At 72.5% G+C, this 57,671-nt stretch carries 39 protein-coding genes, 1 other RNA gene and 2 pseudogenes (1 of these 42 cut by a window edge); 20 read left to right on the top strand and 22 right to left on the bottom strand.

Annotation, left to right across the window (positions count from 1 at the left end; all coding sequences use genetic code 11):
• The 10 genes and pseudogenes from ABTX62_RS24225 to ABTX62_RS24180 all read right to left on the bottom strand — a co-directional run.
• On the bottom strand, positions 1-431 hold the 5' portion of the coding sequence (locus tag ABTX62_RS24225) for a CGNR zinc finger domain-containing protein (protein WP_352118157.1). The gene continues 163 nt to the left of window position 1, outside the view; only the first 431 of its 594 coding nucleotides appear in the window; it begins with the start codon at positions 429-431; its stop codon lies off the left edge, out of view.
• A gap of 793 nt (positions 432-1,224) precedes the next feature.
• Positions 1,225-2,376 carry a uroporphyrinogen-III synthase gene (locus tag ABTX62_RS24220; RefSeq protein WP_352118156.1) on the bottom strand — a complete coding sequence of 384 codons (1,152 nt, stop codon included), beginning with the start codon at positions 2,374-2,376 and terminating at the stop codon, positions 1,225-1,227.
• A 116-nt stretch (positions 2,377-2,492) separates the two neighbouring features.
• Entirely contained in the window at positions 2,493-3,878 is a 1,386-nt protein-coding gene (locus ABTX62_RS24215) for a nitrate/nitrite transporter (RefSeq protein ID WP_352118155.1), read from the bottom strand.
• A gap of 158 nt (positions 3,879-4,036) precedes the next feature.
• The gene (locus ABTX62_RS24210) at positions 4,037-5,062 is read right to left on the bottom strand and encodes a hypothetical protein (RefSeq protein WP_352118154.1); all 1,026 of its coding nucleotides are present in this window, start codon (positions 5,060-5,062) and stop codon (positions 4,037-4,039) included.
• A 254-nt stretch (positions 5,063-5,316) separates the two neighbouring features.
• Positions 5,317-6,642, bottom strand: a complete 1,326-nt coding sequence (locus ABTX62_RS24205) for an acyltransferase family protein (RefSeq protein WP_352118153.1) — start codon at positions 6,640-6,642, stop codon at positions 5,317-5,319.
• Positions 6,639-8,837, bottom strand: a complete 2,199-nt coding sequence (locus ABTX62_RS24200) for a bifunctional polysaccharide deacetylase/glycosyltransferase family 2 protein (protein ID WP_352118152.1) — start codon at positions 8,835-8,837, stop codon at positions 6,639-6,641. Before ABTX62_RS24200 ends, ABTX62_RS24205 begins: the two co-directional genes overlap by 4 nt.
• Before the next feature lie 537 nt (positions 8,838-9,374).
• Positions 9,375-10,292, bottom strand: a complete 918-nt coding sequence (locus ABTX62_RS24195) for a hypothetical protein (protein WP_352118151.1) — start codon at positions 10,290-10,292, stop codon at positions 9,375-9,377.
• A 271-nt stretch (positions 10,293-10,563) separates the two neighbouring features.
• Positions 10,564-11,151 (bottom strand): annotated as a pseudogene (locus tag ABTX62_RS24190) (LysR substrate-binding domain-containing protein); the annotation flags it as partial.
• A gap of 308 nt (positions 11,152-11,459) precedes the next feature.
• Positions 11,460-12,308, bottom strand: a complete 849-nt coding sequence (locus ABTX62_RS24185; RefSeq protein ID WP_352118150.1) for a hypothetical protein — start codon at positions 12,306-12,308, stop codon at positions 11,460-11,462.
• 12 nt (positions 12,309-12,320) lie between these two features.
• A complete protein-coding gene (locus ABTX62_RS24180) occupies positions 12,321-12,566 on the bottom strand; it encodes a hypothetical protein (RefSeq protein WP_352118149.1) in 246 nt (81 codons plus the stop codon).
• Positions 12,567-12,783: 217 nt separating this feature from the next.
• Between ABTX62_RS24180 and ABTX62_RS24175 the strand changes: the two are divergent.
• The 3 genes and pseudogenes from ABTX62_RS24175 to ABTX62_RS24165 all read left to right on the top strand — a co-directional run.
• A pseudogene (locus tag ABTX62_RS24175) lies at positions 12,784-13,397 on the top strand (MFS transporter); the annotation flags it as partial.
• A 77-nt stretch (positions 13,398-13,474) separates the two neighbouring features.
• Entirely contained in the window at positions 13,475-15,724 is a 2,250-nt protein-coding gene (yicI, locus tag ABTX62_RS24170; RefSeq protein ID WP_352118148.1) for an alpha-xylosidase, read from the top strand.
• A complete protein-coding gene (locus tag ABTX62_RS24165) occupies positions 15,724-16,725 on the top strand; it encodes a LacI family DNA-binding transcriptional regulator (RefSeq protein WP_352118147.1) in 1,002 nt (333 codons plus the stop codon). The genes yicI and ABTX62_RS24165 overlap by 1 nt, the downstream gene beginning before the upstream one ends.
• A 48-nt stretch (positions 16,726-16,773) precedes the next feature.
• Here the strand turns inward: ABTX62_RS24165 and ssrA are convergent.
• From ssrA to ftsE, 5 genes are all read right to left on the bottom strand, one after another.
• Positions 16,774-17,162, bottom strand: a transfer-messenger RNA (tmRNA) gene (gene ssrA, locus ABTX62_RS24160).
• A gap of 98 nt (positions 17,163-17,260) precedes the next feature.
• Positions 17,261-17,743: an SsrA-binding protein SmpB gene (smpB, locus tag ABTX62_RS24155; protein WP_062927167.1), complete on the bottom strand. Its 483-nt coding sequence runs from the start codon at positions 17,741-17,743 to the stop codon at positions 17,261-17,263.
• A 46-nt stretch (positions 17,744-17,789) separates the two neighbouring features.
• Positions 17,790-18,959: a S41 family peptidase gene (locus tag ABTX62_RS24150; RefSeq protein ID WP_352118146.1), complete on the bottom strand. Its 1,170-nt coding sequence runs from the start codon at positions 18,957-18,959 to the stop codon at positions 17,790-17,792.
• A 68-nt stretch (positions 18,960-19,027) separates the two neighbouring features.
• Positions 19,028-19,945 (bottom strand): permease-like cell division protein FtsX, encoded by a 918-nt coding sequence (gene ftsX / locus ABTX62_RS24145; RefSeq protein WP_352118145.1) that lies wholly within the window; start codon positions 19,943-19,945, stop codon positions 19,028-19,030.
• Positions 19,946-19,985: 40 nt separating this feature from the next.
• On the bottom strand, positions 19,986-20,675 hold the full coding sequence (gene ftsE / locus ABTX62_RS24140; RefSeq protein WP_352118144.1) for a cell division ATP-binding protein FtsE: 690 nt from the start codon (positions 20,673-20,675) through the stop codon (positions 19,986-19,988).
• A gap of 257 nt (positions 20,676-20,932) precedes the next feature.
• Between ftsE and ABTX62_RS24135 the strand changes: the two genes are divergently transcribed.
• On the top strand, positions 20,933-21,124 hold the full coding sequence (locus ABTX62_RS24135; RefSeq protein WP_352118143.1) for a hypothetical protein: 192 nt from the start codon (positions 20,933-20,935) through the stop codon (positions 21,122-21,124).
• 121 nt (positions 21,125-21,245) lie between these two features.
• Here the strand turns inward: ABTX62_RS24135 and ABTX62_RS24130 are convergent, their stop codons facing one another.
• The 4 genes from ABTX62_RS24130 to ABTX62_RS24115 form a co-directional block, all read right to left on the bottom strand.
• Entirely contained in the window at positions 21,246-21,863 is a 618-nt protein-coding gene (locus tag ABTX62_RS24130) for a hypothetical protein (RefSeq protein WP_352118142.1), read from the bottom strand.
• 289 nt (positions 21,864-22,152) lie between these two features.
• Positions 22,153-23,256 carry a peptide chain release factor 2 gene (prfB, locus tag ABTX62_RS24125; RefSeq protein WP_352118141.1) on the bottom strand — a complete coding sequence of 368 codons (1,104 nt, stop codon included), beginning with the start codon at positions 23,254-23,256 and terminating at the stop codon, positions 22,153-22,155.
• 58 nt (positions 23,257-23,314) lie between these two features.
• The gene (locus tag ABTX62_RS24120) at positions 23,315-24,562 is read right to left on the bottom strand and encodes a serine/threonine-protein kinase (RefSeq protein WP_352118140.1); all 1,248 of its coding nucleotides are present in this window, start codon (positions 24,560-24,562) and stop codon (positions 23,315-23,317) included.
• A gap of 122 nt (positions 24,563-24,684) precedes the next feature.
• Complete coding sequence (locus tag ABTX62_RS24115) at positions 24,685-26,376, bottom strand: serine/threonine-protein kinase (protein WP_352118139.1); 1,692 nt, start codon at positions 26,374-26,376, stop codon at positions 24,685-24,687.
• Positions 26,377-26,738: 362 nt separating this feature from the next.
• On the opposite strand from ABTX62_RS24115, the gene ABTX62_RS24110 reads away from it, so the two are divergent.
• From ABTX62_RS24110 to ABTX62_RS24070, 9 genes are all read left to right on the top strand, one after another.
• The gene (locus tag ABTX62_RS24110; RefSeq protein WP_352118163.1) at positions 26,739-30,743 is read left to right on the top strand and encodes an FHA domain-containing protein; all 4,005 of its coding nucleotides are present in this window, start codon (positions 26,739-26,741) and stop codon (positions 30,741-30,743) included.
• Positions 30,744-30,910: 167 nt separating this feature from the next.
• Complete coding sequence (locus ABTX62_RS24105) at positions 30,911-32,323, top strand: ABC transporter substrate-binding protein (protein ID WP_352118138.1); 1,413 nt, start codon at positions 30,911-30,913, stop codon at positions 32,321-32,323.
• Between the two features lie 4 nt (positions 32,324-32,327).
• Positions 32,328-33,674, top strand: a complete 1,347-nt coding sequence (locus ABTX62_RS24100) for a carbohydrate ABC transporter permease (RefSeq protein ID WP_502998003.1) — start codon at positions 32,328-32,330, stop codon at positions 33,672-33,674.
• Entirely contained in the window at positions 33,671-34,531 is an 861-nt protein-coding gene (locus tag ABTX62_RS24095) for a carbohydrate ABC transporter permease (RefSeq protein WP_352118137.1), read from the top strand. Before ABTX62_RS24100 ends, ABTX62_RS24095 begins: the two co-directional genes overlap by 4 nt.
• A 142-nt stretch (positions 34,532-34,673) precedes the next feature.
• Positions 34,674-36,935, top strand: coding sequence for a bifunctional glycosyltransferase/CDP-glycerol:glycerophosphate glycerophosphotransferase (locus tag ABTX62_RS24090; RefSeq protein WP_352118136.1), 2,262 nt, complete (start codon positions 34,674-34,676; stop codon positions 36,933-36,935).
• Positions 36,936-37,092: 157 nt separating this feature from the next.
• On the top strand, positions 37,093-39,303 hold the full coding sequence (locus tag ABTX62_RS24085; RefSeq protein ID WP_352118135.1) for a bifunctional glycosyltransferase/CDP-glycerol:glycerophosphate glycerophosphotransferase: 2,211 nt from the start codon (positions 37,093-37,095) through the stop codon (positions 39,301-39,303).
• A gap of 8 nt (positions 39,304-39,311) precedes the next feature.
• On the top strand, positions 39,312-41,552 hold the full coding sequence (locus ABTX62_RS24080) for a bifunctional glycosyltransferase/CDP-glycerol:glycerophosphate glycerophosphotransferase (protein WP_352118134.1): 2,241 nt from the start codon (positions 39,312-39,314) through the stop codon (positions 41,550-41,552).
• Positions 41,549-43,384 (top strand): arabinofuranosyltransferase AftB family protein, encoded by a 1,836-nt coding sequence (locus ABTX62_RS24075; RefSeq protein WP_352118133.1) that lies wholly within the window; start codon positions 41,549-41,551, stop codon positions 43,382-43,384. The genes ABTX62_RS24080 and ABTX62_RS24075 overlap by 4 nt, the downstream gene beginning before the upstream one ends.
• A gap of 72 nt (positions 43,385-43,456) precedes the next feature.
• Positions 43,457-45,016, top strand: coding sequence for a hypothetical protein (locus tag ABTX62_RS24070; RefSeq protein ID WP_352118132.1), 1,560 nt, complete (start codon positions 43,457-43,459; stop codon positions 45,014-45,016).
• 19 nt (positions 45,017-45,035) lie between these two features.
• Here the strand turns inward: ABTX62_RS24070 and ABTX62_RS24065 are convergent, their stop codons facing one another.
• Positions 45,036-45,449 carry an organic hydroperoxide resistance protein gene (locus ABTX62_RS24065; RefSeq protein ID WP_283973033.1) on the bottom strand — a complete coding sequence of 138 codons (414 nt, stop codon included), beginning with the start codon at positions 45,447-45,449 and terminating at the stop codon, positions 45,036-45,038.
• 122 nt (positions 45,450-45,571) lie between these two features.
• On the opposite strand from ABTX62_RS24065, the gene ABTX62_RS24060 reads away from it, so the two are divergent.
• Positions 45,572-46,060: a MarR family winged helix-turn-helix transcriptional regulator gene (locus ABTX62_RS24060; RefSeq protein ID WP_352118131.1), complete on the top strand. Its 489-nt coding sequence runs from the start codon at positions 45,572-45,574 to the stop codon at positions 46,058-46,060.
• Here ABTX62_RS24060 and ABTX62_RS24055 read toward each other — a convergent pair.
• The gene (locus ABTX62_RS24055; RefSeq protein ID WP_352118161.1) at positions 45,990-47,540 is read right to left on the bottom strand and encodes a glycosyltransferase family 39 protein; all 1,551 of its coding nucleotides are present in this window, start codon (positions 47,538-47,540) and stop codon (positions 45,990-45,992) included. The two genes, ABTX62_RS24060 and ABTX62_RS24055, sit on opposite strands and share 71 nt — an antisense overlap.
• Positions 47,541-47,697: 157 nt before the next feature.
• On the opposite strand from ABTX62_RS24055, the gene ABTX62_RS24050 reads away from it, so the two are divergent.
• Positions 47,698-49,356: a glycosyltransferase gene (locus ABTX62_RS24050; RefSeq protein WP_352118130.1), complete on the top strand. Its 1,659-nt coding sequence runs from the start codon at positions 47,698-47,700 to the stop codon at positions 49,354-49,356.
• A gap of 66 nt (positions 49,357-49,422) precedes the next feature.
• Positions 49,423-50,403 carry a UDP-glucose 4-epimerase GalE gene (gene galE, locus ABTX62_RS24045; protein ID WP_352118129.1) on the top strand — a complete coding sequence of 327 codons (981 nt, stop codon included), beginning with the start codon at positions 49,423-49,425 and terminating at the stop codon, positions 50,401-50,403.
• 488 nt (positions 50,404-50,891) lie between these two features.
• Here the strand turns inward: galE and ABTX62_RS24040 are convergent, their stop codons facing one another.
• Positions 50,892-51,518 (bottom strand): TetR/AcrR family transcriptional regulator, encoded by a 627-nt coding sequence (locus ABTX62_RS24040; protein ID WP_352118128.1) that lies wholly within the window; start codon positions 51,516-51,518, stop codon positions 50,892-50,894.
• Between the two features lie 185 nt (positions 51,519-51,703).
• On the opposite strand from ABTX62_RS24040, the gene ABTX62_RS24035 reads away from it, so the two are divergent.
• From ABTX62_RS24035 to ABTX62_RS24020, 4 genes are all read left to right on the top strand, one after another.
• Entirely contained in the window at positions 51,704-52,618 is a 915-nt protein-coding gene (locus ABTX62_RS24035; protein ID WP_352118127.1) for an ABC transporter permease, read from the top strand.
• Positions 52,611-53,429, top strand: coding sequence for an ABC transporter ATP-binding protein (locus ABTX62_RS24030; RefSeq protein ID WP_352118126.1), 819 nt, complete (start codon positions 52,611-52,613; stop codon positions 53,427-53,429). Before ABTX62_RS24035 ends, ABTX62_RS24030 begins: the two co-directional genes overlap by 8 nt.
• Before the next feature lie 78 nt (positions 53,430-53,507).
• Positions 53,508-55,703, top strand: a complete 2,196-nt coding sequence (locus tag ABTX62_RS24025; RefSeq protein WP_352118125.1) for a CDP-glycerol glycerophosphotransferase family protein — start codon at positions 53,508-53,510, stop codon at positions 55,701-55,703.
• Positions 55,700-57,346, top strand: coding sequence for a glycosyltransferase family 2 protein (locus ABTX62_RS24020; protein ID WP_352118124.1), 1,647 nt, complete (start codon positions 55,700-55,702; stop codon positions 57,344-57,346). The genes ABTX62_RS24025 and ABTX62_RS24020 overlap by 4 nt, the downstream gene beginning before the upstream one ends.
• The last annotated feature ends 325 nt before the right edge of the window (positions 57,347-57,671 follow it).

Genomic DNA, 57,671 nt, shown 5'->3' with positions numbered 1-57,671 from the left:
GGGTCGGTCAGCAGGTCCACGGCGTCCCGGGCGACGACCGCGAGCAGGGCGGCGCAGCCGGGCGGAGCGTCCAACCGCCGCAGCAACTGGCCGTCTTCACCGCGGACCGCGCGCGGGGCCGGGGGCGCGGTGCGGGCCAGGTCGTTGACGCGGGCGAGGGCCAGGTCGTACGTGGCGACTCCGGGTCTCGGCCGGCAGCGCACCAACCGGTCGATCTGACCCCGCAGTTCACGGAAGGCGAGCAGCCAGCCGGTGTCGGCGTGGGCCAGGGCGGTGTCCGCGGGGACGAGTCCGGAGCCGGTGATCCAGGCGCGCAGCACGTCGACGGAGCCGAGCCGCTCCTCCGGGTGCGTGGTGGAGAGCAGGTCCAGGCAGATCCGCCCGGCGTCGAAGCGCAGCTCGTACGGGGCCGTGGCCGTACCCAGTGCCATGTGCCTGTCACCGCCTAGGGGTTCACCCCGGTCGCGAGGGCTTCGGTGAGACGCCGGTGAGAGGACCGGGAAACCGTTCCCTCTTACAGTGCCTGCCCGCGCCGACGCCGAAAACCCCTCACGCACACCTCGCCCCGGCGACCGCCCGGCGGCGCCCTCGTTCAGGCCACGCCCGGACCGGCCGGCCGACCGGCCCGGTGGCCGGACGCGACCGGACCGCCCATCAGCAGCAGGCTCAGCACCAGCAGCTTCTTGCGCCCGCCCGCACCGCGAGCACACGCACCGGCCGTGGGGACACCCGCCGGACCCCACCTTCCGAAGCCGAACCGTCCCCGGGACGGCCGTCCCCGGGCCACCCCGCGCGCACCATGCCACGCCCCGGCGGGCACTGGCCGGACTCCGCCTCCCCGCCGCCCGGTGAGGCTCCCCGAGTCGACCCACCCACGGCACCACCCCAGGCCCGACTCCCCCAAGCCGCCCCACACCCACCACCGGCGCCACACCCCGGCAGGCACCCACCGGACACCACGTCCCCGAACACCACCCCGGCAGACTCCCCGAGTCGACCCACCCACCGGCACCACCCCAGGCCCGACTCCCCCAAGCCGCCCCACCCCACCACCGGCGCCACACCCCGGCAGGCACCCACCGGACACCACGTCCCCGAACACCACCCCGGCAGACTCCCCGAGTCGACCCACCCACGGGGGCACCCGGCCCAGCTCCCCAAGGCCCGGCCCACGCGCCCAGCAGGGCCACATCCGGCGTGTTCTGGATCAACCTCCGGGCGGACTCACGCGTCCGCGTACTTCGTTTCGGCGCTGGGGTCCAGGGCCAGGCGGTAGCCGCGTTTGACCACCGTCTGGATCAGCTTCGGGGCGCCGAGGGCCGTGCGGAGGCGGGCCATGGCCGTCTCCACCGCGTGTTCGTCGCGGCCGGAGCCGGGCAGGGCGCGCAGGAGGTCGGCGCGCGCGACGACCCAGCCGGGACGGCGGGAGAGGGCGCGCAGGAGGGACATGCCGGCGGGCGGGACCGGTTTGAGGTCGCCGTCGACCAGGACGGCGTGGCCGCGGATCTCCACGCGGTGCCCGGCGACCGGGAAGGAGCGTGCCCGCGCGGGCAGTTCCTGGCACAGGAGCTGGACCAGGGGGCCGAGGCGGAAGCGTTCGGGCTGGACCGTGTCGATGCCGCGGGACTGCAGGGGCAAGGCAGTGACCGGGCCGACGCAGGCCGACAGCACGTCGTGGCCGAGCGCCGTCAGCACCTCGTCGAGCAGTCCGCGTTCCTCCGCCCGGGACAGGAGGGAGGCCGCGGCCGGGGCACTGGTGAAGGTCACCGCGTCCACGGCCCGGGCGACCGTCGCGTCCAGCAGGCGGTCGACCGGTGTGATGTCCTCCGGCGGCATCCAGCGGTACACGGGCACCCCGACCACCTCGGCCCCGCCCGCCCGCAGCGCCTCCACGAAGCCGGGCAGCGGCTCACCGTGCAGCTGGATCGCGATGCGCAGGCCGTCGACGCCCTCCTCCAGCAGCCGGTCCAGCACCTCCGCCATGGACTCCGACGACGGCGACCACTCCTCCGTCAGGCCGGCGGCCCGGACCGCGCCTTTGACCTTCGGCCCGCGCGCCAGGATCCGTACGCCGCCCAGCCGCGCCAGCAGCTCCTCCCCCAGCCCCCAGCCGTCGGCGGCCTCGACCCAGCCCCGGAAGCCGATCGCGGTCGTCGCCACGACGATGTCCGGCAGCCGCTCGACGATCTCCTTCGTCGCGGCCAGCAGTTCGCTGTCGTCGGCGAGCGGCACGATGCGCAGGGCAGGGGCGTGCAGGACGGCGGCACCGCGTCGCTGCAGCAGCGCCCCGAGCTCATCGGCCCGGCGCGCGGCCGTCACACCCACGGTGAAACCCGCCAGGGGACCGTGGTCCGGTCGCTGTTCTTCCTCGTACATGGCTCTCGTCCCGCACTCGAGTCGTCGTACTTATGGGTACGGCGTACCTACATGCCGATCGAGCCTGTCAACGGCTCGTGACAGGCCCGGATCGGCTTGATGACGACGGTGTTACGTCACACCCTGGCGTAGCTGAGCTGCGGCTCCGCCTCCGAGGTCGCCGTCGTGGCGGGTACCCGGGGTGCCGTGCGGCGAAGGTATACGGCCCAGGTGACCAGGAAGCAGACCGCGTAGAAGGCGAGGAAGGCGACGAAGGCGCCGGTGCCGGAGCCGTAGGAGAGGAAGGACTGGCGGAAGGCCAGGTTGATGCCGACGCCGCCGAGCGCGCCCACCGCGCCGATGAGTCCCATGGAGGCGCCGGAGAGGCGACGCCCGTAAGCAGCGGCCGCTTCACCCTTCAGCCCCTTGGCGAGGGCCTTGTTCTGGAAGATGCCCGGGATCATCTTGAACGTCGAGCCGTTGCCGATGCCGGTGAGCACGAACAGCACCACGAACGCGACGGTGAACAGTGCCAGCGACTTCTCCATGCTGGCGGAGATGAGGACGGCGGTCGCCGCGCCCATGCTGACGTAGTTCCACAGCGTGATCTTCGCACCGCCGTACTTGTCGGCCATCCAGCCGCCCAGGGGACGGATCAGCGAGCCGAGGAGCGGACCGATGAAGGTGACGTACGCGGCCTCCAGCGGGGTGCGTCCGAACTGGTTCGTCAGGACCTGCCCGAAGGCGAAGCTGTATCCGATGAACGACCCGAAGGTGCCGATGTAGAGGAACGACATGATCCAGGTGTGCGGGTCCCGCGCGGCGTCCTTGGCGGCGCCGGTGTCGTTCTTCACGTTCTCGATGTTGTCCATGAAGAGCGCGGCCAGGACGGCGGCGACGACGATCAGCGGGATGTAGATCCCGAGCAGCACGCGCGGGCCGCCGCCGGCGCCGATGATCGCGAGCGCGGCGAGCTGGATCACCGGTACGCCGATGTTGCCGCCGCCCGCGTTCAAGCCGAGGGCCCAGCCCTTCTTCCGCAGCGGGAAGAAGGCGTTGATGTTGGTCATGGAGGAGGCGAAGTTGCCGCCGCCGATGCCGGCCAGCAGGCCGACGAGCAGGAACGTGGAGAAGGAGGTCCCCGGCTCCATCACGGCGAACGCGGCGACGGTCGGGACCAGCAGGAGGCTCGCGGAGATGATCGTCCAGTTCCGTCCGCCGAAGATCGCCACGGCGAAGGTGTAGGGGACGCGGACGACGGCGCCGACCAGCGTGACCATCGAGGTCAGCATGAACTTGTCGGCCGGGCTCAGCCCGTACTCCGGGCCCATGAACAGCACCAGCACGGACCACAGGGTCCAGATCGAGAAGCCGATGTGCTCGGACAGTACGGAGAAGAAGAGGTTCCGTCGGGCGACCTTCTCCCCGGTCTCCTTCCAGAATGTCTCGTTCTCGGGATCCCAGTGCCGGATCCAGCGTCCGCCCTTGCTCGGGGGTACGGGTGCCGTGCCAGGGCCTGTCATGACGCCTCCACTGTGCTCCGGGGCTCGGTCGTACTTCGTGCGACTGACCCCGAAGGTAGGGAGGACGCGTTTCCTGCCTGTGGCACCGGGTGACCGCGAGGGAACTTTGCTCTCACCCCGGGCTCGGACGGGATGAGAGGTTACGGGAGCTTTCCGTGTCAGTGCTGCGGGGGCTGCCCGTGCGGGTGCTGGGGGCGCTGGGGGTGGGGCTGGTCGTACGGCTGGTTGTAAGGGCCGGGAGGCTGCGCCCCGGAGGAGCCGGGCGCGGGATGGCTCTGGTGCGCGGCCGGTGAGGGCTGCGCCGGGTACGGGCCGGGCACGGGCGGACCACCGTAGGGACCGGGGGCGGCCGGGCCCGGGTACGTGCCCGGCGCGGGCGGACCACCGTAGGGACCGGGGGCGGCCGGGCCCGGGTACGTGCCCGGCGCGGGCGGACCACCGTAGGGACCGGGGGCGGGCTGCCGGCCGTCGTACGGTCCGGGAGTCGGCTGGGCATACGGGCCGGGGGCCTGCGGCGCATACGGGCCGGGGGCCTGCGGCGCATACGGCCCGCCCCCGAACGGATTGCCCTGCCCCGGCGGCTGCGCCCCGGGCGGCAGGTATCGCAGCCGCCCGTTCTCGTCGTTCACCGGCACGAAGCCGGCCGCCCGCAGCCGGGCCGCGAACTTGGCGTTGCGCTTGCGCGTGACCCCGAGACCGATGCCGAAGATCGCCATGAACACCAGCCACACCGCACCGGCCGCGATGAAGTCGGCGGACTCACCCCCGAAACGGAAGCCGAGGATCACGCAGCCGAGGGTGACGCCCAGGGCCCCGTACGCCATGCGTTTCTCGGCGTGCTTGCCGGTGAGGTCGAAGTTGATGCGGGTCTTGAGCAGTTCGAAGGCGTCGGGCACGAGCGGCGGCAGGGAGACACCGTCCGCCGCGTTGGGGTACTGCGCCCAGTTCTGCCCGGCCCTGGCCCTTGCCTGCGGGCCGGGGTCGGGCATGAGCACCATGGTGAGCGCGCCGTTGCGGCCGCTGCTCTGGCGGACGTCGGCGTACTCGTAACCGAACTGCTGGGCCACGCAGGCCAGCCGGGCGAGCTTCTTCACGGACGCCATCGGGCTGGTGAGTTCGACCGGTTCCCCGCTCGCCATCAGCCGCAGCATCTGCCGCATCTGCCGCATCTGCCGCTTACTCATCCCACCGCTCCCCCGGCCACCCACTGGGCGCAGTTATTCACATGCGCAACTCGGGCAGTTTTCCACACCGGCGAGCCCTGGGGGTACGGGGTCCCGTTACTCTCTTGCGGACCCCACCTGGGAAGGGGGACCGGCGGGCTGACCGGGCTGATGCTGCCGGTGATCCTGTTCGGCATGGTGCGGGGGAACGAGGACACGCCCCTGGTCGGTCCGGGAGCGGCGGGCGCGCAAGGTGCTGGCCGTGCCGGGTCAGCTTAGCCTCCGGGTGTCGAGCGTCTCCGGCTGCCGCGAGCCCTCACCCGAGGCGCACCGTTCGGCCACAACCGGGGTTTCCGCTTCGCCGCGACGTCCTCGATCCAGCCGAACGCGAGGATCGCCGCGCCGATCAGGGGCCAGACCAGGACGAACATCCAGATCGTGTACGTGGCGTCCAGGGCGGACACCCCGCTGTCGCTCTGGAGGAACGGCAGTTCGTAGAGCAGGTCGAGGATCGGGATCGTGGCCATGATGAGGCAGTTGTGCCAGAGGTAGATCGTGACCGCGCGGTTGTTGGAGAGGGTCACGAGCTTGTCCCACCTGGCCAGGCGGCCCGGGAGTTCGCGCCAGGACGGGGAGTACTCGAGAAGGACGACCACGAAGCCGAAGGACCAGGCCGCCTGGGCCAGGGGGATGTCGTTGAGGTCCCAGCCGTCGGGGCCCAGGTGACCCGAGGCCCACCACAGGCCGAACGCCATGAGCAGGGCCGCGCAGGAGATCGACAGGTAGCGGGGGATCCGCTTGAGCAGGCCCTCGTGGTGGGCGAAGCCCAGGATCCAGCAGCCGCCGTAGACCGCGAAGTCGGTCACCGCGTTGCCCGTCTCGCCGGGGATCTTCACCAGACCCGTGCCGACGACCGCCGTGAGGCCCAGCGGCGCCAGCAGCGTCGGCCACGGTGCCCGGCGGAACGCCCACAACAGCAGCGGGGAGGCGATGACGAACCAGAGGTAGGCCCGCAGGTACCACAGCGGACCGGCCGCCTGCACCGCCCAGGTGTCCTCCAGCAGGCCGGACTTGGCGCCGAGGTGCCAGGGGAAGGGCGGGGCGCCCACGGGGAAGAAGTAGTTGGCCAGATCGACGAGGGCCCAGGCACCGCCGTGGTCCGGGTCCTTCAGCGGGTTCCAGCCGGCCGCGAACAGCATCGTCAGCACCACCACGCTGAACACCCAGAGCGGGGGCAGGAGCCGGCGGATCCGGCCCCGGACCACACCGAGCGCCGGGCGGTTCAGCGAGCGCGCCATCAGGGAGCCCGCCAGCGCGAACATCACGCCCATCGACGGGAACAGCACCGTCAGCCACGCCCAGCCGAACAGGTGGTACACGACGACACGGACCAGGGCGATCGAGCGCAGCAGGTCGAGGTAACGGTCACGGCCGCCGCCCTGGCGCGCCGGCGGGGTGGGAGCGGTCGCAGTGGGGGTGGTCGCCGCGTCGGTGCCGCCCTCCGGTGCGGGGCCGGTCGTGCGCTGCTGCGGCATGCCGTAGGGCGCCCCCGGCATGCCGGACGCCGCCGAGGACGTGGGGATCGGGTTTCCGTGGGTCATGCCACCGGCCTCCGCTCGGAGCTGTTCTGGGACCGCTGGCGCGGCACGGGCCCGCCGCCGGGCGCGTCGACCACACCGGTGCGCCGCAGCTTCTGCCAGCGCAACCGGCCGCCGGTCAGGGCGGTGATCCAGGACTGGAGCAGTACGACGTACATGAGCTGGCGGTACAGGATCTGCTGCAGGGGCAGCGAGATGAGATGCGTCATGCGCTCGCGGTCGAGCCGGAAGGCGTAGGCCGCGCAGACCGCCTGGATGGCCAGGACGCCGAGCCACGCCATGATCGTCTTCTGGGTGGGGCCGAACACGAGGCCGTAGACGAGGAACACGTCGATCAGCGGGGCCAGCAGGGGCGCCACGACCATGAAGAGGGACACCATCGGCAGGCCGACGCGGCCGAAGCGGCCCGAGGGGCCCTTGTCCACCAGGGCCCGGCGGTGTTTCCAGATGGCCTGCATGGTGCCGTACGACCAGCGGTAGCGCTGGGACCACAGCTGCTGGACCGTCTCCGGCGCCTCGGTCCAGGCACGGGCGTTCTCCGCGTAGACCACGCGCCAGCCGTCGCGGTGCAGGGCCATGGTGATGTCGGTGTCCTCGGCGAGGGTGTCGTCGCTCATGCCGCCGACCCGTTCCAGCGCGCTGCGGCGGAAGGCTCCGACCGCTCCGGGGATCGTCGGCATGCAGCGCAGCACGTCGTACATCCGGCGGTCGAGGTTGAAGCCCATCACGTATTCGATGTGCTGCCAGGCGCCGATGAGGCTGTCCTTGTTGCCGACCTTGGCGTTGCCCGCCACCGCGCCCACGCGCGGGTCGCCGAAGGGCTGCACCAGTTCACGCACCGTGGACGGTTCGAAGACCGTGTCGCCGTCCATCATCACGATCAGGTCGTGGCGGGCGTTGGCCACACCGCGGTTGAGCGCGGCCGGCTTGCCCGCGTTGAGCTGGCGGACGACCCGGACGTTCGGCAGGCCCATGGCCTCGACGATCCGTGACGTGCCGTCGGAGGAGCCGTCGTCGATGACGAGGACCTCGAGGGGATGGTCACTCTCGGCGAGGGAACGGACCGTGTTCTCGATGCACTTGGCCTCGTTGTACGCCGGGACCAGAACCGACACCGGTTCGGTGATCGGCGCTCCCCAGCGGAAGCCGCGGCGGCGCACCCGGCGTGCGTGCACCCCGGAGAGCAGCAGCATCAGCACGAAACGGCCGATGACGAGGGTGCCGACGATCGCGAGTCCGACGACCAGCCCGTCGGTGAGGTGCTCCGAGGCCTGGACCAGGAAGATCCACGCCGTGCCCTTCCACCGGTCGAGGCCGGTGACGCGGGAGTGCGCGCTCGGGGCGTCGAGGGCCTCGGTGAGGTTGCTGAACGCGTAGCCCTTCTCGCGCAGGTCGGGCAGCATGCGGCTCAGTGCCTCGACGGTCTGGTGGCGGTCGCCGCCGGAGTCGTGCATCAGGACGATCGCGCCTTCGCCGCCCTTGGGCGTGGCGCGTCGGACGATCTCGGCGACACCGGGCTTGCGCCAGTCCTCGCTGTCGGTGTTGTTGACGACGGTGATGTAGCCGCGGCGGCCGATGTACTCGGTCACCGGCCAGGACCTGTTGTCCATGGCGGCTGCGAAGGAGGAGTACGGCGGCCGGAAGAGGGAGGTACGGATGCCCGCCGCGCCCGAGAGGGCGAGCTGGTTCTGGGACAGTTCCCAGTCGATGCGCTTCTTGGACTGGTAGGACAGGTCGGGGTGGTTGAAGGTGTGCAGGCCGACCTCGTGGCCTTCGTCGACCATGCGCTGGACCAGGTCGGGGTAGCGCGAGGCCATGGTGCCGGTGACGAAGAAGACCGCGTGTGCGTCGTGCTTCTTCAGAACGTCCAGGATTTTCGGCGTCCAGACCGGGTCGGGGCCGTCGTCGAAGGTGAGCACCAGGCGGCGGTCGGGCACACGCAGGCTCTCGGTGCGGCCGCTGCGGGTGTCGATGACGGGCCCGCCTCTCCTGATCTTCTCCGGCACCTGGTCGGTGGCGGCGGGCGGCCGGACCCGGTGGTCGGCGAGGATCTCGCTGTGCACGTAGCCGCGCAGCATGAGCATCGCCATCAGCGCGACGAGGACGAGCAGGGGCAGGAGCAGGCGCAGCGGCAGGCGGCGCCTGGAGCCGCCGCGGGCTCGGGGCGACGGCCCGGAACGGCGGGTACGGGATGCCATGGGTGGTGGTACTCCGGGTGGTGCGGGATGGGGTGCTGCGGGAAGGGTGAGTGGTACGGGGACGGTGAGTGGTACGGGGACGGTGAGTGGCACGGGGACGCGGGGTGATTCGGGGATCTCAGTGCCGCGGGGACGGGGACGGGTGGGTGATGGTCGGGGATTACGGTGCTGCGGGCACGGTGGGTGATGCCGGACGACGGTGCTGCGAGGACGGTGGGGCGCGGGGGGCGTGTCGGCGGGCTCCGCGGCACCGTCGGTGGGTCCCTCAGTCCCCAGCGGAGCCGGGAGCCCGGGGTCGGCGAGTGAGGGGCGCCGGAGCGCCATCCCCCGGCCTCCCTCCGGGGGCGACCTGGCAGGCACCGCTCGCGCGGCCGGGACCAGCGCTGATGGCGGGGAAGGATCACCGGCTCGCGATGCTCGGCAGGGCGCCTCGCCGCGTCGTCGCATCCGGGTGCGTCCCGTGGGCGGGCGATGCTCCGCCGTGCGCACCGCACCGGACGCCGGGAGATGTCCGGCAAGCCGTTCCGGCCGCCGGCACTAGACGGCGGGCGTCGGTTCGGCGTTCGGCGTCTCGAGCGGGCCTTCGGCGACCGTGCCGGTGCCGTCGCTGTCGTCGGCGCCCAAGGTTTCGGTCGGCTCGGGCGTGGGCTCGACCGTCGGCGTCGGGTCGGGGACCGGGGTGGTCGGCGGGTCGGCGGGCTTGGTCGGGGCCGGGTCGGTCACGCCGGTGCCCGGGTCCGGTGTGGTCCGAGCCGCGGTCGGCGAGGGGCGTGCCGTCGCGCCGCGGCGGCCGGGTTCGGCGGTGGCGGCGGGTTCGACGGCGCCGGCATCGGGCGAGGGTGACGTGGCCTCGTCGGCCGTCGGCGCGCTGCCCGGGGCGGTGACGCCGGTGCCGGTGCTGGTGCCGGCGGCCGGGTCCGACTGCTTGGGCAGCGGCGGGGTGTCGACCTGCCCGGCCGACGGATCCTGCTTCTGGCCCGGTACGGGCAGCCAGGGCGCGTTGGAGTTGCCCGACAGCAGCGTGGCGACGATGACGACGGCGTAGACCCCGCAGACCAGGGCGATGACTATGCCGATGCGGCGGAAGCGGCGGCTGCGGCGGCCCGACTCGTCGACGAAGACCGGCCGGTCGGCGGGGGCCGGGCCCGCGCCGATGCCTTCCTCGACCCGCCGCACGAGCCCGTCCCCGAGTTGTACGGCGTCGAGCTGGATGGTGACCTCGTGCGGGTCGTGGGTGTGCCCGGTGGAGCCGGGGGTCCCTGCCGGGTCGTGGGTGCTCCCGACCGAGTGGGCGTCCTCCTGCCAGGGGTCGCGGACCGTGGTCCAGGACTCGGTGACCGAGTCGGACGAACGGAACGAGTCGGCCTCGCCCTCGCTCTGCCGGGGGATGCCGCGCAGTGTCTCCGTACCGGCGGGCAGCCGGTAGCCGCTCGCCCGGTCGTCACCGTCGCGCACCTGGGTGGCCTTCCGGTCCCGGACGCTGCCGTCCGCAGGGAGTTTCCCGGTCGCCGACGCGACCTCGGGCCACTCTGGTTGGGCGTCTTCTCGCCAACTTCTCACACGCACGCACTTCCCCCCACGGGATGGTTCGGGTGCGCGTACGACCTGAACACCCGTCGTCGGAACGGGCCCCCACCCGTCCGAGCGCCCCCTACTACCACACCGTGCTCAGGCGTTGAATGTAGCGCACGGGGAGGTTGTGTGTGAGCGCGGGTATCGAATCGTGTCAGCCGTGAGACGTCATGAGGACATCGTCACCGGCCGGAATCCATCCCCCGGTGGGCCGCCGCAGCCATCCCTCCTCGGCGGCGAGCCGGGCCGCCGCCCGCCGCAGCGCGTCGAACGCGGGGTGGGTCAGCCCCTTGCGCCACACCAGGGACAGCGGGGACAGCGGAACGGGGTCGATCAGGGGCCGCACCACCGTCGACGGCAGTGCCGGGAAGCCCACGACGGCCAGAATCGGATGGCGCGTTCTGGCCATGATCCGCTGGAACTCCTCCTCCCCGACGGCCAGCGGCGCGGGTGGCGCGATCTCGATGCCCCGGCCCTCGAACAGCAGCCGGGCGAGGCCGGTCCACTCCGGCGTGCGCGGATTGCCGGCGCCCGCGTAGACGGTCTCGCCGGCCAGCCCGGCGAGCGGCACCGCCTCCAGAGCGGCCAGCCGGTGGTCCTCGGGCAGCACGACCGCCATCGGCTCGTACCGCACGGGCAGGTGGTCGAGCCCCGCCCGCAGCGCCGGGTCCAGCCCGGCGAAACGTCCGAACGACGCGTCCAGCCGGCCCGCGAGCAGTTCACCGGCGGCTCCGGTCAGGCCGTGCCCGGGGCCCGGGCTCACAGGGTCCACGCTCGGGAGGCCCTGCCATCAAGAGACCCGGGCTCAGGAGCCACCGGCTAAGGGGTCCTTTCACTATGAGCGTCCGATCAGGTCGCGTGGTCTGGTGCCGTGCATCGCAAGGCGCCGGAGCGCCCATGTAGCGGAGCTACCTGGGCGTTTCGGCAACGCGGCGAGGTGCGGTGCCAGGCCGTGCGACCCGGACGGGCATAGTGAAAGGACCCCTAAGGGCGCCCGGGGCCAGGGGCCGGCTGCTTCAGGTCTCATGGGCGGATGGTTTTCAGAGAGCTCTACAACCCGCCCGGCTGACCTTCCGCACCGTTGTAACCTTCCGCACCCTTGTAACCCTCCGCGCCCTTGTAATCCTCCGCACCCTTGTAACCCTCCGCGCCGGCCGGTGCCGGAGCCTGTCCCACCCGGTGACGTGGAACCGAACGCATCGGCGGGCGGGTGAGTGTGATCTGGCGCACCACCTGCTGGAAGCAGGCGAGGGCGGCGAGGCCGGGCAGGGCCGCCGCCGCGATGCCGAGGATCGTCCGCGGTGCCTGGACGACGCACAGCAGCACGGCGATGCACGAGAAGACCACCACCACACACCACGAGTGCACGGCACGGCGCTGGTGCAGGGCGGCCCGCAGGACGGACAGGCAGCCCACCAGCCACGGCCCGTACACCAGCAGGGGCCACCAGGTGCGCAGACCCCGCGCCGCGGGGGACACCGCGACCAGGCGCAGGGGGTCGTAGGCGACGATGCCGCTCAGGAGGCTCACCGCGGAGGCGATGACGGCCGCCAGGGCGGCGACGAGGAAGCTGGTGGTGCGCAGTGCGCGCGAGGCCTTGCGGATCCGGACCTTGCGGTGACGCCGGGGGACCTCCCGCACGGGCGGAAGCTCCTCGGTGATGTCCTGGAGCCGCCGCATGTGGGTGGCCGGGACGGAGACCGGCGCCGGCTCCGCGGCCTCGTCCGGGTCCTTGTCACGGGGAGTGGGGATCCTCGCCGCCTGCTCCCCGAGGGCCTCCTCGAGGATGAACGCCAGTTCCTCGGCGGGGTCCCAGGTCGGGTCCGGCGGGGTCAGGGGGGTGATGAAATCCCGGGCCGGAGCCCGATGCCGGCCAGTGCCCTCAACTTTGTCGTACATAACGTGACCCGACTATTTCGAAAGCGCGAAAGCCGACCAATCCGTCGCACTGATCCATCGCCGGGCGAGATCCTTTTCCAGCGTGCTCATGGCATCGATGAAATCGCGCAGCACCGGCTCGGTCACCTGCAAAGCAACCGGACAACCGCCTCTGGTGAGGGTGCCGTTGACTGTCGCCGACGAGTGCGCTGGTGCTGGAATGTAGGTATACGGGCCGAGCGTTACCGCCCAGCCGTCTTTCCTGGTCGCCTCGGTCATGTACCCACTAACCGTCGGCCCGCTTCGGCGGATGCGCGGCAAACGAGTGAAGGATTTTCCGGAATGAACATCTTTTCCACGCGTCATGAGGAGCATTAGAAATATCCATATCTCTGTATGAAGAACAAGGAACGAACATTTCCGGCCATGGGGTTTCGCCCTTCCGGCCAGTGATCCACAAACCAGGTGCGTGACCGCGCACGGAACAGGTGTTGGACCGGTTGATCGTCCCCGGGCAACGGTGGACGCATGCCGCGCCCCCGGCATCGCCCCGCTGCTCGCGGTCTGCCTGGCGATGGGCGGCATCTTGGCGCGACGGAGGTCGTCACACTGGCGTTCGCCGACGCACAGGGGCGGCAGTGGGCGGCCGGCGCCGTCCTGGCCCTCCAGGCCGCGGGCTCCTGCGTGGCGGGCCTGCTGTACGGCTCCGTGAAGCCCATCGGACCCGCCGAGGCCCCACTGCCCCGGTGCGTGGCGGCGATGGCCGCGCTGCTGACCCTGCCGCTGCCGGCCGCAACCCTCACGGGTTCGCTGCTGCTCCTGGCGGCCACGCTCCTGGCGGCCGGGACGGCGACGGCCCCGACGATGGTCACCACCATGACGCTGGTGCAGCAGCGCACCCCCGACGGTCGGCTGAACGAGGGCATGACCCTCGCGGTGACCGGTCTGCTCGGCGGCATCGCCTGCGGCAGCGCGATCGGCGGCTGGACCGTGGAGCGCCTCTCGCCGACGGCGGGCTTCGCGGTCCCGGTGACGGCGGCGGCTCTGGCCCTCGCCCTGTCCATGCGCCGGGCTTCGAATCGCTTCACCGAGTGTCTCGCGCCCCATTGACGCCCTCAAGCACCCCGCATACGTTCGATCGTCGAAGCGCTTCGACGTCGTGCGCCGGGAGAGTAGGGAACCCTCACATGAAGTTCACCGACGGCTACTGGCTCCTGCGCGAGGGCATCACCGCGGCCTATCCGGCCGAGGCCCTCGACGTCACCGAGTCGGACGGCGCACTGGAGATCCACGCCCCGACCCGGCCCGTCCGCTCCCGCGGCGACCTGATGACCGGCCCGGTCCTCACGGTCAGGGCGCACACCCCGATGCCGGACGTCATCGGCCTGACGCTGACGCACTTCACCGGCGGACGGCCCCGCGGCCCGGAGTTCGAGCTCACAGGTTCGGACACCACCGCGGAGATCACGTACGACGACGAGCACGCGACCCTGACCTCCGGCGACCTGTCGGTCCGGCTGGCCCGGGGCGGCCCCTGGCACGTCGAGTTCCTCGCGCACGGGCGCACGCTGACCAGCAGCGGCCACAAGAACGCGGGCATCATGCGGGACGCCTCGGGCGCGCACCACCTGCGCGAGCAACTGGTCCTGAAGGTCGGCACCTCCGTCTACGGCCTCGGTGAGCGCTTCGGCCCGCTGGTGAAGAACGGGCAGGTCGTCGACGTCTGGCAGGCGGACGGCGGCACGTGCAGCGAACAGGCCTACAAGAACGTGCCCTTCTACCTCACGGACGCGGGATACGGCGTCTTCGTCGACCACCCGGGCAAGGTGTCCTTCGAGGTCGCCTCGGAGGTGGTCTCCCGGGTGCAGTTCAGCGCGGAGACACAGGAGCTGACGTACTACGTCATCCACGGCCCCACCCCGAAGGAGATCCTCCGCAAGTACACGGCCCTGACCGGTCGTCCGGCCCTGCCGCCCGCATGGTCGTTCGGCCTGTGGCTGTCGACGTCCTTCACGACCCCCTACGACGAAGAGACGGTGACGTCCTTCATCGAGGGCATGAAGGAGCGTGAACTGCCGCTGTCCGTCTTCCACTTCGACTGCTTCTGGATGCGGGAGTTCAACTGGTGCGATTTCCGGTGGGATCCACGGGTGTTTCCCGACCCCGAGGGCATGCTGGCCCGGTTGAAGGCCCATGACCTGCGCGTCTCCGTGTGGATCAATCCGTACATCGCCCAGCGCTCCCCGCTGTTCGCCGAGGGCAAGGCGCTCGGGCATCTGCTGAAGCGCCCGGACGGCGATGTCTGGCAGTGGGACATGTGGCAGCCCGGCATGGCCCTGGTCGACTTCACGTCACCGGCCGCCCGTGACTGGTACGCCGGCAAGCTGGAGGCACTGCTCGCGCAGGGCGTCGACTGCTTCAAGACCGACTTCGGCGAACGCGTGCCCCTCGACGTGGTCTGGTCCGACGGCTCGGAGCCGGAGCGGATGCACAACTACTACACGTACCTGTACAACCGCACGGTCTTCGAGGTGCTGCGCAAGCACCGCGGCGAGCAGGAGGCCGTTCTCTTCGCCCGGTCGGCGACCACGGGGAGCCAGCAGTTCCCCGTGCACTGGGGCGGCGACTGCGAGGCGACGTACGAGTCGATGGCGGAGTCGCTGCGCGGCGGTCTGTCCCTCGGCCTGTCGGGCTTCGGCTTCTGGAGCCATGACATCGGCGGCTTCGAGGGCACCCCCACCCCGGCCCTGTTCAAGCGCTGGCTGGCCTTCGGGCTGCTCTCCTCCCACAGCCGCCTGCACGGCAGCAGCTCCTACCGGGTGCCCTGGCACTTCGACGAGGAGTCGGTCGAGGTGGCACGCCACTTCACCCGGCTGAAACTCCGTCTCATGCCCTACCTGTACGAGACGGCCCGCGCGGCCCGCACCGAGGGCCTGCCCCTGATGCGGGCCATGGTCCTGGAGTTCCCGGACGATCCGGGATGCGCACACCTGGAACGGCAGTACATGCTCGGCCCCGACCTGCTGGTCGCCCCGGTGTTCGGCGACGACGGCGACGTCACGTACTACGTCCCCGAGGGCACCTGGACCCACTTCCTCACCGGCCGGACGGTGACCGGCCCGCGCTGGGTGCGCGAGCGCCACGGCTTCCTGAGCGCGCCCCTGCTGGTGCGGCCCGGCGCGGTGATCCCGGTCGGCGCGCGGGACGACCGGCCCGACTACGACCACGCCGACGGGGTGACACTGCGGGCGTACGGCCTGCGGCCCGGCGACGAGGTGACGGTGGCCGTCGGGAACGTGACCTTCACGGTCGTGCGCGAGGGCAACCGGCTGCGGGCCACGTGCGGCCAACCGGCAGCCGCCTGGGGCCTGGCCGCGGGCGGACGCGAGGTCCAGGCCCCGCCCGGCACGGCTCTCCTCACGCTGGAGCTGGACTGATGGTCAAGATCACGGACGTGGCGCGCCGGGCCGGGGTCTCCCCCAGCACCGTCTCCTATGCGCTGAGCGGCAAGCGTCCGATCTCCGACGAGACCCGGCGGCGTGTCCAGGCGGCCGTCCGCGAGCTGGGCTACCGCCCCCACGCGGGCGCCCGGGGCCTGGCCGGCGGCGAGCCGAACGTGCTGGCCCTCGCCGTGCCGCTGCGCCCCGGCGTGCAGGTCCCGGTGGTGATGCGGCTGGCCGTGTCGGTGGTGACAACGGCCCGCGCTCATGACCACGACGTCCTGCTGCTCACCCAGGAGGAGGCCGAGGAGGGACTGAGCCGTGCCATGGGCTTGCACGCGGTGGCCGGGCTGTTGCTGGCGGACGTCGAGCTCGACGATCCCCGCCTGCCCCGGCTCCGCGCCCTGGACCGCCCGTCGGTTCTGATCGGCCTTCCCGCGGAGCCGTACGGTCTGACCTGCGTGGACCTCGACTTCAGGGCGGCGGGCGAGGCGTGTGTGAACCATCTGGCGGAACGGGGTCACCGCAGGGTCGCCCTGGTCGGCTCACCCCCGGAGGTCTACCTCCGCGGAACGGCCTACGCCCACCACCTCATGCGGGGTTTCACCACCGCCGCCACCCGCCGCGGCCTGGCCACGTCCGTCCACCCGGCCGACCCCGACCCCGCCACGGCCCCGGGGCTCGCCGAGCGGCTGCTGCGCGAACACCCGGCCCTCACTGCCGTGGTGATACACAACGAACCCCTCCTGGAACCACTGATCCACGCTCTCCGGCGGCTCGGGCCACGGATTCCCGGCGACCTGTCGGTCATCGCCGTCTGCCCCGACGACCTCGCGACGACGCCCGGCGTCCCGGTCACGTCCGTGTCCCTCCCGGCCGACGAGCTGGGCACCCGCGCGGTCGAGCTGCTGATGCGGAAACTGCACGGCACCCCCGTACCGCAGACGACGCTGCTGCCCCCGCACCTGACGGAACGGGCCACCACGGGCCCCGCATGACAAAGGCCCCGCCGCTCGAAAGCGACGGGGCCTTGGCCCACATGGGATGAGTGGAGATGGCGGGAATCGAACCCGCGTCCAACGGTGCAGAATCAGGGCTTCTCCGTGTGCAGTTCGCTGCGATTTTCTCGGCCCCGGCGATCACGCGAACAAGTCGCCGACGGGCCCAGTCACTGTTTGGTTTCCCATCGAGCCCCGTGACCGGGCTCGATGGTTTAGTTCCCTAGATTATGCCAGGATCCGGGCCGGGAACACTCCCGGGCTGACACCCATTTAGGGTCCTTCACTCACTGCTTATCAGGCAGCGAGGGCGAAGGACTGGGAATCGCGCTTGGTATTGGCGATTATTTTTTGCGACATATGGTTTACGAGATCATTGCCGCTTCCTCGACACGCTTCCCCTGCTTCGACAGCCGCTGTCGAAACCGATCATCCCCATGTTGTGTTGACAATCCCTCTGGAGAGGGGCGCGCACCCGCTGTGGGGTGCAGTCACCATCGTACGTGACCAACGCGGGTCGGTGCCAGCGTATTCCCTACGCGCCGCGCTGCCTCCGCTTCACCGCCGCGATCGCGCGGTCGGTCTCGCGCCGGTCCTGCTTCTCGCGGAGCGCCTGGCGCTTGTCGTACTCCTTCTTGCCCTTCGCCAGCGCGATCTCGACCTTGGCCCGGCCGTCCTTGAAGTAGAGCGCCAGGGGGACGATGGTGTGCCCCGTCTCGCCCGTCTTCGACTCCAGCTTGTCGATCTCGGCGCGGTGCAGCAGCAGCTTCCGCTTGCGCCGGGCGCTGTGGTTGGTCCACGTGCCCTGGCTGTACTCCGGCACGTGCACGTTGTGCAGCCACGCCTCGTTCCCGTCCAGCTGGACGAAGCCGTCGACCAGCGACGCCCGACCCTGGCGCAGGGACTTCACCTCGGTCCCGGTGAGGACCAGGCCGGCCTCGTAGGTGTCGATGATGAGGTAGTCGTGCCGCGCCTTCTTGTTCTGCGCGATCAGCTTGCGCCCTTTTTCCTTAGCCATAGTGCCGACCATTTTCGCACTACGGAGGGGCCCTGCGGAAAGTCGATTACGAGGGGCTCGTGAGGGCGCGCAGCACGGCCTGGGCCCGCTGGAGGGCGTCCTCGTCGGTTTCCAGGTCGGGCGTGATGCCCCGGCCGTCGACCCCGCGGCCGGAGGGGGTGCGGTAGTGCCCGACGGTCAGCTCCGCCACGGAGCCGTCGGGCAGCCGGCTCGGCATCTGGACCGAGCCCTTGCCGAAGGTGCGGGAGCCGACGACGAGCGCCCGCCCCCGGTCCTGCACGGCACCGGTGAGCAGCTCGGCCGCGCTCATCGTCCCGCCGTCGACGAGCGTGACCAGGGGCCTGGTGGTGTCACCGCCGGGCTCGGCGTGCAGGGCGCGCTGCTCGCCGTCGACGTCGTAGGTGGCGACCAGGCCGCCGTCGAGGAAGGCGGAGGCGGCGGTCACGGCCTCGGTGACCAGGCCGCCGGAGTTGCCCCGCAGGTCGAGCACGATCCCGGCGTCGCGCGGGGCCCGGCGGACGGCGGCGTGGACCTGGTGGCCGGAGCCCTTGGTGAAGGTGGCGACCTTGATGACGGTGACCCGGCCGGCGAGCTCTTGGACGGTGACCGGGTCGGTGGACAGCTGGGCCCTGCGCAGGGTCCGCGTCCAGCTGTGCGAGCCCCGCTCCAGGCCGAGGCGGACGGCGGTGCCGGCGGGGGCGTCGGTGGCGTCCCCGCGCAGTAAGGAGACGACCTCGGTGACGGGCCGGCCGTCGGTCTTCTCGCCGTCGACGCTGCGCAGCAGGTCCCCGGGGCGGATCCCGGCGGTGGCCGCGGGCGAGCCGGCGCGCACCTTCGTCACCTCGATGCGGCCGTCCCGTGCGCTGCGGGCCCAGAGGCCGACGCCGGTGTACTGACCCTCGAGGGCCTCCTCGAACTCCTCGAACTCGCCCCGGGAGTAGACGGCGCCCCAGCGGTCCCCGCTGCGGCTGACGGCGCGCTTGGCGGCCTCCATCGGGGACGTGCCGTCGGCCATGGCCTCCTCGGCCGCCCGCGCGACGTCCGTGCGGGGCCCGGCGGTGTCGGCCGAACGGACCTTGTCCGGCGCGGAGTTCCGGTCGTCCTGCGGCAACGCCCCCGTGGCCGCACCGGCGACGAGGACACTCGCGAACACCAAGGTCAGGGCGGCCCCGCGGCGGATGCGACGGGGCTGACAGAGCGGGTCACGACCTGACATGCCGGTGAGTCTAGGACAAGGGGAGGGGCCGTACGGTCGGTTGACCGCACGGCCCCTCTTGGCATGCGTCACACCTTCAAGTACTTGCGCAGCGCGAAGAACGCGGCCAACGCGGGCATCAGCAGGCTCGTGGCGAGGATGAGCGGCAGCTTCGTGAGAACGGCGTCCCAGCCGATGAAGTTGATCAGCGTGAGCTGATCGGCCAGGGCCAGTCCGTGGTCGATGATGAAGTACCGGGCGACCAGCAGGAAGGCGCATGCGACAGTGCCGCCGATGAGCCCGGCGACCGCGGCCTCCATGATGAACGGCGCCTGGATGTAGAAGCCCGAAGCGCCGACCAGGCGCATGATGCCCGTCTCGCGCCGCCTGCTGAACGCCGAGACGCGCACCGTGTTGACGATCAGCATCAGGGCGACGACCAGCATCAGCGCCATCACCGCGCGCGCGGCCCAGTTCATGCCTTCCAGAAGCTTGAAGAGGTTGTCCAGGGTCTCCTTCTGGTCCTGCACCGACTGCACGCCGTCCCGGCCGTTGAAGGCGGTGGCGATGACCTGGTACTTCTCCGGGTCCTTCAGCTTGATGCGGTACGACTCCTGCATCTGGTCCGGCGTGAGGGAGCTGGCCAGCGGGGAGTCGCCGAACTGCTCCTTGTAGTGCTTGTACGCCTGGTCCTGCGACTCGTAGGTGACCGTCTGGACGACGCCCATCTTGCCGAGGTCGGCCTTGATCTGCTTCTTCTGGTCGTCGGTCACCGCGCCCTTGGCGCAGTTGGGATCGGACTCGGCGTCGCTCTTGTTGCAGAGGAAGATCGAGACGTTGACCTTGTCGTACCAGTAGCCCTTCATGGTGTTGACCTGGTCGCTCATCAGGAGCGACCCGCCGAACAGGGCGAGCGAGAGGGCGACGGAGACGACGACGGCGAAGGTCATCGTCAGGTTGCGGCGGAGACCGACACCGATCTCCGACAGGACGAACTGGGCGCGCATGGCGACTGGTTATGCCTTTCCGTGGATCTCGGGTGCGGTATCAGTGCTGGTAGCCGTAGACACCGCGGGCCTGGTCGCGCACGAGGCGGCCCTTCTCCAGTTCGATGACGCGCTTGCGCATCTGGTCCACGATGTTCTGGTCGTGGGTGGCCATCACCACGGTGGTGCCCGTCCGGTTGATGCGGTCGAGCAGCTTCATGATGCCGACGGAGGTCTGCGGGTCGAGGTTGCCGGTGGGCTCGTCGGCGATGAGCAGCTTGGGCCGGTTGACGAAGGCCCGCGCGATGGCGACGCGCTGCTGCTCACCACCGGACAGCTCGCCGGGCCTCCGGTCCTCCTTGCCGCCGAGCCCGACGAGGTCGAGCACCTGGGGCACGGACTTGCGGATCTCGCCACGCGACTTGCCGATGACCTCCTGCGCGAAGGCGACGTTCTCGCCGACCGTCTTGTTGGGCAGCAGGCGGAAGTCCTGGAACACCGTCCCCAGCTGGCGCCGCATCTGCGGCACCTTCCAGTTGGAGAGACGGGCGAGGTCCTTGCCCAGAACGTGCACCTGCCCGTGACTGCACCGCTCCTCGCGGAGGATCAGCCGCAGGAAGGTGGACTTTCCGGAGCCGGAGGACCCCACGAGGAACACGAACTCGCCCTTCTCGACCTCCAGGGAGACATCCCTGAGGGCGGGGCGGGTCTGCTTGGGGTAGACCTTGGAGACATTGTCGAATCGGATCACGGATGCACCACGGGTCGCCGGGGGTAGATGAGCGTGACCATACGCGAACCGGGTGGGGCATCGCAGTCACCGACCGTGGTTGCGCCATGGATGTGCCGTTTTATACCGAGGCCCGCGGGGCGCGGGGCGACCGTGCGTACCACCGCAGAAAACGCGCAGCCGCGCGACGGCCGACGGAACCTGGCACAGTGGAGGGGGGAACATTCCCACCCCCACGAACGTTGGACACGTGGAACCGGCGCAAGGAGGGCAAGCGCATGACGTACGACCGGCTGGTGTGCGCGAACTGCGCGTCCCCCGTGAACGAGGGCCGTTGCGCCGTGTGCCGCGCGAACCGCGAGCGGCTGCAGCAGGAGAACTTCTTCGCGGGTCTGAACCCGATGGCGCTGATCGCACTGCTGACGGTGCTGATCGCGGCGGTGGCCCTGCTGGCGCACCAGACCGCTTAGCGGCGCAGGCAGCCGCCCCCCGCCAGACATGGCCGAGGGCCCAGAGCGAATCGCTCCGGGCCCTCGGTGTGCGCTGTGTCCACGGTCCGTGTGTCCACGGTCCGTGCGGACGTGGCTACCGTCAGGCGGCAGCACCGCCGCGGCCGCCCACGAGGCGCGGCAGCAGACGGAAGCCGACACCGCCGGCGATCATCGTGGCGGCGCCGATCACCAGGAAGGTGGTCTGCGCGGCACCGGTCTCGGCGAGCTCCTGGCCGTTGCCCTGGGCCCGGGCCTGGCCCTGCGTGGCCGCCGGGGTGGAGTCCGAGCCGATCTCGGTGAGGGAGGAGGAGCCCTCCTCCTGCGGCGAGGTGCCGCCGTCGGGGTCGGTGTTGTTGCCGCCGCCGTTGCCGCCACCGTTGCCGTTGCCCGGGTTCGTCGGGGCGTCGGTCGGGTCCTCGGTCGGCTCGGTGGGCTCGTCCGTGGGCTCGGTCGGCTCGTCGGTGGGCTCCTCGGTCGACGGCGGCGGTTCGGTCGGCTCGCCCGTCGGGATGACGGTCGGCTCACCGGTCGGCTCACCGGTCGGCTCACCCGTCGGCGGCGGGGTCGGAGTGGGCGACTCCTCGGCGCACAGGATGCCGAGCAGGCAGTCCTCGGTCTCCGCGGCGGATGCGGCACCGGCGGCGGTCAGTGAGGCGCCGGCGGCGATCACGGCACCGGCCGCTATCCGCGCGACACGGATCCGCGTCTTCTTCGTCATGTGGCTGCTACCCCCAGTAGCTCATCGTCATTAGGCAGCGCTCGGGGCTGTGCTCGACGGGGGAAGCTGAGATGAAAGGCCCCCGGTTCACATGCGCCCCAGAGACACGCATGCCGCGCTTCACCCTTCCCATTTTTCAAGAACACGTCAAGGCCGTTTGCGGCCGCCATGTCCAACTACGGGAGCTATGCCGGGAGTCTGAGCCTGTGAGTGTGATGCAAAACCCGGACATCCGAGCGCGGAAAAGGCAACTACCGCCCCGTGGGCGGCAGTTGCCTTGTCGACAAACTTACTTCTCTTGCTGCTTGCGCCAGCGAATTCCGGCCTCGATGAAGCCGTCGATCTCGCCGTTGAACACAGCCTCGGGGTTGCCGACCTCGAACTCGGTGCGCAGGTCCTTGACCATCTGGTACGGGTGCAGGACGTAGGAGCGCATCTGGTTGCCCCAGGAGCTCCCGCCGTCCTTGAGGGCGTCCATCTTGGCCCGCTCCTCCTGGCGCTGCCGCTCCAGCAGCTTGGCCTGGAGCACGTTCATGGCGGTCGCCTTGTTCTGGATCTGCGACCGCTCGTTCTGGCAGGAGACGACGATGCCGGTGGGGATGTGGGTGAGGCGCACCGCGGAGTCGGTGGTGTTGACGCCCTGGCCGCCCGGGCCGGACGAGCGGTACACGTCCACCCGCAGTTCGGACTCGTCGATCTCGATGTGGTCGGTCTGCTCCACCACGGGAAGGATCTCGACGCCCGCGAAGGAGGTCTGACGCCGGCCCTGGTTGTCGAAGGGCGAGATGCGCACGAGCCGGTGCGTGCCCTGCTCGACGGAGAGCGTGCCGTACGCGTAGGGCGCCTGGACGGCGAAGGTGGTCGACTTGATGCCGGCCTCTTCCGCGTACGAGGTCTCGTAGATCTCCGTCTTGTAGCCGCGCTGCTCGGCCCAGCGCAGGTACATGCGCTGGAGCTTCTCGGCGAAGTCGGCGGCGTCGACGCCGCCGGCCTCGGCGCGGATGTTCACCAGTGCCTCACGGGAGTCGTACTCACCGGAGAGGAGTGTGCGGACCTCCATCTCGTCCAGCGCCTTCTTCACGGCCGTGAGCTCGGACTCGGCCTCGGCGCGGGTGTCCGGGTCGTCCTCCTCCTCGGCCATCTCGAAGAGAACGCTCAGGTCGTCGATGCGACCGCGCAGGGCCTCGGCCTTGCGCACCTCGGCCTGGAGGTGGGACAGCTTGCTGGTGATCTTCTGCGCCTCATCGGGGTTGTCCCAGAGGGACGGCGCGGCCGCCTGCTCCTCGAGCACGGCGATGTCTGCCCTCAGCTTCTCGAGGTCCAGAACGGCCTCGATCGACTCCATGGTCGAGGAGAGGGACTTGAGCTCTTCGGATACGTCGACGACTGCCACGCCCTCCAGCGTAACGGCTCCGCCCGGCGGCCATCGCCGGGCGGCCGGAGACGGCGGCTCAGGGGGACTGGGGCGCCGAGTTCCCGGTGTCCTGCGGAGGGGTGCCCGCGCCGTCGTCCGCGGTGGACAGCCACGCGCCGACGCCTATCGCCGCCGCCAGGGCGACCGCGCCCGCTCCCAGGGCCACCCTGCGGCGCCGGGTCGCCGCGCGGTTGCGGGCCGAGCCCGGGCGGGGGGCGCCGGGGGCGCGGGGCGCCCGGGCCGTCCCGTGGGCGCCGCCGGCCAGCTCGTCGGGGGCGGGGACACGCATCGAGGTGTGGGTGTCCCGGTTGGAGTCGGCCGGCTTCGCGCCCGGCACCAGGGGGACCGCGCCCCGCCGCCGGACCCGCTCGCGGGCCGGTGCCGGTCCGGCGGGCTGTTCCTCGCGGTCGGCCTCCTCCGCGGAGTCGATGTCCGGCTCGTCCACCTCCAGCGGGGGCATGCCCGCCAGCATCGGCAGCAGCTCCCGCAGCCGGGCGCCGAGCTCCGAGGCCCGCAGCCGCGAGGCCGGGGCCTTGGCCAGGCACTGCACCAGCAGCTGCCACAGCTCGTCCGGGATGCCGGGCAGCGGGACCACCGTCTCCGTGACGTGCCGGCGCAGGACCGCGCCCGGGTGGCCGCCGCCGAACGGGGTGAACCCCGCCAGCAGCTCGTAGAGGACGGTGGCGAGCGCGTAGATGTCGACGGACGCGCGCGGGGGCAGGCCCTCGACGATCTCCGGCGCGAGGTAGTCCGGGGTGCCGATGATCTTGGTGGCCTTGGTCCGGCGTGGCGTGTCGATGAGCTTGGCCACGCCGAAGTCGGTCAGCAGGGCGCGGTGTGAGCCGCCGGGGCCGAGCGGGCCCTGCATGTCCAGGAGCACGTTCTCCGGCTTGACGTCCCGGTGCACCACACCCGCGGCGTGGGCGGCCGCCAGTCCGTCGGCGATGTCCGCCGCGATGGCGACGGCCGCCTCGGGGGCCAGGCGCCGGTCCCGGTCCAGCCGGGTCCGCAGGTCCGTGCCGCGGACGAGGTCCATGACCAGTGCCAGGTCGTTGCCGTCGACGACCAGGTCGCGCACCGACACCACGTGCGGGTGCTCCAGGCCGAGCAGGGCCGTGCGCTCCTGCACGAAGCGCCCGACGAGTTCCTGGTCGGACGCGAGGTCCTCGCGCAGCAGCTTGATGGCGACGGGGCCCTCGGGGCCCTCACCCAGCCACACCGTGCCGGCGCTGCCCCGCCCCAGGACCTGGTGGGCGGTGTACCGGCTGCCGATCTTCCGTGCCAAGGCTGCTCCTACCGACGCGTGTTGTCGCCAAAACTACGCGCCCGGAGAGCCAACCTTCACCGTGGAGGCGGAAATCACCCGCCAGATGTCGACAAATCACCAACCCCGCAGGGCGGTTCCGGTCAGTTCGTGCCGGAACCGCTCCCGCCGAGCTTCTCGAACCAGCCGGTCACGGTGCTGAACCAGTCGGTGAGCTGGTCCCAGTAGCTCTTGCCGGTGCCGATCCACTCCTGCAGCGGGCTCAGTTCCCAGACCAGCCAGCCGGCGACGAACAGGATGATGATCGTGAAGAGACAGCCCTTCAGGCAGCCGAGCCCGGGGATCCGCATCCGGTTGGCACTGCGCTGCCTCGGCTGCCGGGGCTCGCGCTGGGGCCGCTGCGGCTGCTGGGGCTGGGCCGGCGGCGCGGGCGGGGCGTAGCGCTGCGGCGGCTGGGGCCGCTGGGGCTGCGGAGCGTACTGCTGGGGCTGCCGGTGCGGATGGCCGTGGCCGGGCCCGGGCGGGGGCGCCTGGCGGCGCGGGGGCTGCTGTTGCGGCTGCGGCCGGGCCACCTGGCGCTGGGGGCGGCGGCGCAGCGGGTCCTGGTTCGGGTCGAGGTACTGGACCTGCGTCTGCTCGTTGCGGTCGCGGGCCGCGCGCAGCTGGTTCTGCCAGGGGTGCGGGTCCTCGGGGCCGCCCTGCTGGCCGGGGTGACCGGGCGAGCCCGGCGGGACCGGCGGCATGACGGCGGTCGGGTCGGCCGCGCCCCGGTGGGGCATGACGGCGGTGGGGTCGGCGGCGCCGGCCGGACCGCCGGTGTGCGGCATGACGCTGGTCGCGGCGTTCGGGTCGTACGCGCCCGCGTTCTGCGGGAGGACCTGGGTCGGGTCGGCCGCGCCGGGCGTGTCCGGCACCGGCGCGGGGGCCGGGTCGGGCACGAGGAGCATGCCGACGCCCTCGGCGGCGGCGATCTGCGCGGAGTTCGCGTGCACCCCGATGCCCTCGGCGACGACGCGCAGGCCGCGGGCGAGGTTCTCGGCGCTGGGCCGCTCGTCCGGGTTCTTGCGCAGGCAGCGCTCGATGACCGTCCACAGCGGGTCGGGGACGGTGGAGGGACGGCGCGGCTCGGCGCTCAGGTGCTGGTGCAGCACCTCCAGGGCGGAACCGCCGGCGAACGGCGGGCGGCCGGTGACCAGCTCGTACAGCAGGATGCCGGCGCCGTAGATGTCGACGGCGGAGGTCTGCGGGCGGCCTTCGGCGGACTCGGGCGCGACGTACGCGGGCGTGCCGACGAACTCCTGGGTCCGGGTCAGTCCCGGGGAGTCGGCGAGGCGGGCGATGCCGAAGTCGGTCAGCAGCGGGTGCATCCGCCCGTCGTACTGCTGGAGCAGGACGTTGGCCGGCTTGAGGTCGCGGTGGACGACGCCGTCGGCGTGGCTGGCGGCGAGCGCGTCGGCGATCTGGGCGGTGAGCAGGGCGGCGGCGACCGGGGTGAACGGTCCGTTCTCCCGCAGGTAGCGGTGCAGGTCGGGGCCCTCGACGAGGTCCATGACCAGCGCCAGCAGCTCGCCCTCGACGACCAGGTCACGCACCCGGACGATGTTCGGGTGGGTCAGCCGCAGCAGGACGGACCGCTCGCGCAGGAACCGCATGACGATGTCGGGGTCGCCGGCCAGCTCCTCCTTGAGGACCTTGATGGCGACGGTCTCGCCGGGCTGTCCCGGCACGGCCGCCTCGGCGCCCGCGGTCTCGCGCTGGCGGGCTCGCCAGACGGTGCCCGTGGCGCCGCGTCCGAGCGGCTCCTCGAGCAGATACTTGCTGCCTACCGGCCGCACGTCATGCGCTCCCTGGTGCTTGCCTTGCCTGCTGGCCTGTCCGAACCACTGTAGTGCCGGGCAGCCGAGGACCGGAGTGTCGTCTTTCTGTGGGTCTTACGTTTCCGCTCTCAGACTTGTTCGAAGGAAAGACGCTGACCTCGGTCTCGTGGTTGCCGAGAACGAACGTGACCGATCTCAAGCGGTCGCCCGTGGGTCATCTCTCAGGCACTTTTGCGGGCAGAGCCGACCAATCAAGATCACCTTTTCCTGAGAGAGGGGCGCGCTGTCAGTGGCAGGTGCGAGGATGCGTGCAGTACTGGCCGACGTGCTGGGGCGGGGTGGGGGACTCCGCGCCCGGGCAGAAGGGACCGCTGACGGCGATGCAGATCCGGCTGACCGTCGTAGATCCGCTGGGCCCGTCGGCGCCGGCGCGGGACCGCGCCCCGCGCAGCGACGTGCTGGTCACGGCACCCGCCGGTACGGCGCTCGCGGCGGTGGCGTCGGCGCTGGCCCAGGCGGTCCTCGGCGGTGACGGCTCGGGCACACCGGTGCTGTACGCAGGGGAGCAGCGACTGGACGCCCAGCGCTGCACGCTCGGCGAGCCCCCGCTGACCGACGGTGCCGTGCTGTCCGTGGGCGCGCCAGGGGAGCCGGAGCCGCATCCCGAACTGGACGACGCCCCCGCCCAGCTCCAGGTCGTCGCCGGCCCCGACGCCGGCGGCGTCCATCTGCTGCACGGCGGCGAGATCCGCATCGGCCGCTCCGCCGACGCCGACGTGCCGCTGGACGACCCGGACGTCTCCCGGCTGCACTGCGCGGTGACGGTGAGCGCGGACGGCCGTGTCCAGGTCGCCGACCTGGACTCCACGAACGGCACGACGGTGAACGGCACGCGCGTGGGCGGCCGGGCGGTCCCCTTCGCGCCGGGTGCGCTGCTGCGGATCGGCGAATCGGCCCTGCGGCTGGCTCCCGCCGGGGGGCCGGGTGGCCGGGTGGAGACGACTCCGGACGGGGAGGGGCACGTGCGCGTGCCCGAGCCCGCCGAGGGCGGGACGGAATCCCCCGTGTCCCCCGCGCGCGTGGCCGACCCGGGACCCGCCGGGCCCCTCGGGCCCACGCATCTCACTTACGGCTCGGCGGCCGCGGCCTGGGGCGCGCCGAGTTCCTCGGAACACGGCTCCGCCGATCCGGCTGTGGTGCCGGGGCAGGGTGGGGCACCGAGGATCGAGCGCGGGGACGCGGGCGCGGGGTCCGAAGCGCCCCGGGGACGGGACCAGGGCGGCTGGACCCGCCTGCCGGGCAGCGTCGGCGAGGCCGGCTCGGAAGGCAGCGCGAGCCACGTGCCGTCCCGGGGCGCGGGAGGCGCGGCCCGTGGAGGAAGCGACCGGAGCGAAACGCCCTCGCGCGGCGCTGCGGAGGCACCCCACCCGGGACCCCGGAGCCAGATGCCACCCCACGGCACCGGCCACCCGGGAGACAACCCGAGCCAGACCCCCTCGCACGGCACCCCGGACACACCCCACCCGGGACCCCGGAGCCAGATGCCACCCCACGGCACCGGCCACCCGGGAGACAACCGGAGCGAAGCGCCGGGCGTCGGCACGCGCGACGGATCGCGGTCGGGAACGGCCGGTGCCACGCAGGCCGCCTTCGGGACTCACGGCGCACCCACCGGGCAGCAGGCCGCCGCTCGGCGGAGTGCCTTCGCGTCCCCGGCCGAGGCCGCGCGGCAGCGCGACGGGGTCCGGGCCGGGAGCGGCGCCGGGGACACGCATGCGGGTCGTTCCGGCGCCGGGGCGTTCGGCGACGTGGCCCCCGTCCGGCCGACGACGGTGTACGACGCCGGAGTCGCGGACGGTACCGGCCCTCACCCCTGGGGCCCGGACGGGTCGGTCGCCCCCGCTGTTCCCGCCCGTGCCGTGGACCCGGACCTCGTGGACGAGCGGGCCGGCCGGGGACGCAAGGGCACCCCCCTGCGCGGCACCGACGTGCCCCCGGGCACCCGCAGGCGTGGGGGGCTCGGTGCCTGGGCCCGACGGCTGGCCGGAGGGCGTGGCGAGCAGGCGGCGGACCCACCCGAGACGCACGAGGACGAGCCGGCCGCGGTGACGGCGGCGGAGCACCACCCGGTCGTCGTGTCGGCCGCGCCGGAGACCTGGCCGGACCCGGCCACCCTGCTGCTGACGGCGCTGGGGCCGGGGCCCCGGCTGTGGGAGCGCGCCCCCGGTCATCCGGAGGCGCTCGCCGTGCGCCTCGGCACGGCCGACCGTGCGGCGCCGGACGGCTCGGGCCTGCTGCCCGCCGTGCCCGTGACCGCCGGGCTGCGTGAGGTCGGAGCCCTGGGGCTGGCCGGGCCGCGGGCGCGGCTGTCCGGGTTGGCACGCGCGGTGCTGGCCCAGCTCACGGCGCTGCACTCCCCCGACACGCTGGAGATCGTCCTGATCGCCGCGGACCGCGCCCGGTCCCTTGAGGAGCGCACCGCCGAGTGGTCCTGGCTGGGCTGGCTGCCGCACGTCCGCCCGGGGCACGGGCAGGACTGCCGGCTGCTCCTGGCCCACGACCGCGAGCAGGCCGCGGCCCGCACCGACGAGCTCACCCGCCGTCTGGAGGACCACCTCGCGGAGGCGGGTCCGGACGGCGCCGCCGCCGGTCCGCCGGTGGGCGCCCCGGCGCCCGGCGGCGCACAGCCCACGGGTACCGGTCCGTCCCCACACCACTCCGTCCCGGCCCCCCGGCGGCCGTCCTGGGCACGTGACGACGCTTCCGCCGCCGACGTGACCGGCGCTTTCCCGGGCCCGTACACGGTGCTCGTCGTGGACGGCGATCCCGGCGGAGCCGACCTGCGCAAGGCCGTCGCACGGCTGGCGCTGGAGGGCCCCGGGGCCGGGATCCACGTCATCTGCCTGGCCGAGACGGCCGCCGCCTCCCCCGCCTCACCGGTGACGGACACCTACGAGGCGGCCTGCTCGGTGGCACCGACCTTCCGGCAGTGCGGCGCGGTCGCGCTGCTCAGCGGGGACGTGGCGACGGCCCTGCGGCTGATGCGCGTGGCCCGGGCCGGGGGCGAAGGATCGCCGGCGGCGCCCGTCGGGCACGGCGCCATCGCCACCGTCGACGCCGTGTCCGCGGCCTGGGCCGAGCGGTTCGCGCGGGCGCTGGCGCCGCTGCGGACGGACGGCCCGGCGAGCGACCGCCAGCCGCGCGTCTCCGCACCCCTGCCACAGGCGGCCCGGCTGCTCGACGAACTGGGCCTGGCCCGGGCCACCCCGGCCTCGCTGATGGCGCGCTGGGCGGACGCGGCCGACGACACCGACGCGCTGGGCGGACGCGTGCGCGCGGTGCTGGGCGCCGGGCCGCGCGGCCCGGTCTGCGCGGACCTCGCGGCCCAGGGGCCGCATCTGCTGGTCGAGGGCCCGCCGGGCAGCGGCCGTACGGAGCTGCTGCGGGCGATCGTCGCGTCCCTGGCCGCCGCCGAGCGGCCGGACCGCCTCGGCATCGTGCTGGTCGACGGCCGGGGCGGCCCGGGCGCGGGCGGCGGGCACGGCGAGGGACTGCGGGTGTGCACGGACGTACCGCATGTCACCACCCTGCTCATGGCGCACGACCCGGTCCGCATGCGGGAGTTCGCGCAGTCGCTGAGCGCCGAGCTGAAGCGGCGTGCCGAGCTGCTCGGGCGGTCGGACTTCGACGAGTGGCACACCGGGCGTGAGCTGTCGGGCCGTATGGTCACCCAGCGCACGGCGACGGCACGAGGCGGTGCCCCGGCCGAGCCGCCCGCCTCGGGAGGCTCCGGTGACCTCGACTCCCCGTCCAGTTCCACCCTTCGGCTGCGTCCCGGAGCGGCCCGGCGGCAGACGGAGGCGGCCGCGCCCCCGCTCCCCCGGCTCGTCGTGGTCGTCGACGACCTGGACGCGCTGGTGTCCCCGGCGCTCGGCTCGACCGGGCGGCCGGCGGCCGGGTCGGTGATGCGCGCGCTGGAGGCCGTGGCCCGGGAGGGCGAGCGGCTCGGCGTCCATCTCGTCGCGGCCACCGGCCCCTGTCCCCGTACGGCGGAGACCGAACCGGCGCGCCGGGCCACCCTGCGCGTCACGCTCGACGCCCCGGCCCCGGGCCCGGACGAGCCCGCGCCCGGGCGTGGCCGGCTGACCGGGGCGGACGGGCGGGTCACCCCGTTCCAGGGCGGGCGGGTCACCGGCCGGATCCCCCGCACGGCGACGCTGCGCCCCACCGTCGTGCCCCTGGAGTGGCACCGCATGGGTGACCCTCCGGCCCGGCGTCCGGTGCGGGAGCTCGGGAACGGACCGACCGACCTGGCACTGTTGGCCAGCGCGCTGGAAAGGGCGGCACGGGAGGTCGCGGCGGCGAAGGTGCCGTCGCTCCTGTAGCCGGGTACGGCCGTCGGCCCCGCGGCGTCACGGGGCCGCGTCACGAGGGAGTCACGATCCCCCGCTTGACAGCCGACGCCATCTTGCCGCCCCCGCACACCCGGGCGTAGACCAGATCGCACGGGAGCGCGCTCGACGTTCGACGAGGAACGAAGAACGGGGCAGTCATGCGCATGACGAGCAGCACCATCCGGACACGCTGGTCGCCCGAGCGGGACAAGGCGACCCCCCAGCACCGCAGAGCCGCCAAGGCCGCGGCCATCGTCGCCGCGGGAGCGCTCGCGCTCTCGCTCTCCGCCTGCGGAGGCGGCGACAAGGACACCGGTGGAAGCACGGGCGACAGCGAGGAGACCACCAACAGCGTCAACCTTCCGAAGCTGGACGGGACCAGCCTGGAGATCGCCGCCGTGTGGAGCGGCACGGAACAGGCCAACTTCAAGAAGGTCCTCGCGGAGTTCGAAGAACGCACGGGCGCGGAGGTCACGTTCGTGCCCGCCCAGGACCCGATCATCAACTTCATCGGCTCGAAGGTGGCCGGCGGGCAACCGCCGGACATCGTGATGCTGCCGCAGCCGGGCGCCATCAAGCAGGCCGTCGACCGGGGTTGGGCCAAGCCCCTCGGCTCCGACGCCCTCAAGGAGCTCAGCGAGAACTACTCGCAGGGCTGGCAGGACATCGGCAAGGTCGACGGCGAGCAGTACGGCGTCTACTACAAGGCCGCCAACAAGTCGCTGGTCTGGTACAACAACCAGGTCTTCGAGAACGCCGGGGCCGGCGAGCCCGAGACCTGGCCGGATCTGCTCAACACCGCGCAGACGGTCTACGACTCCGGCGTCACCCCGTTCTCCGTCGGCGGCGCCGAGGGCTGGACGCTGACCGACTGGTTCGAGAACGTGTACCTCTCGCAGGCCGGGCCCGAGAAGTACGACCAGCTGGCCAAGCACGAGATCAAGTGGACCGACCCGTCCGTGAAGGACGCGCTGACCACGCTCGCGCAGGTCTGGGGCAAGCCGGACTGGATCGCGGGCGGGGCGAGCGGGGCGTTGCAGACCGACTTCCCGGCGTCCGTCACCCAGGTCTTCACCGGCGGGGACCAGCCCAAGGCCGCCATGGTGGCCGCGGGTGACTTCGCGCAGGTCAACATCCCGAAGGACATGAAGATCGGCACGGACGCGAAGGTGTTCCCGTTCCCGGCGGTCGGTGACAACGGTCCGGTGGTCTCGGGCGGCGACGCTGCCGTGATCCTTCAGGACTCGAAGGGGTCGCAGGCACTGGCCACCTGGCTCGCCTCGCCGGACGCGGCGCAGATCCAGGCCGAGCTGGGCGGCTACCTCTCGCCGAACAAGAACGTGCCGAACTCCGCGTACCCGAACGCGGTGCAGCAGAGGATCGCCAAGGCGCTCATCGACGCCGGTGACGACTTCCGCTTCGACATGTCCGACCAGGCCCCGCAGGCGTTCGGCGGGACACCCGGCAAGGGCGAGTGGAAGATCCTCCAGGACTTCCTGAAGAACCCCGAGGACATCGCGGGCACGCAGGCGAAGCTGGAGGCCGAAGCGGCCGCGGCGTACGGGAACTGACGTCATGACGTCGCTGACGGCGGCAGGGAGCTCCAAGCCCCCTGCCGCTCCCAAGTCGCGCAAGAGTGTGACCGGCACCCGCAGGACCGTCGCGGCGCTGTTCCTGCTGCCCGCGCTCGTCCTGCTCGGCGCGCTCGTGGTGTACCCGATCGGGTACTCGGTCGTGCGCAGTTTCTACGACCAGTCCGGTGACGGCTTCGCCGGAATAGACAACTACCAGGCCCTCTTCACCGACGAGGGCATCCGCACCGCGCTGAAGAACAACGTCATCTGGGTGGTGTTCGCGCCGACGGTCGCCACCGCCCTCGGACTGATCTTCGCGGTGCTGACCGAACGGGTGCGCTGGGGTACGGCGTTCAAGCTGGTCGTCTTCATGCCGATGGCGATCTCGATGCTGGCGGCGGGCATCATCTTCCGCCTGGTGTACGACCAGGACCCGGACAAGGGTGTGGCGAACGCGGTGTGGGTGGGCGTGCACGACACGTTCTCCCAGGCGTCGGCCTTCCCGAAGGCCCACCCGGGCCGGGACTCGCCGCTGGAGCCGGCCGGCGGCGGCGCGTTCATCACCACGTCGCCCGTGCGCACCGGCGAGGCGGTCTCACTGCCCCTGGTGGGTGTGGCGCCCGACCTGATGCCGGACGGCGCGAAGGCCGCCGCGGCGCCGAAACCGGAGCCGGACAAGATCACCGGGACGACCTGGCAGGACTTCACGCGCGGCAAGGGCGTCGGCGAGCTCAACAGCGTCGACCCGGCCGAAGTCGGCTATGCCGGCATGAAGATCGAGGCCGTGAAGGACGGCAGGGTGGTGGCGTCGGCGACGGCCGCCGGCGACGGCACCTTCACCCTGCCCGCCGCGGCCGACGGGGCCCTGCTGCGGCTCCCGGCGAGCAACTTCGAGGAGCCGTACAACGGCCTGGACTGGCTCGGCCCGTCCCTGGTCACCCCGTCCATCATCGGCGCGTACATCTGGATGTGGGCGGGCTTCGCGATGGTGCTGATCGCGGCCGGGCTCGCGGGGGTGCCCCGGGAACTGCTGGAGGCCGCCCGGGTCGACGGCGCGACCGAGTGGCAGGTGTTCAGACGGGTCACGGTGCCGCTGCTGGCGCCGGTCCTCGCGGTCGTCGCCGTCACCCTGATGATCAATGTGCTGAAGATCTTCGACCTGGTCTTCATCATCGCGCCGGGATCCGCCCAGGACGACGCGAACGTCCTCGCGCTGGAGCTGTACCGCAAGGGCTTCTCCGAGAACCAGCCGGGCATCGCCAGCGCCATCTCGGTGTTCCTGCTGCTGCTCGTGATCCCCGTGATGTGGTTCAACGTACGCAGGCTCAGGCGGGAGGTGCGGCGATGAAGGCCAGGCAGTCGCTGGGGTCGCGGCTCGCCGAGGGGGTCGGCGGCGGGCTGGTGCGGGTGTTCCTCATCGTGGTCGGCCTGTTCTGGCTGGTGCCGACGATCGGTCTGCTGCTGGCCAGTCTCCGTTCGGCGGAGGACATCGCGGCGAGCGGCTGGTGGACCGTGTTCACCGAGCCCGCGCAGATAACCTTCGACAGCTACACGAAGCTGCTGGAGAACGACGACATCACCGGCAGCCTGCTGAACACGGTGTGGATCACCGTCCCGGCGACCCTGCTGGTCGTGATCATCGGCTCGCTGGCGGGCTACGCCTTCGCCTGGATGGAGTTCCCGGGCCGGGACTGGTGGTTCCTGGGCGTGGTCGGCCTGTTGGTCGTGCCGGTGCAGGTCGCGCTGATCCCGATCGCCGAACTCTTCGGCAAGATCGGCGTCTTCGGCTCGGTGATCGGCGTGGTGCTGTTCCACGTCGGTTTCGGCCTGCCGTTCGCGGTGTTCCTGCTGCGGAACTTCTTCGCGGAGATCCCGCGCGAGCTGCTGGAGGCGGCGCGGCTGGACGGCGCGGGTGAACTGCGTCTGTTCTTCCGTGTCGTGATGCCGCTCGGCGGACCGGCGATCGCGGCGCTCGGCATCTTCCAGTTCCTGTGGGTGTGGAACGACATGCTGGTCGCGCTGATCTTCTCGGACTCCGGGAGCCAGCCGATCACGGTCGCGCTGCAGACGCAGGTACGGCAGTTCGGCAACAACATCGACGTGCTGGCACCCGGCGCGTTCATCTCCATGGTGGTCCCGCTGGCCGTCTTCTTCGCGTTCCAGCGGCAGTTCGTGTCCGGAGTCATGGCGGGCGCGGTCAAGTAGCGCTCACAGCACGGTAGTCGAAGGGGCGGGCCGGGGACGGCCCGCCCCTTCCGCGTTACCCCGGATGCCGTAGTCGGCGTAACCAAGTCGGCGCACCGGCCGTTCCCGGGCCGAACGCCCGCGCCGACCGATGGATGGCCTCTTGCCCAGGTTCAGTGTCATTGTCCCCGCGTACCAGGTTCAGGCGTACCTGCACGAGTGCCTGGAGTCGGTGCTCTCCCAGTCCTGTCCCGATCTGGAACTGATCGTCGTCGACGACTGCTCGCCGGACGCGTGCGGCGCGATCACCGACGAGTTCGCCGCCCGCGACGCGCGCGTACGCCCCGTCCACCTGCCGGAGAACGTCGGACTGGGCCGCGCGAGAAACGCCGGCGTGGCGCGCGCGAGCGGCGACTACCTGCTGTTCCTCGACGGCGACGACACCCTCACGCCCGACGCGCTGCGGTCGATCGCCGACCGGCTGAAGGAGACGGGCGAGCCGGACGTGCTGGTCTTCGACTACGCGCGCAGCTACTGGACGGGGGAGGCCATCCGCAACCAGGCGGCCCTGCAGCTGACCGAGCAGGGCCCGGCGCCGTTCCGCCTGGAGGACCGGCCGGGCCTGCTGCGGCTGCTGATGGTCGCCTGGAACAAGGCCTACCGGCGGGAGTTCGTCGAACGGGAGGGGTTCGTCTTCCCGCCCGGCGTCTACGAGGACACGCCGTGGACCTATCCGGTGCTGATGACCGCCGAGTCGATCACGACTCTCGACCGGGTCTGCGTGCACTACCGGCAGCGGCGGCGGGGCAGCATCCTGCGCACCACCGGCGAACGGCACTTCGATGTCTTCGAGCAGTACGACCGGGTCTTCGCCTACCTCGACGAGCGCCCCGAACTGGCCCAGTGGCGGTCGGTGTTGTTCCGCCGCATGGTGCACCACCTGGCGATCGTGTACTCCCGGCGGGACCGGCTGCCCCCGGGCTCGCGCGCCGACTTCCTGCGCCGGGCCCGCGCCCACTACCGCCGCTACCGCACCCCGGGTGCCCCCATCCCCCTGCGCTGCCGGATCCACCACGTGCTGATCCGCTTCGGCCTGCACCGTACCTACCGCACCCTCCAGTTCGCGTCGGCCGGGCACCGCGCCGCCGCCAAGGCCGTCGGGAAGCTGGCGCGAGGCCTGCGGTCGGCCGCCCTCAGGACCCATTACCGCGTCCAGCGCTGCCTGCCGCTGCGTGCCGACCGTGCCGTCTTCGCCGCGTACGAGGGACGCGGCCACGGTTGCAATCCGGGCGCGCTGGAGGCCGCGTTCCGCGAGTTCGCGCCGCACGTCCGCACGTCCTGGATCGCCCGCCGCGAGCACCACCACACGATCCCGCCCGGCCCGCGCCGCCTCGTCCCCGGGACGGCCGCCTACTGGACGGCGCTCGCCCGCTCCCGGTACCTGGTCAGCAACACCGGCTTCGACGACCGTCTGGCCAAGCGCCGGGGCCAGGTCCTGATCCAGACCGGGCACGGCACCCCGCTGGGGCACATCGGCCTCGACCTCCAGGAGCGCCCCGCGGCGGCCCGCGGCCGGGACTTCGCACGGCTGCTGAAGGACGTCGACCGCTGGGACTACGTGCTGTCCGCCAACCGCCACACCACGCTGACCCACGAACGCGTCCACCCCGGCCGCTACACCACGCTGGAGTACGGCTACCCCCGCAACGACGTGTTCCGGACGGCGACCGGGGCCGACGTGGCCCGGCTGCGCGCCTCCCTCGGCGTCCCCCGGGGCGCGGTGGCGATCCTGTACGCGCCGACCCACCGCGACTACCGCCGCTCCCAGCGCCACCCCCTCGACCTGCAGCGGATCGCGCGGCGCCTCGGCCCGCGCTTCGTCGTCCTGGCCCGCGCCCACCACGCCTACGACGCCCCCCTGACCACCACCTGCGGCCGGGTCGTCGACGTCAGCGACCATCCGAGCGTGGAGTCGCTCTGCCTGGCGTCGGACGCCCTGGTCACGGACTACTCGTCGCTGATGTTCGACTACGCCAACCTGGACCGGCCGATCGTGATCCACGCCGACGACTGGGAGGCGTACGACGCCGCCCGGGGCACGTACTTCGACGTGCGCGAGGCCCCGCCGGGCGCGGTCGCACGCGGCGAGGACGAACTGATCGACATCTTCGCCACCGGTCACTGGCGCGGCTCCCGCTCGGCCCAGCTGCGGACGGCGTTCCGCGAGCGGTTCTGCACCTGGGACGACGGCCGGGCCGCCGAGCGGGTGGTGCGCCGGGTGGTGCTCGGGGAGTCGGAGCTGCCGCCGGTCGTGCCGCTCGGCGAGCGCCGTCCGGTGCCCTCGGCGGCGGCCTCGCTGGTCCGTGAGCCGCTCACCACGGTGTCGCTGCCGACCGGTCCCCTCGCCGTCACCGACAGCCTCTGACCACGGTTCTCACTCGGGGAGTCCGCTTGCCCTCCAGCCCGTCGCGGCCGACACCCAGCCGGCCGCCCTCCTGCCGTCCGTCCGGGCGGCCGGGACGCCCGCGCATCGCGTGAGACGGCCCACTCCAGCAGACCCGCCTTCTGACAGAAGGAGCAGAATGCCCCGCTTCAGCATCGTCGTCCCGTCCCATGGGGTCGCGGGCCGGCTGTCCCTGGCGCTGGACTCGGTCCTCGCCCAGTCGTTCGGCGACTTCGAGCTGATCCCGGTGTGCGACGCACCCGACGCGCCGGCGGCGGACGTCGTCGCCGGGTACACCGAGCGGGACTCCCGGGTGACGCCGGTGCACTCTCCGCCGTCGGCCGGTCTGGCCGGAGCCCGCAACGCCGGGCTGCGGTCGGCGGTCGGCGGCCATGTGCTGTTCCTCGACGGCGACGACGTCCTGGTCCCAGGGGCACTGGCGGCGCTGGACGCCCGGCTGGCCGAGGCCGGTGACGCGGACGCCCCGGTGGACGTCCTGTACTTCGAGCACGAGCGCACCCCCTGGTGGGAGGGCGAGCCGACCAACCCCCTCGCCCCCCTGCTGGCCAGGACGCCGGACGGGGCCTTCTCCCCCGGCCGGGCCCCGTGGCTGACGGGCGTGGCACTCCCGGCGTGGAGCGCGGTCTACCGCCGGGCCTTCCTCACCGAGCAGGGCATCGCCTTCCCCGGGGACCACTTCACCGACGTCGGCTTCGGCGGTCTTGTCACCCTGCGGGCGGAGCGGGTGGCGGCCCTGCGCGCGGTCGTCGTCCGGCATCTGCTGCGCCGGCAGGGAAACCGCCTCAACCTCCCCGGCGAGCACCACACCGAGCTGCTCGACCAGACCGAGCTGGTGCTGACGCGGGCCGTGGAGCAGGGGCTTCCGGCAGACCGGCTGACGCCGCTGTTCGAGCAGCTCTTCGCCGCCGTGCTGAAGACGGCCGCCCGTCCGCGGCGGCTGGCGTCCGGCCGCCGCGCCTTCTTCCGGCGGGCGAGCGCGCTCTACCGGCGGCACCGGCCCACCGGCCACCGGGCGCCCGGCGGGAGCCTCGGCGTCCAGCACCGGCTGCTCGCCTCCGGGTCGTACACGGCCTTCCACGCCCTGCGCGCCGCCAACCGGAGTGCGCTGCGGGCCGCCGGGCTGCTCCCCCGCCCCCGGGGGCTGCGCACCCGGCTGCGGTACGCGGTGCACCTGCGCCTCCCGCTCGACCGGAACCTCGTCGTGTACTGCGCGTACTGGGGCCGCGGCTACGCCTGCAATCCGGCGGCGATCCACGCCAAGGCCCGCGAGCTCGCCCCGCACCTGCGCGCGGTGTTCCTGGTGGAGCCGGAGGCGGTGGGCAGCCTGCCGCCGGACGTGGAGTACGCGGTGATCGGCAGCCGGAAGTACTGGGAGGTGCTGGCCCGCGCCGGGTACCTGGTCAACAACGCCAACTTCGCGGACGCCGTGGTCAAGCGCCCCGGCAGCGTCCACCTCCAGACGCAGCACGGCACGCCGCTGAAGACGATGGGCGCCGACCAGGCGACCTACCCCGTGGTGGCCGCGGCGACCGGCAGCTTCGCCAGGCTGCTGGCCCGGGTGGACCGCTGGGACTACAACCTCACCTCCAACCGGCACTCCACCGAGATGTGGGAGCGGGCGTTCCCGAGCGCCCACGAGACCCTCGAGTACGGCTATCCGCGCAACGACGTCTACTGCACGGCGTCCGCCGAGGACGTCATCCGCGTCCGCAAGGAACTGGGCGTCCCCGACGGCAAGAAGGCCCTGCTCTACGCGCCCACCCACCGCGACTACGCCACCGGCTTCGAGACGGGCCCGGACCTGGCGGAGTTCTGCGAGGCGATCGGCGACGACTACGTGGTGCTGCTGCGCGCCCACTACTTCTACGACCAGGGGTCGAGCAGGGGCGGCGGCCGGATCATCGACGTCACCGGGCACCGCTCGTCGGAGGACGTGTGCCTGGCCTCGGACGCGCTGATCACCGACTACTCGTCGATCATGTTCGACTACGCCAACCTGGACCGGCCGATCGTCGTGTACGCCGACGACTGGGACGTCTACCGGGAGACCCGCGGCGTCTACTTCGACCTGATGCGGCAGCCGCCCGGCCGGGTGGCCCGTACGCCCGGGGAACTGGCGGCCCTCTTCCGCGACGGCTCCTACGCCGACGCGTCCGCCGCGGCCCTGCGGGCCGCGTTCCGGGAGCGCTTCTGCCAGTTCGACGACGGGCGCGCCGCCGAACGTGTGGTGCGCCGGGTGCTGCTGGGGGAGCCGCCCGAGTCGATCCCGCCCGTGACCCCGCTCGCGGAGCGCGTCCCGGCCCCCGCCGCCACCCTCGTGAGGAGCTGACCGGAGAAGTGCCCCGCTTCAGCATCATCGTCCCCGTCTACAAGGTGCAGGGCTTCCTGCGCGAGTGTCTCGACTCGGTGCTCGGCCAGTCCTACGGCGACTTCGAGGTGATCGCCGTCGACGATCGGTCGCCCGACGGCAGCGGCGCGATCCTCGACGAGTACGCCGCCCGCGACGCCCGGGTGCGGGTGCTGCACCTGCCCGAGAACGTCGGCCTGGGCCGGGCCCGCAACGCCGGTCTGGAACAGGCGGCCGGCGACTACGTCCTCTTCCTGGACAGCGACGACCTCTACACGCCGGGCCTGCTGGCCGCCGTCGCCGCACGCCTGACGGTGACGGACGACCCGGACATCCTGGTCTTCGACCATGTGCGCACCCACTGGTGGGGCCGGGGCGGGCGCAGCGAGGCGGCGGACCTGCTGGCCTCGGCCGGCCTGGAGACGTTCGGCATCCGGGAGAGCCCGCGGTACCTGAAGCTGTTCCTGGTCGCCTGGAACAAGGCCTACCGGCGGGACTTCTTCCAGGAGCACGGTCTTCGGTACGCGGCGGGGCTGTACGAGGACGCGCCGGTCACCTACCGGTCGATGGTGCTGGCCGGCCGCATCGCCTGTCTGGACCGGATCGGCGTGGAGTACCGGCAGCGCCGGCAAGGGGCGATCACCAAGACCCCGGGGCGTCGGCACTTCGACATCTTCCCGCAGTACGAGGGGCTGTTCGCGTTCCTGGAGCAGCGCTCCGACCTCGACTGGGCGCGGCCGGTGCTGCTGGAGCGGGCGCTGGACCACATGCTGTTCGTGCTCGCCCGCGAGGACCGGGTGCGGCCCGCGGACCGGGGCGACTTCTACCGGGAGATCCGTTCCTTCCACCGCCGTCACCTCCCGGTGGGCGGTTTCCCGCAGCCGGACGGCTGGCGCGGGATCGAGATGCGGCTGCTGGCCTCGGCGCCCTACGCGTCGTACGCGGCGGTGCGCGGGCTGCGGGATCTGCGTGCGTCCGCCGTGGGCGGGCAGCGGCGGGTGGCGAGGAAGGCGTCGGAGACGGCCCTGCGCGGCTGGTACGCGGCCCAGTCGAAGCGCCCCCTGGATCCGCGTCTCGCCGTCTACTCGACGACCCACCACCGGGGTGTGTCCGGTGACCCCGCGGCGATCTACGAGAAGGCGCGCGAGATCGCCCCGCACATCCGGGGCGTGTGGGTGGTCCGGGAGGACGCGGTGGAGGCGCTGCCGCCCGGCGTGGACCATGTGACGCCGGGATCGCGGCGCTACCACGAGGTCATGGCGCGGGCCACGTTCTGGGTGAACGACGTCAACTGGCCCGGCACCCTGGCCAAGCGGCCCGGCAGCGTCCACCTCCACACCCACCAGGGCACCCCGCTCAAGTACATGGGCGCCGACCTGCTGACCAAGCCGGGCGCCCGGCACGGCTTCGACGTGCCGCAGATGCTGCGCCGGGCCGACCGCTGGGACTACAGCCTGGTCGCGGGGCGGTACGCGGAACGGGCCTGGGAGCGGGCCTATCCGTGCCACTTCACCTCACTGCGGACCGGCAGCCCGCGCAACGACGTGCTGGTCGGCGCGGGGCCCGAGCGGGGCCGGGAGGTGCGCGAGCGGCTCGGCATCCCTGCCGGTGACACCGTCGTGCTGTACGCGCCGACCCGGCGCGACTACCGGCGGGGCGGCCACGTCGAGCGCTTCGACCCGGGCCGGTTCGCCGAGGACCTGGGCCCCGGGCACACGCTGGTCGTCCGGCTGCACCCGTCGCTGGCGTCGGGCGTCGCGCGGGGCCTCGGCCTGGCCGATCTGCACCGGCGGGGGGTGCTGGTGGACGCGACCGACGAGCCGCACGTCGAGGACCTGATGCTCGCCTCCGACGCGCTGGTCACCGACTACTCCGCCCTGATGTTCGACTACGTCCTGCTGGACCGGCCGATCGTCGTCCACGCCGACGACTGGGGCGCGTTCGCGGCCGCCCGGGGTGCCTACTTCGACATCACGGCCGACGCGCCGGGCCATGTGTCCCGCTCGTACCGGGAGCTGGCCTGGCTGTTCGCGTCCGGCACCTGGCAGGACGCGGAGGCGGCGCGGCTGCGCTCCGGCTTCCGGGAGCGCTACTGCGAGTTCGAGGACGGGCGGGCCGCCGAGCGGGTCGTCCGGCTGCTGATGCTGGGCGAGCGGGGGGGCGCGCTGCTGCCCACGGCCCGCCGGACCGAGGGCGTCCGCACCCGACCCGAGGCGCTGATCGAGAGATGAGAACTCCCGCGACCCCCGAGGCCGCCCCCTCCCTGCCCGGCCAGCGGGCCGCCCCGGCCCGGCCGCCCGCCGCCGAGCGGCTGCCGTGGGTGCGCGGGTGGCACGCGGCCCTGGTGGCCGTGCCCACCGCGGCCCTGTTCCTGCTGGGCTACCGGCGCCGCTGGATCTGCGACGACGGGCTCATCTACCTGCGCCCGGTGCGGCAGATCCTGGCGGGCAACGGGCCGGTGTTCAACGTCGGGGAGCGGGCGGAGAGTTCGACCGGCACCCTGTGGCAGTGGCTGCTCGTGCTCGCCACCCGGGTCACCGGGGAGGACCCCGCGTTCCTCGCGGTCGGTCTCGGTCTGGTGCTGAGCACGGCCGGGTTCGCGTGCGCCCTGCTCGCCACCTGCCGGCTGCACCGGGGCGCGGAGGCGCTGCTCCCGGCGGGCGTGTTCGTGCTGCTGGCCGTGCCGCCGTTCTGGTCGTACATGACCTCGGGTCTGGAGAGCGGCCTCGGCGCCTTCTGGACCGGCCTGTCGTGGTGGCTGCTGACGCGGACCCGGCGCGGTCAGGAGGCCCGGGAGACGTATCCCGCCGCCTTCGTGTTCGGGCTGGGTCCGCTGGTCCGCCCCGATCTGGCGGTGGTGACGGTGTGTTTCCTGGCGGCGCAGTGGTGGGTGCTGCGCCCCTCCCGGCGGGGCACGGCGGCGATGCTGGCCTCGGCGGGAGCGGTGCCGCTGGCGTACGAGGTGTTCCGGGCGGGGTACTACGGGATCCTGGTGCCGCTGCCGGCCATCGCCAAGGAGGCGAGTGCCAGCGACTGGAGCCGGGGCGCCGGGTACGTGCAGGAGACGCTCGGGCCCTACTGGCTGTGGCCCGTCGTTCCCGTGCTCGGGGTGCTGGCGGCCCTGCTGGTGCGCCGGGCGCGGCGGCAGCGGCGGGAGCGCGCCCCGCGCCGGGTCTCCCTCGCGGTGCTGCTGGCGCCGCTCGCGGCGGGTCTGCTGCTGGCCGGGTACGTCGTCCGGGTCGGCGGCGACTACATGCACGCCCGCATGATCCTTCCGGCCCTGCTCCTGCTGCTCCTGCCGGTGCTGGTCGTGCCCGCGACCAGGTTCACGGGCGTGGTGAGCGCGCTGCTGGCGGTGTGGCTGTGCGCGGCCGTCAGTCCGCTGCGGACGCCGTTCGACGTGCGCAGCACGCCCGGCTCGTTCAACGTGCGCAGCTCCGACGTGGAAGGCCTCGGCGACCACAACCCGGTGCGCACCGCCACCTGGGTGGCCAACTGGCCCGCCCTGCCGGAGGGGCGCGCCATGCTGGCGCGGGCCGAGCGCGCGTCCGGGCCGACGCTGCTCTACTTCGACGCCGCGCGGCGGCTGCACGCCACACCGGCGCGCGCGGACTCCCCGTACCGGGTGGTGATCGTGGGACGTCACCTGGGAGTGACGGGGGCCGCGGCGCCGCTGGACGCCTACGTCAACGACGCCTGGGGGCTGGCCAGCCCGATCGGCGCGCATCTGGCGCTGGAGCGGTGGAGCTGGCCCGGGCACGAGAAGTTCCTGCGCAACCACTGGGTCTTCGCCGAGTGGGCGGCGGAGCACCCGCCGCGGCGCGACCTGCTGCGGGCCGGGGCTCCCCGGGAGGCGGTCGAGGCGGCCCGGGCCGCGCTGGGCTGCGGGGAACTCGCCGAGCTGAGGGAGTCCGTGCGCGCGCCCCTCACCGCCGAGCGGTTCTGGCGGAACCTCACCGGGGCGGTCGAGCGGACGCGGTTCCGTTTCGCGCGCTGGCCGGCGGCGGCGCAGCAGGTGTTGTGCGAGCGACCGGCAGGTGGGCGTAGTGGCCTCACCCGATGAAGTGACCCGAGGTCAGGGCGGGCGGAGGGGCGGGAACATTCGGCGCATGCCCCAGACCTCCTCCCCCCTCCTGTGAGCGCCCCGGTCCTCGTCCGGCGGGCCGTGCGCGGCGCGACGGCCCTGCGCGGCGGCCGTGCCGGGCGGCTCACCCCATATCAGCTCTACGGCGCCCTGTTGTGGCTGGTGATGGCGCTGGCGTACTGGCGGATCCCGCTGTGCTGCGACGCCGGACAGCACGCGGCGGTCGTCGAGCGACTGAAGGCCGATCTGCTGCACCCGGCCCACACCATGGCCGATCTGCCGGGTGAGGGCAGCCCGTACTACGGTCCGTACGCCGTCGCCCAGGGCGTGCTGGCACGGCTGACGGGGCTGTCGGGCTGGGAGGTCGTGAAGCTCGCCGGGCCGGTGCACCTGCTGGTGCTGCTGACGGGGCTCGGCCGTTTCGTGCGGACCCTCACCGCGCGTCCCTGGGCGCCGGTGTGGGCGCTGCTGTGCATGACGCTGCTGTGGGGCACCGCGCGGATCCTGTGGAGCGGCTACCTCGGGCTGATGTCGATGACGACCAACCTGGGCTATCCGTCCGCGCTGGCGATCGGCCTGACGCTCTGGGCGTGGGCCTGGACGAGCACCCGCGCGCGGGACGACGCCCCCGCCGTGCGGTTCGTCGGCCCGAGCGGAATCGGCGGCTGGTGGGGGTACGCCGGGATCGGCGCCCTGTACGGGCTGATCCTGCTCACCCATCCCGTGACGGCGGCCTCCGCGCTGACCGGGGCGGTGGCGATCGTGGCGTCACGGCAGCGCGGCTGGCGCCGGCCGGTCGCGGCACGCTGGGCGCTCACCGCGGCGGCCTGCGCGACGGCCGCCCTGACCTGGCCGTACTACGACGTCCTGACGCTGGTGGGCGACACCGGCATGGACGCGATGCACCGGCAGCTCTACGAGAGGATGCTCGCCAACGCGTGGCTGGCGCTGCTCGGGCTGCCCGCGCTGTGGCGGCGGGCCCGCAGGTCCCCGCGTGATCCGCTGGTGTGGATGTTCCTGCTGGAGTGCCTGCTGGTGGCGTACGGCTGGGTGAGCGGGCACTACACGTACGCCCGGGCCCTGTGGGCCGCGCTGGTGCCGCTGCAGTTCGCGCTGGCGGTGGAGCTGGCGGCGCCGCGGCCCTGGAGCCGGGCCAGGCGGGTGCTGGGCGGGGCGGTGGTGGCCGGGGCGTGCGTCGGGTTCGTCACCGTGCACGCCGGGGCGGTCGTGCCGCGCTCGGTCGACCCGGTGGGGTTCACCCAGCCGACGCGCTGGCCGTCGTACGACTGGGCGGCGCGGCACATCGGGCCCGGCGAGGTCGTGATCACCGACGGGTACTTCGCCTCTCACGCCATCGCCGGGTACGGGCCGAACCTGGCGGCTCCCATCTGGCCCGACCCGGCCCTGGACGAGCGGACCCGGAAGCGCCGGGCGGCCGATGTCCGTGCCTATCTGGCCCCGGGTTCGACCCGCGCCGAGCGGTCCGCCGTCGTCCGCCGCTATCACGTGCGCTGGCTGCTGCTGACGCGCTGGCACCCGGTGCCCGAGGAGGCCGTGGTGGTGGCGTGGAGCAGACGGACGGGAGAGGTGCTGGCGCGGGTCGGGGAGTGATCTCCGCGGGCCCGCGGGGTCACTCGATGACGAGGTCGACCTCGATGTTGCCGCGGGTGGCGTTGGAGTACGGGCAGACCTGGTGGGCCTGGTCGACCAGCTTGCGGCCGGTCGCCTCGTCCACGCTGTCGGGCAGCTCCACGCGGAGCGTGACGGCGAGGCCGAATCCCTCGCCCTGCTTGCCTATGGAGACCTCGGCGGTCACGGCGGCGTCGCTGACGTCGACCTTGGCCTGGCGGCCGACGAGGCCGAGGGCGCTGCCGAAGCAGGCGGCGTAACCGGCGGCGAAGAGCTGCTCGGGGTTGGTGCCCTGGCCGTTGCCGCCCATCGCCTGGGGCACGCCCAGGGCGAGGTCCAGCACGCCGTCGGAGCTGACGGCGCGGCCGTCACGGCCGTGGGTGGCGGTGGCGACAGCGGTGTAGAGCGCGTCCATGGAAGACCTTCCCTCTGATGTCATGGTGCGGCGGCCCGCTTCCGGGCCGCCCGGCACCCAGAATTAGAGCACACAATTAAGTTGTGCGCAATTGAATGACGGGCGCAAGCTACCCTGGAGGCATGAACGCGCCCGACGACGACTGGCTCCGCCTGGACCAGCAGATCTGTTTCTCCCTGCACGCGGCCTCCCGCGCCTTCAACGGCGTCTACCGCCGGATCCTCAAGGACCTCGGGCTCACCTACCCGCAGTACCTGGTGATGCTGGTGCTCTGGGAGCACGACGAGCTGCCCGTGAAGAAGCTCGGCGAGCACCTGCGGCTCGACTCGGGCACGCTGTCGCCGCTGCTCAAGCGGCTGGAGGCGGCCGGTCTGGTGCGCCGGGAGCGCAGCGCGCGCGATGAGCGGTCGGTGGAGGTGCGGCTGACCGGGGAGGGTGTCGCCCTGCGCGGGCGGGCGCTTCCGGTGCCGCGCCGGATCGCCGCCTCGACCGGCTTCGACCCCGGCGAGATCCGCGCCCTGCGCGCCCGCCTCGACGAGCTCACCACCGCCCTGGACGCGGCCGCGCTCGCGGAGCCGCAGGGCGGCTCACCGGCAGGCGGGCCGTCGTAGCGGCACCGGGCGGCACGCCGGGCGGCTCGTCCGCCGGCTGCCGCCGGACGTGCAGGCGGAGCACCACGCCGTCCCGGGCGTGTTCCTCCCGGACGGCGAACTCCTCCCTCAGCACGGCGAGTTTGGCGCGCTCGACCGGGTCGGCCGGGGACCAGCGCGGGTCCAGCGCGTACGGCTCGGAGACGACCCAGACGCGGTCCACCGAGGCGAGCCGCCGGCGCAGCTCCCCGGGGGTCGCCTCCCGGCCCCACAGCGTCCCGGAGCGGGGGGCGGACTCCCGCAGCGCGATGTCGCGCGTCCGCCCGAACCCCTTCGGGTAGGCCAGTGCGGCGAGCCTGCCGACCGACGGCACGAACAGCACCGGGTCGCCGGGCCGCAGGTGCCGGACGGCGAGCGCGGAGACCACCGCGAGGTTGTCCGGGCGGTGGGCGGCGGCACGGTCCTGGCGATGCACGGGCAACTGGCTCAGGAAGGTGGCGACCAGGGCGAGGACACCGGCGACCCCCAGCAGGGCGTGCACCCGCCGACCGCCGACCCGCATCCGCCGCCCGTCGAACCGCACCCGTCCCAGAGCCCGGGCCACCCGCCCGGCCCCCGCCGCGACCAGCAGGGACGCACCCGCCAGCGCGTAGAGCACATACCGGTCGTGGTAGAGCGGCCGGACCTGCGACACGGTCATCAGGATCGCCGGCGGCACCAGCAGCAGCGGCAGCGCGACCGCCGCCGTCCGACGCTCCCCCAGCCCCACGGCCGACAGCAGCAGCGACCCCCAGAACACCGGCCCCGCCGGGCCGGGGAAGAAGTTCCCGGCCAGCCTCTCCACCCGGTCCCACCCCGGCGCCACCAGCCACGCCACCTGCCCGGACTGCCCCTGCGACACCCACACCAGCGGCGCCAGCAGCAGCGCCACCGCCACCGCCGCCCGCCCCCAGCCGGACCAGACCCCCCTCGGCGCCCGCAGCAGGGCCAGCGTCACCGCGTGCGCGCACAGCACCGGAACCGCCAGCTCGTGCAGCGCACAGGTCAGGCCGACGACCGTCCCATACGGCCCCCAGCCCCGGCCACCCACCCCGTCCACAGCCCTCAGGAGCAGCAGCGTCGAGGCCGCCACGCCCGCCGCGACGAGCGCGTACGACCGTCCCTCCTGGGCGTAGTGGCCGGCCATCGGCGTGATCGCCCAGAGGACACCGGCCCACAGACCGACCCGGGGCCCGGCCAGCCGGACACCCAGGGCCGCGACCAGACCCGCCGTCGCCGTCGCCGCGCACACCGACGGCAGGCGCAGCACGACCTCGCCGGGATGGACGGTGAGGACGGCGTGCATGAACAGGTAGTAGAGGCCGTGCACCGCGTCCACGTCGTGCAGCAGCCGCCAGATCTGCGGGACCGTGCGCTGCGCGACCTGGAAGGTGACACTCTCGTCGCCCCACATGCCGCCGCGGTCCAGCCCCCACAGCCCGATCGCGAGCATCACCGCCATGGGCACCGCCACGGGCACCACACCCGCGCCGAACCGGCCGCTCCCCCTCGCCTGTCCGCTCTTCACGGCCCGATTCTGTGGTGTTTAAGAGCATTTAGCCGGGTTTGATGGTGTGTTATCACTTTCATGTCATTCGCCCGGCTTACCATCCGTCGTGATGAATGCCGTGAAGTATGCCGAGACCGGCACCGGGAGACCGCTCGCCGAGGTCGCCGTCGTGGTGATCGGCTACGACGACGCCGCCCATGTGACGGACGCCGTGCGCTCGGCGCTCGCCCAGGGCCCGGCCGTGCGCGAGGTGGTGGCCGTCGACGACTGCTCCACGGACGGCAGCGTCGGCCTGCTCGACCGGCTCGCCGCCTCCGAGCCCCGCCTGAGGGTGATCCGCCGCCGGGTCAACAGCGGCGGCTGCGGCACCCCGCGCAACACCGGACTCGACGCGGTGACCGCGCCGTACGTGATGTTCCTGGACAGTGACGACGTCCTGCCGCCCGGCGCGGTCGACGCGCTGCTCGAAGCGGTCTCGGGTGCGCGCGCGGAGGTCGCGGGCGGCCTGTGCGTGCGCCGTGAGGTGCCGTCGGGGCGCGAGATCCCCTGGCAGGCGGGCCTCTACGCGCTGCACACCGTGGTGCCGCATCCCGCGCAGCGGCCCCGCCTGGTCCACGACACGCTCTGTGTCAACAAGCTCTACCGCACCGGCTTCCTGCGCGCGCACGGCATCCGCTTCCCCGAGGGCCGCTTCCCGTACGAGGACGTCGTCTTCACCGCGCGCGTGCTCGCCGCGGCCCCCCGCATCGTCCTGATCCCGGACCGGGTCTACGTGTGGCACGTGCGCCGGTCCGCCGAACGGCTGTCGATCTCCCTGGACCGGGCCGGCGTCGAGAACTGGCGGGCCCGCACGGAGGCCTGCCGACAGGCGCACGAAGTGCTGCTGGGCGCCGGGCACAAGGAACTCGCGCGGGCCGTGCGCGCCAAGTTCCTCGACCACGACCTGCGGATGTACCTGCGTGAACTGGGGTTGCGCGACGCCGCCTACCGGCGTGCCTGGTGGGAGCTCACGCGGTCCCATCTCGCGCAGTACGACGCCGACGACTGGGCGCGCAACCCGGGCGCTCCCGGCCGGCTGGCCGGGCGGGTCCTCCTGGCCTCCCCGGAACCGCGCGACCTGCCCCGGCTGCGGGAACTGGCGGCCCGCCCGGCCCGTCTGTGCCCGCCGTACGCCCGCGCGGCGGACGGCACGCCCGTGTGGTCGGACGGCCTCCCCCAGGTCTCCCTGGAACCCCTGCGGGACAGGCCGGTGCGGGCGCTGCCCCTCGCCGTCGACGGGGAGCTTCGGCCACGCGCGCGTGACACCCGGCTGCGCCTGTGCCTGCACGAGCTGTACGGGCGCGTGGCGCAGGCGGGACCGGAGACGGTGGAGACGCGGTGGCGGCACCGGGACGACGAGGACGTGGCGCTCCGGGGCGCGCCCGTCGCGCTCGTGCCGTCCGCGACGGGCTCCGGTACCGCCGGGGACGCCGGCACCTGGTGGGCGGAGACGACCGTCGACCTCGCCGCGCTGGCGGCACGCGGCGTGGGCACCTGGGACCTGCGCCTTCGCATCCGCTTCCGCGACGGCGCGAGCCGCGACGTCACCGCGCACGCGCTCACGGGCGCCGGTCTGCTGCGCCGCAGCGCCGTCCCGAGCGCCCGGCACGGCGTGGTACTCGTACAGCCGTACACCACCCACTCCGGGGCGCTGGCGCTGCGGGTGGCCCCCGGCGTACGCGGTGTGCTGTCGGTCGCCCGCGCACGACTGCGCCGCCTGCTTCACTGAGAGCGCGACGCAGCAGCCGCACAGCACCACCACACCACGGGTCGATTGACGAGGGGACGGCCGCACATGACCTGGTTGATCACCGGCGGCGCCGGTTACATCGGCGCGCACGTCGTACGGGCGATGACCGCGGCGGGGGAACAGGCGGTGGTGTACGACGACCTGTCCACCGGTATCGCCGAGCGCGTGCCCGACGGGGTGCCGCTGGTGGTGGGCTCGACCCTGGACGCCGAGCGGCTGGTCCGCGCCCTCGCGGACCACGCGGTCACCGGCGTCGTCCATCTCGCGGCGAAGAAGCAGGTGGGCGAGTCGGTCGACCTGCCGCTGCACTACTACCGGGAGAACGTCGAGGGCCTGCGGGTCCTGCTGGACGCCGTGACGGCGGCGCGGGTGCCGTCCTTCGTCTTCTCCTCCTCGGCGGCGGTGTACGGCATGCCGGACGTGGACCTGGTGACGGAGGAGACGCCGTGCGTGCCCATGTCGCCGTACGGCGAGACCAAGCTGGCCGGTGAGTGGCTGGTCCGCGCGACGGGGCGGGCGACCGGGCTGTCGACCGCGTGCCTGCGCTACTTCAACGTGGCGGGCGCGGCGGGCCCGGAGCTCGCGGACGTCGGGGTGTTCAACCTCGTGCCCATGGTCTTCGAGAAGCTGACGCAGGACGCGCCGCCGCGGATCTTCGGCGACGACTACCCGACCCCCGACGGAACCTGTGTGCGCGACTACATCCACGTCGTCGACCTGGCCGAGGCCCATGTCGCGGCGGCCCGGGTCCTGCGTTCCTCCCCCGGCCGCGCTCTCACGCTGAACATCGGCCGGGGCGAGGGCGTGTCCGTGCGCGAGATGATCGACCGCATCAACGCGGTCACCGGCCACGACCGGCCGCCCACCGTGGCACCCCGGCGTGCGGGTGACCCGGCCCGGGTCGTCGCCTCCGCCGACCGCGCGGCCACGGAGCTGGGCTGGAAGGCCAGGCACGACGTGCAGGACATGATCACGTCGGCGTGGGAGGGGTGGCTGCGGCTGCATCCGGGAGCGGGGCGGAGCTGATCCGCCCGAGGCAGGCGGATCAGCCCCCGGGTGGCGGAGCTGATTCCCCCGAGGCGGGCGATGAGTCCCCGGGTGGCGGAGCCGATCCGCCCGAGACGAGTAATGAGTCCCCGGGAGGCTGCCGGGGCTCACTCGAGGGCGGCTCACGCCGGGTGAGCTCGCAGCCGGGGGGCGCGCTCAGCCGGGGCGCACCGCCACCGAGGCGAGCCCCCATCCGCGAAACACACACCACCCGAGCGAGCCCACATCGGCGAAGCACACCCGCCGGGCGAGCCCCCATCCGCGAAACACACGCCCACCCGAGCGAGCCCACATCGGCGAAGCACACCCGCCGGGCGAGCCCCCATCCGCGAAACACACGCCCACCCGGGCGAAGCGCACACCCGCCGAGGCGAGGCCTCTTCGGCGAGGTGGGGTCGCTTCACGACGCCTCGGGCCCTGGCTGAGGGCGGCCGCGGCCGCCCTCAGCGAGCCGCCAGGGTGATGCCCTACAGCGCCTTGAGCCCCTCCGACGTGGCACGGGCCAGCGCGGCCAGATACCCCTTCGGCAGCTTCGGGCTGCGGATCACCACCGAACGCCAGTACAGCGGGCCGGAGATCAGGTCGAGGGCCAGGTCGTGGTCGATGCCCTCGCGGAGCTCGCCGCGGCGTTCCGCCGCCGTCACGATGCCGGTGGCGACGCCGTCCTGGCCCTCCCGCAGGGCCTTTTGCAGGGCCTCGGCGATGTCGGGGTTGCGGGCCGCCTCGGCCTGGAGATCGGGGATGACCTGCGAGGCGACGGGGTGGCGCAGGGCACGGGACGTCACCTCGTAGAGCAGCCGCAGGTCGCCCTCCAGGGAGCCGGTGTCCGGCGCGGGCAGGCCCTGCACGGCGAGCGCCGAGACGATGTCCAGCACCAGGTGCAGCTTGGAGCGCCAGCGGCGGTAGACCGCCGTCTTCCCGACGCCCGCCCGGCGCGCGATCCCCTCGATGGACATCCGCGCGTAGCCGACGGCCGCGAGTTCCTCGAAGACGGCCGCCCGGATCGCTTCCGTCACGTCCTGCCGCAGTACGGCGGCCCCCGCGGGGGCCCGGCGGCGCGGCGGCTGCTGGGGCTCGTCGGGCTTCGTCGTCATGCCGACAGCATAGGGCGTCACGACGAAACGGTTGCGTTCCGACGTTCGCCCGTCGTACGCTCCCGTTGCGACGATACGGTCCCGTCCCGACGTAAGAATTCGTGAAGAGCCCGGTAAGGACCACCCCCTCCGGAGCCTCACGGCACCCAGGCCCCACCCCGTCCCCCCGAGCGAAAGCAGCGGATGTGAGTACGGTCCTCCACACACCGCCCCAGACCCCCGCCCCGGCCGACGACGACCTCGCGGCCCTCGCCGCCCGCCACGGCCTCTCGGTCAGCGGCGCCCGGCCCTCCCTGCCCGAGTACGTCCGCCGGCTCTGGGCCCGCCGCCACTTCATCACCGCGTTCGCCACCGCCAAGCTCACCGCCCAGTACAGCCAGGCGAAGCTCGGCCAGGTCTGGCAGGTGATGACCCCCCTGCTGAACGCGGCGGTCTACTACTTCATCTTCGGCGTGCTGCTCGGCACCAAGCACGGCGTGCCGGACTACGTCCCGTTCCTGGTCACGGGCGTGTTCATCTGGACGTTCACACAGAGCTCGATCATGGCGGGCACCCGCGCCATCTCCGGCAACCTCGGCCTGGTGCGCGCCCTGCACTTCCCACGCGCCGCGCTGCCGATCTCCTTCTGCCTCCAGCAGCTCCAGCAGCTGCTGTTCTCGATGGGCGCCCTGATCGTCATCCTGCTCTGCTTCGGCGTGCCGGTCGGAGTGTCGTGGCTGCTGGCACTGCCGGCGCTGTTCCTGCAGTTCACGTTCAACGCCGGCGTCTCCATGGTCATGGCCCGGATGGGCGCCAAGACCCCCGACATCGCCCAGCTGATGCCGTTCGTGCTGCGCACCTGGATGTATGTCTCGGGTGTCATGTGGAGCATCGACAAGCTGGCGAAGAACGACAGCCTTCCCCACGCGGTGACCATCGCCCTCGCGGCCAACCCGGCCGCCGTCTACATCGACCTGATGCGCTTCGCCCTGATCGACAGCTTCCACGCGAGCCAGCTCCCCGCACACGTGTGGGCGCTCGCCGCCGGCTGGGCGCTGGTCGCCGGTGTCGGCGGCTTCATCTACTTCTGGAAGGCTGAGGAGACGTACGGCCGTGGCTGAGCACCCGAGCGAGAAGATCCCCACCGTCGTCGCCGACGGCGTCGACATCGTCTACCGCGTCAACGGCACCGGCTCCGGACGCGGCTCGGCCACCGCCGCCCTCAACCGCATCGTGCGCCGCAAGCAGACCGAGAGGGCGTCGGGCGTACGCCGGGTGCACGCCGTGAAGAACGTCTCCTTCGTCGCCTACCGTGGCGAGGCGATCGGCCTGATCGGCACCAACGGCTCCGGCAAGTCGACCCTGCTGAAGGCCGTCGCCGGACTCCTCCCCGTGGAGAACGGCCGGATCTACACCGACGGCCAGCCCTCCCTCCTCGGCGTCAACGCGGCCCTGATGAACGACCTGACCGGCGAGCGCAACGTGCACCTCGGCGGCCTGGCCATGGGCATGTCCCGCGAGCAGGTCAGGGACCGCTACCAGGAGATCGTCGACTTCTCCGGCATCAACGAGAAGGGCGACTTCATCACCCTGCCGATGCGGACCTACTCCTCCGGCATGGCCGCCCGGCTGCGGTTCTCCATCGCCGCCGCCAAGGACCACGACGTCCTGCTGATCGACGAGGCGCTGGCCACCGGCGACCGCTCCTTCCAGAAGCGCTCGGAGCAGCGCATCCGCGAGCTGCGCAAGCACGCGGGCACGGTGTTCCTGGTCAGCCACAACAACAAGTCGATCCGCGACACCTGCGACCGGGTGCTGTGGCTGGAGCGCGGGGAACTGCGCATGGACGGACCGACCGAGGACGTCCTCAAGGAGTACGAGGCGTTCACCGGGGACACCAAGCCCAAGCCGAAGACCGCCGTTCCCTCGTGAGGCCCACCCGGTCGGCCCTTTTGTCTCATTGATGGCAGCATGACCGCATACGGTGCAGCTGTGAGAGGGGTCCCCAGGATGGCCGAGCTCAGTGTCATCGTCCACGGACCGAACGTCCAGGACCATCTGACGGAACTCCTCGGCTCCCTCGCCGCCCACCCCCTCGCGGACGCCGAGGTGATCGTGGCCGCGGTCGGCGACTGGGCCCGGGAGACGGCCGAGCGGCACACCCCCGACGTCCAGGTCGTGCCGCTGCCGGACGGCACCGGGGACGCGGCGGCCCGGGCGGCGGGCGCGGCCCGGGCGTCCGGCCGCTGGCTGCACTTCGTGCACGCCAAGGACGGCCTGCCCGCCGGCGCCCCCCGCACGGTCGCGGAGCGGGTGGCCGAACTGCCCGGCGAAGTCGACGTCCTCCTGCTCGACCACGTCCGCAGCACCTGGCACACCTCCGGCATGCCCTCCCCGGACGGCCCGCTCCTCGCCCGGGCGGGCCGCGCCGACGTCGCCCTCGACGACTGCGCGCCCCTGCTGCGGCTGACCCCGCTGCTGGGCACCCGCGTCCTGCGCGCGGACTTCTGGCGGGCGCACGAGCACCGGCTCGCCACCGACGACGAGCCGTATGCCGCCCTGGCCGCCCTGCTGCTCGCCGACCGCGTCGCCTGCCTGCCGCACGTCGCCTACGAGGACCGCCGGCTGCGCCCCGCGAGCCTGCCCCCGGTCACACCCGAGCAGCGCTACGGCCTCGTCGAACGCTACGAGTCCCTCCTCGACCTCACCCGCGACCGGCGCGCCGCGCACACCGTGCTCTACGACGTCATGGTCCGCGACTGCCTGCGCACCTTCGCCCGCGGCGGTATGCCGGAGGAGGTCGCGCGGGAGTTCTTCCGCCGGGCGTCCCTGGCCGCCCTGCGCCGCCGCCCCGAGGGCCACCGCCGCCCCGCAGGGCTCGAAGGCGTCCGCCGTTCCCTGCTGGAGGAGGGCGCGTACACGAAGTACCGGGCCTTCCAGGCCGTCAACCGCACCCGCCGCACCGCCAGGTCGGCCGTACGGACCCGGAAGCGCCGGGCCGGCGCCAAACTCCGCGACCACCAGTACCGCAGGGCGCTCGGCCGCCCCGTCAACCCGCATCTCGCGGTGTTCTCGGCGTACTGGAACCGCGGCGTGGCCTGCAATCCGGCCGCGATCGCCGCCAAGCTCGCCGAACTCGCCCCGCAGATCCACGCGGTGTGGGTGGTGACCGAGGAGAACGCGGCCCTCCTCCCGCCCGGCACCGACCACGTGGTGCCCGGCAGCCGCCGCTACGGGGAGGTGCTGGCGACGGCCAAGTACCTCGTCAACAACGTCAACTTCCCCAACGCGGTGGTCAAACGCCCGGACGCGATCCACGTCCAGACCCACCACGGCACCCCCCTGAAGCGCATGGGCCTCGATCAGATGGCGTTCCCGGCCGCCGCGCAGGGCCTGGACTTCCGGGCCCTGCTGGAGCGCATCGACAAATGGGACTTCAGCGTCTCCGCCAACAGCCACACCACCCGCATGTGGGAGCGCGCGTACCCGTCGCGCTACGTCTCCCTGGACCACGGCTACCCGCGCAACGACGTCTACTACACGGCCGGCGCCGACGACATCCGCGCGGTCCGCGACCGCCTCGGCATCGCCCCGGGCCGCCGTGCGGTCCTCTACGCGCCCACCCACCGCGACTACGAGGCCGGCTGGACCCCGCGCCTGGACCTCGCCGCCCTCGCCGACCGCCTGGGCGACGACACGGTCCTGCTCGTGCGCGGCCACTACTTCTACGGCGGCGCCGCCTCCCCGCTCACCAACCTGCGCCGCACGGGCCGGATCATCGACGTCTCCTCCTACGACCCGGTCGAGGAGCTGTGCCTGGCGGCGGACGTCCTGGTCACGGACTACTCCTCGATCATGTTCGACTACGCCAACCTCGACCGGCCGATCGTGATCCACGCCGACGACTGGGAGACGTACCGCACCACCCGGGGCGTCTACTTCGACCTGATGGCGGAGGCCCCGGGCCCGGTCGCCCGCACCCAGCAGGAACTGACGGAGATCCTCACCACGGAGGCCTGGCGCGACGAGGGCGCGACGAAGACCCGGGCCGTCTTCCGGCGCCGGTTCTGCGAGTACGACGACGGACGCGCCGCCGAACGCGTCGTGCGCCGGGTCTTCCTCGGCCAGGACGAACGCGAACTGCCGCCCGTGGTGCCGATCGAGGAACGCACCCCGGCCCCCAGCCCGCAGGAGGCGAGCGCATGAGCACCCCCGACGTCACCGTGACGGTCATCGTCTACAACGACGCCGAACGGCTCACCCGCGCGGTCGAATCGGTCCGCCGCCAGACCCACACCAACATCGAGATCGTCATCAGCGACGACCACTCCACGGACGAGACCCCGGCGGTGGCCCAGCGGCTGGCGGCCCAGGACCCCCGGGTCCGCCACCTCCGCCTGGAGCGGAACAGCGGCGGCTGCAGCGCCCCCCGCAACCGCGCCCTGCGGATCGCACGCGCCCCGTTCCTGATGTTCCTCGACAGCGACGACGAACTCCCCGACAACGCCGTCGAACTTCTGCTCGCCGCCCATCGCGAACGTGAGATCGACTTCGCGATGGGCGCGGTGCAGCGGGTCCGGGTGGACAACGGCCGCCGTTCGACCTGGATGCCGCACCTCGTCGCCGAGCGTCGCACCCTCGACGGCATCGAGGCCGACCCGCGCCTGCTCTTCGAGCACCTGTCGACGAGCAAGATGTACGCCCGCGCCTTCCTCGACCGGCACGACCTGCGCTTTCCCGAGGGCATCCACTACGAGGACCAGTTGTTCTCCGCGCAGGCGTACTGCCTGGCCAAGAGCTTCACGATCATCCCGGAGCCGGTCTACCGCTGGTACGTGGCGCCCTTCGCGGCCTCCGAGGCGGCCTCGATATCCAACCAGCGGCACAAGCTCGCCAACGTCCGGGACCGGGTCCACGTCCAACACCTCATCGACGCGTTCCTCGCCGAGAGCGGGCACGAGTCGCTGCGCGAGGACAAGGACCACAAGTTCCTCAAGCACGACGTGCGGATGTACGCCGGTGACCTGCCCTACCGGGACGACGCCTGGCTGACGTCCTTCGCGGACATCGTCACCCCCTACCTCGACACACTCACCCCGGGCGCGTTCGCACGTCTCCCGCGCGCCGAACGCGTCGTCATCCAGCTGATCCGCGACCGCCGGCTGCCCGAGGCGCGTCTGGCGGCCCGGGGCCTGGGACACGGGGTGGCACCGAGGCGTGTGGTCACCGACGGGGACGGCCGCACCTACTGGGGGGACCGGATCCCCGAGTCGGAGTGGTCACGCCGCGAACTGGACATCTCCGATCTGGAGCTGGAGACCCGCCCCTTCCCGAGCGCCCAGTTCCGCCACGAGATCAAGGAGATCACCCGAGGCCCGGGCGCGTCGATCGACCTCACGATCCGCACCTGGGACCCGGCGCTGCGCCTCCCCGTCGGCCCTCAGCGCGCGACGCTCCTCATCGCCCCGGGCGGCCGCCGCCTCCGCGTCCACTTCCGTCTCGCCCCCGTGCGCCCCGGCCTCTTCGAGGGCCACGTCCACCTCGACCTCGCGGCGGCCCCGCTCCCCCTCCAGGGCTTCGCCGGAATCCGCCACCCGCTGCTCCGCCTCCAGCACCAGGGCCTGTCCCACACGGGCCTGCTGCTGGCGCCCCTGACCTTCCCGACGCTGACGACCCGCGTCCCCTCCCATCACCTGACGGTGGAACCGGAGGGCCACGGCCCGGGCCGCCTGCAAGTCCGCTGGAAGCCGGTGGGGGTGACGGCCAGGGTGATCCGCCCGACGGTACGCAGGGTGGTCCGCCCGAGGGTGAAGAGGGCGGCACGCCTGGTGGCGAGCGCACTGAAGTAACCGGCCTGCGCCGTATAGCTGTCGGCACGCCTGCCGCTACCGGCTACGGGAGCGCGTGCCGCTACCGGCCACGGACCAGCGCGCCGCCACTCAGCAGCGGACCAGCGCGCCACCGCTCAACCGCTCAACCACAGACAAGCCCGCAGCCGCTCAGCTACGGGCATGCGCGCCACCACTCAGCAGCGGACCAGCGCGCCACTCAACCACAGACAAGCACGCAGCCGCTCAACTACGGGCATGCGCGCCACCACTCAGCGGCGGACCAGCGCGCCACTCAACCACAGACAAGCACGCAGCCGCTCAACTACGGGCATGCGCGCCACCA

Origin of the sequence: Streptomyces sp. NPDC096046, from assembly GCF_040303285.1 — a bacterium.
Classification (GTDB): domain Bacteria; phylum Actinomycetota; class Actinomycetes; order Streptomycetales; family Streptomycetaceae; genus Streptomyces.
The sequence above is the reverse complement of the archived record's forward strand: the minus strand, read 5'-3'. Positions and strand labels throughout refer to the sequence as shown.

Coding starts and splice junctions, on each gene's coding strand:
- ABTX62_RS24220 (WP_352118156.1), bottom strand. CDS start 2,376: ATGTACGAGGAAGAACAGCGACCGGACCACGGTCCCCTGGCGGGTTTC.
- ABTX62_RS24215 (WP_352118155.1), bottom strand. CDS start 3,878: ATGACAGGCCCTGGCACGGCACCCGTACCCCCGAGCAAGGGCGGACGC.
- ABTX62_RS24210 (WP_352118154.1), bottom strand. CDS start 5,062: ATGAGTAAGCGGCAGATGCGGCAGATGCGGCAGATGCTGCGGCTGATG.
- ABTX62_RS24205 (WP_352118153.1), bottom strand. CDS start 6,642: ATGACCCACGGAAACCCGATCCCCACGTCCTCGGCGGCGTCCGGCATG.
- ABTX62_RS24200 (WP_352118152.1), bottom strand. CDS start 8,837: ATGGCATCCCGTACCCGCCGTTCCGGGCCGTCGCCCCGAGCCCGCGGC.
- ABTX62_RS24185 (WP_352118150.1), bottom strand. CDS start 12,308: ATGTACGACAAAGTTGAGGGCACTGGCCGGCATCGGGCTCCGGCCCGG.
- ABTX62_RS24180 (WP_352118149.1), bottom strand. CDS start 12,566: ATGACCGAGGCGACCAGGAAAGACGGCTGGGCGGTAACGCTCGGCCCG.
- yicI (WP_352118148.1), top strand. CDS start 13,475: ATGAAGTTCACCGACGGCTACTGGCTCCTGCGCGAGGGCATCACCGCG.
- ABTX62_RS24165 (WP_352118147.1), top strand. CDS start 15,724: ATGGTCAAGATCACGGACGTGGCGCGCCGGGCCGGGGTCTCCCCCAGC.
- smpB (WP_062927167.1), bottom strand. CDS start 17,743: ATGGCTAAGGAAAAAGGGCGCAAGCTGATCGCGCAGAACAAGAAGGCG.
- ABTX62_RS24150 (WP_352118146.1), bottom strand. CDS start 18,959: ATGTCAGGTCGTGACCCGCTCTGTCAGCCCCGTCGCATCCGCCGCGGG.
- ftsX (WP_352118145.1), bottom strand. CDS start 19,945: ATGCGCGCCCAGTTCGTCCTGTCGGAGATCGGTGTCGGTCTCCGCCGC.
- ABTX62_RS24135 (WP_352118143.1), top strand. CDS start 20,933: ATGACGTACGACCGGCTGGTGTGCGCGAACTGCGCGTCCCCCGTGAAC.
- ABTX62_RS24130 (WP_352118142.1), bottom strand. CDS start 21,863: ATGACGAAGAAGACGCGGATCCGTGTCGCGCGGATAGCGGCCGGTGCC.
- ABTX62_RS24110 (WP_352118163.1), top strand. CDS start 26,739: ATGCAGATCCGGCTGACCGTCGTAGATCCGCTGGGCCCGTCGGCGCCG.
- ABTX62_RS24105 (WP_352118138.1), top strand. CDS start 30,911: ATGCGCATGACGAGCAGCACCATCCGGACACGCTGGTCGCCCGAGCGG.
- ABTX62_RS24100 (WP_502998003.1), top strand. CDS start 32,328: ATGACGTCGCTGACGGCGGCAGGGAGCTCCAAGCCCCCTGCCGCTCCC.
- ABTX62_RS24095 (WP_352118137.1), top strand. CDS start 33,671: ATGAAGGCCAGGCAGTCGCTGGGGTCGCGGCTCGCCGAGGGGGTCGGC.
- ABTX62_RS24085 (WP_352118135.1), top strand. CDS start 37,093: ATGCCCCGCTTCAGCATCGTCGTCCCGTCCCATGGGGTCGCGGGCCGG.
- ABTX62_RS24075 (WP_352118133.1), top strand. CDS start 41,549: ATGAGAACTCCCGCGACCCCCGAGGCCGCCCCCTCCCTGCCCGGCCAG.
- ABTX62_RS24065 (WP_283973033.1), bottom strand. CDS start 45,449: ATGGACGCGCTCTACACCGCTGTCGCCACCGCCACCCACGGCCGTGAC.
- ABTX62_RS24060 (WP_352118131.1), top strand. CDS start 45,572: ATGAACGCGCCCGACGACGACTGGCTCCGCCTGGACCAGCAGATCTGT.
- ABTX62_RS24055 (WP_352118161.1), bottom strand. CDS start 47,540: ATGGCGGTGATGCTCGCGATCGGGCTGTGGGGGCTGGACCGCGGCGGC.
- ABTX62_RS24050 (WP_352118130.1), top strand. CDS start 47,698: ATGAATGCCGTGAAGTATGCCGAGACCGGCACCGGGAGACCGCTCGCC.
- galE (WP_352118129.1), top strand. CDS start 49,423: ATGACCTGGTTGATCACCGGCGGCGCCGGTTACATCGGCGCGCACGTC.
- ABTX62_RS24040 (WP_352118128.1), bottom strand. CDS start 51,518: ATGACGACGAAGCCCGACGAGCCCCAGCAGCCGCCGCGCCGCCGGGCC.
- ABTX62_RS24025 (WP_352118125.1), top strand. CDS start 53,508: ATGGCCGAGCTCAGTGTCATCGTCCACGGACCGAACGTCCAGGACCAT.
- ABTX62_RS24020 (WP_352118124.1), top strand. CDS start 55,700: ATGAGCACCCCCGACGTCACCGTGACGGTCATCGTCTACAACGACGCC.